Source organism: Methylobacterium oryzihabitans (assembly GCF_004004555.2).
Taxonomy (GTDB): domain Bacteria; phylum Pseudomonadota; class Alphaproteobacteria; order Rhizobiales; family Beijerinckiaceae; genus Methylobacterium; species Methylobacterium oryzihabitans.
On sequence record NZ_SACP01000020.1, the window covers coordinates 1 to 56,851 of the forward strand.

A 56,851-nucleotide genomic window follows, 5' to 3' on the forward strand; every position below is an offset into this window, starting at 1 on the left:
CGGCCGGCGCCCGCCCGGCTTCCGCCGTCGGCGCCCGTCCGGCCGGTGCCGGCGCGGTCCGCCCGGCGCCCGCCGAGCCGCGCCGCGTGCTGACCGCCGACGCGCGCAAGCCCCGCGACCTCAACTTCATGGCCCGTCCGGCCCCGAAGCCGGAGCCCAAGCCCGAGCCGAAGCCCGCCACCCCGGCGGCCCAGGCCGGGGCCGCCAAGCCCGCCACCACCGCGCGCCCGGCCGGCGGCCGTCCCGCCGCGGCCGAGGAGGAGAGCGAGGCCAAGCGGGTGATCCGGCGTCCCGGGATGCCGCTGAAGGTCATCACCCCGCCCAAGACCCCGAAGTCGCCGGGCGGCGACCGCAACCGCGGCCGCCTCACCATCGCGACCGCGACCTCGGGCGAGGACGAGCGGACCCGTTCGCTCGCCTCGTTCCGCCGCCGCAACCAGCGCCTCACCGGCCACCGTCAGGTGGAGCAGAAGGAGAAGCTGGCGCGCGAGGTGGTCATCCCCGAGACGATCACGATCCAGGAACTCGCCAACCGCATGAGCGAGCGGGCGGTCGACGTCATCCGCATGCTCATGAAGCAGGGCCAGATCCACAAGATCACCGACGTGATCGACTCGGACTCGGCCCAGCTCATCGCCGAGGAACTCGGCCACACCGTGCGCCGCGTCGCGGAGTCGGACGTCGAGGAGGGCCTGTTCGACGAGCCCGATACCGACGAGGACACCCAGCCGCGTCCGCCGGTCGTGACCATCATGGGTCACGTCGACCACGGCAAGACCTCGCTGCTCGACGCGATCCGCAACGCCAACGTCGTCTCCGGCGAGGCGGGCGGCATCACGCAGCACATCGGCGCCTACCAGGTGACCTCGCCGTCCGGCGGCGCGATCACCTTCATCGACACCCCCGGCCACGCGGCGTTCACCTCGATGCGCGCCCGCGGCGCCCGGGTGACCGACATCGTGGTGCTGGTGGTGGCGGCCGACGACGGCGTCATGCCCCAGACGATCGAGGCGATCTCCCACGCCAAGGCGGCCGGCGTGCCGCTGATCGTGGCGATCAACAAGATCGACAAGCCCGACGCGAACCCGCAGCGGGTCCGCACCGAGCTGCTCCAGCACGACATCCAGGTCGAGTCGATGGGCGGCGAGACCCTCGAGTTCGAGGTCTCCGCCAAGACCCGCGACGGCCTCGACGACCTGCTGGAGGGTCTCGCCCTCCAGGCCGAGATCCTCAACCTCGGCGCCAACCCCGACCGGTCGGCGGAAGGCACCGTGATCGAGGCCAAGCTCGACCGCGGCCGCGGCCCGGTGGCGACGGTCCTCGTCGAGCGCGGCACCCTGCACACCGGCGACATCGTCGTGGCGGGCGCCGAGTGGGGCCGCGTGCGCGCCCTCATCGACGATACCGGCCGCACCGTGAAGGAGGCGGCGCCCTCGGTCCCGGTCGAGGTGCTCGGCTTCAACGGCACGCCGGAGGCGGGCGACCGCGTCGCGGTGGTCGAGAACGAGGCCCGGGCCCGCGAGGTCACGGAGTACCGCGCCCGCGTCAAGCGCGACCGCGCCGCGGCGACCGGCTCGGGGGCCGGCCGTTCGCTGATGGACATGATGCGCGACCTCAAGGAGGGCGCCGGCCGCAAGGAGTTCCCGCTCGTCATCAAGGGCGACGTGCAGGGCTCGGTCGAGGCGATCTCCGGCGCGCTCGACAAGCTCGGCAACGACGAGGTCGCGGCTCGCATCCTGCACACGGGTGTCGGCGGCATCACCGAGTCGGACATCACCCTGGCCCAGGCCTCGGGGGCGGTGGTCGTCGGCTTCAACGTCCGCGCCCACAAGGAGGCCCGCGAGGCCGCCGAGCGGGCGGGCGTCGAGATCCGCTACTACAACATCATCTACGACCTCGTGGATGACGTGAAGGCGGCGATGTCGGGCCTGCTCCCGCCGACCCTGCGCGAGGAGCGCCTCGGCGAGGCGCGGATCCTCGAGATCTTCAACGTCTCGAAGGTCGGCAAGATCGCCGGCTGCCGGGTCGAGGACGGCCGGGTCGAGCGCGGCGCCCATGTCCGGCTCATCCGCGACAACGTCGTGGTCCACGAGGGCAAGCTCTCGCAGCTCAAGCGCTTCAAGGACGACGCCAAGGAAGTCACCGCCGGCCAGGAATGCGGCATGGCGTTCGAGAACTACCAGGACATGCGCGCCCGGGACGTGATCGAGTGCTACCTCGTCCACGAGGAGCGGCGGACCCTCTGATCCGTCGTCACCCGCTGCCGTCTTCTCGCGAGGGCGGCGGCCCTCGTTCCCCCGAGCCCGAGGCGCCACCCGCCTCGGGCTCGTCGGTTCAGGGCCCTCGGCACAACCTGTCCGAGTGGTCCGGTCCGGAGACAAGACGTGCGTAAACCATCCGACCAAGCCGGCCCGTCGCAGCGCCAGCAGCGCGTGGCCGAACTCGTGCGCCACGCCCTCGCCGAGGTGCTGAGCCGCGGCGACATCCAGGATCCCGAGCTGAGCCGGTACGTCGTGACCGTGCCGGAGGTGCGGATGTCGCCCGACCTCAAGCTCGCCACCGCCTACGTCATGCCGCTCGGCGGCGAGGACGAGTCGCCGGTGATCGCGGCGCTGGAGCGCAACAAGAAGGTCCTGCGCCAGGAGGTCGCCCGCCGGGTGAACCTCAAATACGCGCCCGACCTGCGCTTCCGCCGCGACGAGACCTTCGACGAGGCGGCGCGCATCGACGCGCTCCTGCGCAGCGACAAGGTCCAGCGCGACCTCGCGCCGGAGGCGGAGGAATCCGAGGACGGGGCGGCGCCGGAGCGCTGATTTCGTTGTCGCGAATCGTGGACCCGTCCGCCGGGCGGGCCGTTTGTTTCCATTGAGATCCGCGTTGCGTGGGGCCGGCGCCGGCAAGGGAGCGCCCGTGTGCCGCCGCGGCGTCGTTGTGTGTGCGAGGAACGAGATGCACGAGGAACAGCCTGCACCGCTGCGCGAGGGCGCGCGCGACGGGGCCCGCGACGGAGCGGTGCGGGAAGGCCGCCCGCCGCGCCGCGGCCGGCCGCAGGGCGACCGGCCCAAGCGCCGCGAGATCAGCGGCTGGGTCATCCTCGACAAGGGGGTCGGCATGACCTCGACCCACGCCGTCGCGGCGGTGAAGCGGGCGCTCAACGCCAAGAAGGCGGGCCATGCCGGCACCCTCGACCCGCTCGCCTCCGGCATCCTGCCGATCGCGCTGGGCGAGGCGACGAAGACCGTCCCGTTCGTGATGGACGGCCGCAAGGCCTACGTCTTCACCGTGACCTGGGGCACCGAGACCGACACCGACGACGCGGAAGGCCGCCCGGTCGGCACCACCGACAGGCGTCCGACCCGCGAGGAGGTCGAGGCCGCCCTGCCCCGCTTCGTCGGCGCCATCGAGCAGGTCCCGCCGCGCTATTCCGCGATCAAGATCCAGGGCGAGCGCGCCTACGACCTCGCCCGCGACGGCGAGGTGGTGGAGCTGGCGCCGCGCTCGGTGCAGATCGACCACCTCGCGGTGCTGCACCATTCCGACGAGCGCACGGTGATCGAGGCCGAGTGCGGCAAGGGCACCTATGTCCGGGCCATCGCCCGCGACCTCGGCCGGACGCTCGGCTGTCTCGGCCACGTCTCGGCCCTGCGCCGGACCCGGGTCGGGCCGTTCGTCGAGGACCAGTCCTGCACCATCGGCGCCCTGGAGGGGGCCGAGAGCGAGGCCAACGCCGCGGTGCTGCGCCCGGTCGAGACCGCCCTCGACGCGGTGCCGTGCGTGCCGGTCTCGCGCGACATGGCGATGCGGCTGATGCGCGGCCAGCCGGTGATCCTGCGCGGGCGCGACGCGCCGACCGAGGGCAAGGCCTACGCGACCTGCGGCGGCATCCTGGTGGCGGTCGGCGACGTCGAGCGCGGCGAACTGGTGCCGCACCGGGTGTTCCATCTCGGCGGCACGGCGCAGCGGCAGGGGTGAGCCAGGAATGAGCGGGACGATGAGCGAGCCGCACGCCCCCGACGGCGACGCGCGGATGCTGTGGACCGACGACGTCCTGCGCTACCGCGACACCGACGCCAACGGCCACGTCAACAACGCGGTCTTCGCGGCGTTCTGCGAGAGCGGGCGGGTGCAGTTCTTCCGCACCCAGTTCGGCGGCGGCGTCCAGCCGCCGGGCACGTTCTTCGTCGTCGCCCGCTTCGCGATCGATTACCGGGCCGAGCTGCACTATCCGGGCCGCGTCCGCACCGCGACCTGGATCGCCCGCCTCGGCCGCACCTCGATCACCCTGCGCAACCGCATCCTGTTCGAGGACCGGATCGCCGGGGAGGCCGAGGCCGTCTGCGTGCTGCTCGCCCAGGACACCCGCCGCCCGGTCGATCTCGGCGCGGCGGCCCGCGAGGCGGCGGGGCGGTTCCTGATCGAGACGCCCTGATACGATTTTCGGACGATTCGTTCCGGAAATCGTATCGAAGCCCGCGCGGCGCTTGAGCGAAGCCGATTTTTGCATCGCGAAGCGATCCATCGAAAATCGTATGACGCTCCGTCACGGCCACACCTTGATCGCCACCGGGCGCCGCACGAGGTCGCGCTCGGAGGTGACCTCGCAGCCCTTCACCTTCATGGTCACGTAGTACAGGTCGGCGCCGTCGCCGACCGTGTCGAAGTTGCGGCCCGGCGCCGTGGCGTCGATGAGGGAGGGGTAGCTCACCACCTCGCCGCCGCTGGTGCAGGGGTCGTCGTAGAGGCTCGGCGCGGCGACGAGCAGGCGCGGCTCGTCCCAGGCGAGCTTGTCGCGCGAGGTCGTCCAGTAGATGCCGGGCCTGGCGAAGGCGCCGCCGGCCCCGGCCAGGAACACCGCGATCCAGGCGCCGGTGCCGCGGTGGCGCGACACCGAGCCGACCGGCGCCGGGAACGGCCCGACCGGGCGGCAGGTCCCGCCGGGGCGGAAGCCGGCCCGGTACGGGTCGGGGAAGCGGGCGCCGAAGCCCTGGCCGTCCCAGGCCCGCCAGCGGCCGGGGTCGCGCAGGTCGTCGGAGCGAAACAGGCAGATGCCGAAGGGCTGCCCGTCCCAGCCGGTGTTCGAGGCCCAGAAGTACCAGTGCGCGCCGTCGCGCACGGTGTTGGTCGGGTTGAAGAAGCCGCGGTGGCGGCCTTGGCCGACCTCCTGCCGGAACGGCGCCGCGGCGACGACCTGCGGCGGGCTCGTGCGCAGGAAGCTGCGCCCGCCGTCGTCGGAGCGCGCGGCCAGGATGGTGTTGTACCAGCACGCCATCATCGTCGTGGCGGTGCAGCGGCCCGGATGCTCGTTGGCGTGGTACTCGTGGTGCAGCAGCGCCTCGATCCGCCTGCCGTCCTCGGTCCAGGTCGCGGTGATCCAGGTGTGGTCGTCGTAGGCGGCCGGATCGGCCTTGAGGCCGGAATCGAGCACGATCCGGCAGTCGAGTGTCAGGCGGTCGAAGTCGGGGCCGCGCAGCACCCGGTTGCGGTCGTGCATGCCGAACAGCGCGACGGCGCCGTCCGCCTCACGGATCGCCCGCGCCGGCGCGTCCGGCACGTCGTGGCCGTCGCAGGCGTCGCGCCCGGCCTTGAAGATCGTCCGGGCCGGACCGACCACGGTGAGAGCCGAGAGCGGGATCGCCGGCTCGGCGAGCGCGGCGCCGCCGGCCACCAGGGCGACGAGGAGGGCGAGCAGGCGGCGCATGGCGGGGGACCCTGGACAGCACCGGGAGCCTGCCCGAGGATGCTTGCCGCCGGCTTAGCCTTGCCGGGCCATCCCCCGGAATCACCGCACCATGACGCTCCTTCTCGCCGGCCTCGTGCTGTTCCTCGGCAGCCATGCCTTCACGATGGCGCGCGGGCCGCGCGCCCGGCTGATCGCCCGGGTCGGGGAAGCCCCCTACAAGCTCGGCTACACCGCGGTCGCGGCGCTCGGTCTGGTGCTGATCGGGGTCGGCTACGGGCATTACCGGGCCGACGGCTATATCCCGGTCTGGTCGCCGCCGGTCTGGACCCGCCATCTCGCCCTGCTGCTGATGCTGCCCGCCTTCGTCTGCCTCGCGGCGGCCTACCTGCCGGGGCGGATCAAGGCGCGGCTCAAGCACCCGATGCTGCTCGGCGTGAAGATCTGGGCCACCGCCCACCTTCTCGCCAACGGCGACCTCGGCTCGATCGTGCTGTTCGGCGCCGTGCTGGCCTGGGCGGTGGCGGCCCGGATCAGCGCCAAGCGCCGGGACGAGGTGAAGCCCCATGCCGGCCCGGCGACGGCCCCGCGCGGCTGGCGCAACGACGCGCTCGCGGCCGGGATCGGCGTCGCGGCGTGGCTGCTCTTCGCCCGCGTGCTGCATTCCTGGCTGATCGGCGTCGCGGTCTGGCCGGGACAGGCGTGAGGTTGCGGCGTTCGGCAGCAGCGCGGCCGGGGTTCGGCCCTATCTCCGCGGCACCGGCGCGACCGGGCAAGTGGCCGGAGCGGCATGCGGATTCGCCGTCGAGCCGGGGAGATGTCGCAGGCCGAAGGTTTCACATTTGCGAAAAACGTCGAGGAACCGACCAGCGCCCCTCCGGTTGTCAGTCCGTCCAGGCGACGCCAAGTCGCCCGCAATGGAGATCAGGCATGACCGAGAGAAAGCAGCAGTCTCAGGCTCATGAGACCAAGGACGATCACCGCCAGAACGGCAAGAACCCCGACAAGCCGAACCAGGGAACTGTCGAACACTCGGATGACGGTCGCCTGAAGGAGAACCGGGATAAGGGCATCCATCGCGGCGACAAGGAGCCGAAGTAACCGACCCACGCCCGGCACCGCCTCCCGGTGCCGGGCGTCCTGCCGCGTCAGGGCCGCAGCAGCACCTTGCCGACCGCCTCGCGGCGGCTGAGCACGCCGAGCGCCTCCTCGGCCTGCGCCAGCGGGTAGACCCCGTGCACCCGGGCCGAGAGCCGCCCCTCGGCGACCAGCGACAGCAGCCGGGCCTGATTGGCGGCATGGGCCTCGGGCTCGCGCTTGACGAACACGCCCCAGTGGACGCCCTGGACGTCGATGCCCTTCAGGAGCACGAGGTTGAGCGGGATCTTGGGGATCTCGCCGGCCGCGAAGCCGACGACGAGGAAGCGGCCCTTCCAGTTCAGCGAGCGCAGGGCCGGCTCGGCGAAGTCGCCGCCGACCGGGTCGTAGACCACGTCGATGCCGGCTTCGCCGGCAAGGCGGCGCAATCCGTCGCGCAGGGGCTCCCGGCTGTAATCGAGCACGAGGTCGGCGCCGTGGGCGCGGGCCGCCTCCAGCTTCTCGGCCGAGGAGGCGCAGGCGATCACCCGCGCGCCCATGGCGTGGCCGAGTTCCACCGCCGCGAGACCGACGCCGCCCGAGGCGCCGAGCACCACCAGCGTCTCGCCCGGCTTCAGGTCGGCGCGGTCCTGGAGCGCGTGGAGCGAGGTGCCGTAGGTGACGGTGAGGCCCGCCGCCTGCTCGTCGCCGACGCCCTCGGGGATCCGGGTCAGCCCGGCGGCCTCGGCCACCACCCGCTCGCGGCAGGCGCCGTAGCCGAGATGGACGATCACCCGGTCGCCGACCGCCACGCCGGCGGCACCGGGGCCGAGGGCCTCGACCACCCCGGCGGCCTCGGCGCCGGGCGAGAACGGCAATTCGGGCTTCACCTGGTAGCGGCCGGCGATGATGAGCGTGTCGAAGAAGTTCAGCGCCGCGACCGTGACGCGGACCAGGGCCTGACCGGGACCCGGCACAGGATCCGGCATCTCCTCGATCACGAGGTCCTGCGGTCCGCCGAGCGCCTTGCACAGGAGCGCCTTCATGGTGGTTCCTCCCCCGCCGCGTCCCGCGCGGCACTCCAGGAGGAGCCCCCGACCGGCGCCGCGATCAAGCGGATTCTGCGGCGGGCGGGGCCTCGGGTCGAAACTCACGTGAGAAGGGCCGCTGAGGGTGGGGAGCGGACTTCCCGGCCGTGACCTGAAGCGGGCATTCAGACCGGCGGTCGGTCTGGTTCAGGTGCGCCCTGAACAGACCGCGTTTTCGCCCCCCCGGGGATCGTTTCGGCAACCCCCACGGCGGCCGACCCGATCACGTCCGAGCGTACGCGCCCGACCGGACCGCCTGCAACCCGATCGGGAACTCCGCCGACACCGGCAGGCCGAGTGGCGACATGCGCCCATGCACCAGGCCGAGCATCGCGAGCGGCACGTCGAAGACGACCGGCACCGAGCCGTCGGAAGCGTCCCTGACGAGGCAGAGGTGGTAACGCCGGTCGCTCGGCTCCCCCTGGGGATCGTCGACCGGGCCGGCGGTGGTCGCAACGTCGAGTGCATCCTCGACGACCGCCCAAGAGAAGAGCGGATCGGCCGCAGCGATGGCCGCGGCGTTGAGGCGTGCCAGATCGGAGACGAAGCTGAACACGAGATCCGCGCCCGCGCGGTCGCTCGCAAACCAGCGAGCGCGAGGCGGGTTGACCTCGACATCGCCCAGTACGGGGTCGAAGCGGCGATGCGGGACCCAGCCGGCCAGCCACGCATCGATCCGTCGACCCTCGGCCAGCGCCGCTTCGTCGCCCTTCAGCACGGCTGCCCCGTCGATCCCTTCACGGGCGAGCCGCGACACGAGGATGGCGATCCGGTCGGCGTCACGGGCCAGGAACTGGGCCAGGTTCCCGGCGCGTTGCTCCCGTGTCAGCCACCGGTGATCGCCGCGATGGAGCGGCGTGTCGGGTGGGTAATCGCCGAGCCGAGCGGAGAGAAGGTCATAGGGATCGCCGGCGGCCACAGCGGACCGCTCGGCTACGCCATCGCCATGCTGTCCGGACGACCTTCGGCCGCTGAGCCAGTCGAATATACGAGGCATGGCTCCGACCTAACAGCCGGCGCGCGACGCAGCCACCCTTCAGGACTACCGTCGAGCCGTGTCGAGGACGCCGCGTCCGGCCAAGACGGGCGATGACCGGGCCCCATCACCGGTGCAGTGGAATGCCTCGAAGCAGGCATCTCGGGAGCCAGCTATAGGTCGGAAGCTGACGCGCGCACGGTCAAGCTGATTGGGCTCTGACCGTAAGGCCGGGGCGGCGGGCGCCCCGGCCGTGAGGGCTAGTGGAAGTACTGGCCGCCGTTGATGGTCAGGGTCGAGCCGGTGATGAAGCCCGCCTGCTCGCCGGCCAGGAACTCGACCGCGCGGGCGATCTCCTCCGCCTCGCCGAGGCGGCCGACCGGGATGTGCGGCAGGATCTTGCTCTTGAGCACCTCCTCGGGCACCGCCTTGACCATCTCGGTGGCGATGTAGCCCGGCGCGATGACGTTGACGGTGACGCCCTTGTTGGCGTTCTCCTGCGCCAGCGCCTTGGCGAAGCCGACCACGCCGGCCTTGGCGGCCGAGTAGTTGGTCTGGCCCATCTGGCCCTTCTGGCCGTTGATCGACGAGATCAGGATGATGCGGCCGAAGCCGCGGGCCCGCATGCCGTCGATCACCGGCTTGGTGCAGGTGAACATCGAGTCGAGGTTGGTGCGGATCACCGCCTGCCACTGCTCGAAGGTCATCTTGTGGAACATGCCGTCGCGGGTGATGCCGGCATTGTTGACCAGGACGTCGATCGGGCCGAGTTCGGCCTCGGCGGCGCGGATGCCCTGCTCGCAGGCGGCGGCGTCGCCGACGTCGAACTTGAACACCGGGATGCCGGTCTCGGCCTTGAAGGCCTGGGCGGCCTCGTCGTTGCCGCCGTAATTGGCCGCGACCTTGTACCCGGCCTCCTTGAGGCCCTTCGAGATCGCAGCGCCGATGCCGCGCGTGCCGCCGGTGACCAGTGCGACGCGTTCTGCCATGTCCCTCTCCTCAGAGCGTTGGAACCGTTTCATCCCTCGACGGCCCCGATGCGCGATCGGGGGACCGTCGTGTCACCCGGTTGGTCGGGCCCGCAAGCACCGCCCCGGTTCTCCTTATGACAGACCCGGTCGCCCGGGCCAGATCTTCCCTAGGGGTCGCGCCGGATCCAGCCGCGATTTTCCTCGTCCGCAGGGTCCGGCGGACCGGTTCCGGGGGGCTTGCCGGAACGAAACCGCCGAAGCCCCGGAACGTTGCACGAGGCTTCCCGCGGGGTGCGGGCCCGCCCCCGGGGGACGGGCCCGCGTCCGGGTTCAGCGCTCCAGGCACATGGCGACGCCCATGCCGCCGCCGATGCACAGGGTGGCGAGGCCCTTCTTGGCGTCGCGGCGCTGCATCTCGTGCAGCAGGGTCACGAGGACCCGGGCGCCCGACGCGCCGATCGGGTGGCCGATGGCGATGGCGCCGCCGTTGACGTTGACCTTGTCGTCCTCGAAGCCGAGTTCCTTGTTCACCGCCATGGCCTGGGCGGCGAAGGCCTCGTTGGCCTCGATGAGGTCGAGGTCGGACGGCTTCCAGCCGGCCTTCTCCAGCGCCTTGCGCGAGGCCGGGATCGGGCCGGTGCCCATGATCTTCGGGTCGACGCCGGCGGTGGCCCAGGAGGCGATGCGGGCCAGCGGCTTGAGGCCGCGGCGCTCGGCCTCGGCGGCGGTCATCAGCACCACCGCGGCGGCGCCGTCGTTGATGCCCGACGCGTTGCCGGCGGTCACGGTGCCCTCCTTGGAGAAGGCCGGGCGCAGCTTGGCCATCGCCTCGACGGTGGCACCCTCGCGGATGTACTCGTCCTCGGCAACGACGACATCGCCCTTGCGCGACGGCACCGTGACCGGGGCGATCTCGTCCTTGAACCGGCCTTCCTTCTTGGCGGCCTCGGCCTTGTTCTGCGAGCGGGTCGCGAAGGCGTCCTGCTGCTCGCGGGTGAGCTGCCACTTCTGGGCGACGTTCTCGGCGGTGGTGCCCATGTGGTAGCCGTTGAAGGCGTCCATCAGGCCGTCGGTGATCATCGTGTCGACGAGCTTGAGGTCGCCCATCTTCTGGCCGCCGCGCAGGTACTGGGCGTGGGGGGCCATCGACATCGATTCCTGGCCGCCGGCCACGATGATGCTGGCATCGCCGTTGGCGATCTGCTGCAGGCCGACCGCGACGGTGCGCAGCCCCGAGCCGCAGAGCTGGTTGAGGCCCCAGGCGGTCTTCTCCTGCGGGATCCCGGCGGCCATGGCGGCCTGGCGGGCGGGGTTCTGGCCCTCGCCGGCGGCCAGCACCTGGCCGAAGATCACCTCGTCGACCTCCTCGGGCGACACCTTGGCCCGCTCCAGCGCCGCCTTGATGGCGACCGCGCCGAGCTTGTGCGCCGGGACGTTGGCGAAGGCGCCGTTGAACGATCCGACCGGCGTCCGGGCGGCTCCCACGATGACGATGTCCGTATCCTGTGCCATGCGCATCTCCTCGAGGCCCGCGTTCGGCTGGCGGATGTGCGTTCCGGCGAAACCGGGCACTCCGCGCCTCTCTCGCTCCCGGTCTCGATGAAAGCCCTGACCTTCGGGAAGTCAAGCCGCCGTTCGGCCGGATGGAGATCGGCGACCGCCTCCGGCCGGCGACCGGTTTGGGTGGATCATTCGCAGATTGCTGTTTTCGCCAGCGCACGAAGGCCTTAAGGTCGGTTCCAGAACGAGACGAGATCCCGGCCCGGCCCCGCCGCCCCGGGATCGCCACAGGGAGATGCCGTCGAGATGGCGGACAGCGGCAAGTCGGCACCCACCGTCATCAAGAAGTACGCCAACCGGCGGCTCTATCACACCGGCACCTCGACCTACGTCACGCTCGAGGATCTGGCCGCGATGGTGCAGGGCGGCGAGGACTTCGTGGTCTACGACGCCAAGTCGGGCGAGGACATCACCCGCTCGGTGCTGGCCCAGATCATCTTCGAGCAGGAGAACAAGGCCGGCACCGAGAACCTGCTGCCGGTGGCGTTCCTGCGCCAGCTGATCCGCTTCTACGGCGACAGCATGCGGGCGATGGTGCCGAGCTACCTCGAATTCTCGATGGACCACCTCGCCAAGGAGCAGAACGGCCTGCGCGAGAAGATGGCCCAGACCTTCGGGCCGAGCGCGTTCCAGCATGCCATGGAGGAGCAGGTGCGCGCCAACGTCACCCTGTTCAGCGAGGCGATGCGGATGTTCACGCCGTTCACCCCGCCGGGGGCCGACAAGCCCGCCGAGACGCCGCCGGCCGCCGCCCCCTCCCCGGCCCCGCGCGGCGAACTCGACGACCTGAAGCGTCAGATGATCGAGATGCAGAACCGGCTCGAAGCCCTGGCGAAGAAGTAGGCGCCGCGGGAACGCGGCCCGGCCCTTGCGGCGCTACCTCCGTGCGAGCCTTTCGGAGGAGCCTCGATGTCGGATTGCGGAACGGCCGTGCCGGAGCGGGACGGGGAGGACGGCGAAGCCGGGACGACCGGGCGCGCCCTGGTGGCGCTGGCGCCGGACGTCCCGCCGGGGCCGGTGCCGGCCCGGCCGCTCGCGACCTTCCTGGTGCAACTGATCGACGGGCCGACCGGCACCCTGCGGCCGTCGCGCCGGCGGCGCACCCGCGAGGCCGCGGCCCGTTACGCCACCGGCGCCTCCCGCTGAACCCCCGAAACGAGAACGGCGCCCGCGAGGGGCGCCGTCAAGCCGGACCGGGAGGCCGGGGCGGCGGGAACGCCGCCGGGGCGGTCACGCCTCGGCCTTGACCTTCAGGACCTGCCGGCCGCGATACATGCCGGTCTTCAGGTCGATGTGGTGCGGGCGGCGCAGCTCGCCGGAATCCTTGTCCTCGACGTAGGTCGGGGCCTTGAGGGCGTCGGCGGAGCGGCGCATGCCGCGCCGCGACGGGGAGGTCTTTCGCTTCGGAACGGCCATCGAACGTATTCCCGTAACAAACAAACACAGGCGCGGCCGCCCCGGGGAGCGCCGCGCGCGTCGCGATTCTGATCGGAGCGGGGCTTATACAGAGCGGGGCCGGTCGTGGCTAGCCCGCCGGGCCGGTTTTTGGCGCGCGATCCCTTAAGCTCCCGTTCAACCGCGCGGGCGCCCTGTGGCGGTCGCCGGGCCCCGGCCGGGAGCCGCAGCACCGGCGCGCGACCCCGGAGGTCCACCCATGACGCCCACGATCCGCTCCCTCGCCGCCGCGATCCTGCTGGCCGGCCTCGCCGCCCCGGCTCTCGCCCAGGCGCCGGCCGCCATGGCCCCCGCCACGACCCCGGCACCGGCTGGAAAGCCGGCACCGGCTGCGAAGCCGGCACTCGTCGACATCAACAGCGCCAGCCCGGACCAGCTCGACGCCCTGCCGGGCATCGGTGCCGCCCGCGCCGCCGCGATCGTCAAGGGCCGGCCGTATCGCGGCAAGGACGAGCTGCTGTCGAAGAAGATCCTGCCGTCCAACGTCTACGACGGCATCAAGGACAAGGTGATCGCCCACCAGAAGAGCTGACGCCCAGTCGAGGCTCCCGGATCCGCCTTCCGCGACGGCGGCCGCGCTTGACATGCGGCCTGCGGGGGACGACCCATCCGCAACGTCCGCCTCCGGCGCGGGGCGCGGATCCGGGAGAGCACCACCACCATGTCGCTGCGCGTCCTTGCCGCCCTGCTGAGCCTCGCCGTGCTGCCGGCCCAGGCGCTGGCGGCCGATCCGATCTATCCGCCGGGCTCCCGGTTCGGGTTCGAGCCGGCCGGCGAGATGGCGGTCTCGCGCCGCTTCACCGGCTTCGAGCGGCAGGGCGGCGGCGCCACGGTCTCGGTGGTCGAGCTGCCGGCCCAGGCCTTTCGCGATCTCGACCAGAACTTCACCCCCGAGAACCTGAAGAACCAGGGCCTGACGCTGAAGAACCGCGAGACGCTCACGCTCGCCGACGGTCGCGAGGGCGTGCTGTTCAGCGGCGAGCAGCCGATCGAGCAGCCCGGCGCGCCGGTGGTGCACAAGTGGATCCTGCTGGTGTCCGAGCCGACCGTGACCGGCCTCGTCATCGGCCAGTCGCTGCCGGGCTCGCAGAGCGACGAGGCGATGCGGGCGATGCTGACCAGCGTGCGGGTGCGCCCGGCGCTCAGCCTCGACGCCCAGGTCGCGGCCCTGCCGTTCCGGGTCACCGAGACCGCCGGCTTCCGGCCGGTGCGGGTGCTCGCCGGCAACTCGGTGCTCTACACAGACGGGCCGAAGGACCAGATGATGAGCCTGGAGCAGCCGATCCTCGTCCTCGCCGAGGCGGTGCAGCCGGCCCCGGGCGCCGAGCAGCGCGACGCCTTCGCCCGCGCGGCGCTGTACTCGAACCAGACGATGAAGGATTTCGTGGTCGAGCGCTCGCAGAGCTTCCGCCAGAACGGAGCCGACTGGCACGAGATCGTCGCGCGCGCCACCGACGTCCCGTCGGGCCAGCCGGTGGCGGTGTCGCAGACGATCCGCTTCAAGCCCGACGGCTACTTCCGCGCCGTCGGGGTGGTGCGCGCCGCCGACCGCGACGCGGTGCTGCCGCGCTTCCGCAAGGTGGTCGACAGCGTCGGGTTTCCCTGACGCCCGTGCGGGGGGACCCGAGCGGGGGATCAGCCTTCGGCCGGCTTCGCGGCGTCGGGCTTCGGCCCGCCCTTGGCGACGCCGACGAGGGCCGGGCGCAGGACGCGGTCGCCGATGACGTAGCCGGTCTGGACCACCTGCACCACCGTGCCGGTCGCGACCTCGGGGTTGGGGACCTCGAACATCGCCTGGTGCAGGTTGGGGTCGAAGCGCTGGCCCTGCGGCACGACCGGCTTGACGCCGTGGCGCTCCAGGGTCTTGAGCAGGTCGCGCTCGGTCAGCTCGATGCCGTCGACGAGGGCCTTGAGCGGCCCGTCGGCGCCCGCGCGGGCCTCGGCGGGCACGTTCTCGAGGGCGCGCCGGACGTTGTCGGCGGCGTTGAGCATGTCGCGGGCGAAGTTGGTCACCGCGTAGGTGCGGGCATCCGCGACCTCGCGCTCGGTGCGCCGGCGCAGGTTCTCCATGTCGGCGAGCGTGCGCAGCAGCTTGTCCTTGAGGTCGAGCTTCTCGGCTTCGAGCAGGGCGACCCGGTCGGGCTCGGCGCCGAGGTGGTTCGAGTCGATCAGGGAGGCGGCGTCCTGGGCGGGGTCCGCGCTGACCTCCGGCATGGTGCGCGCGGCATGCTCCGTGTCGTTCGGCGTCATCATCGTTCCAGAACAGGGATCGGGGATGGCGCTGATATCAGGCGCCGCCGGGCGGAAATCAAGCTGGGCCGGCGTCAGGCCCCGGCGGCGGCATCGGGGCTCGCGGCGGGGGGCTCCGCGGCCTCTCCCCGGCCCCGGCCGCCCTCGGCGCGGCGGGAGGCGGAGCGGCGCGGCCCAGCCTCGGCCTCGAACACCGCCATCACGGCCCGGCGGATGGTGGCCTGCCGGTCGGGCTGGGTCACCTTCGTGCCGGTGAGGTCGGTGACGTAGAACACGTCGACCGCCTTCTCGCCGAAGGTGGCGACGTGGGCGGACGTGATGTTGAGGTTGAGCCGGCTCAGCGCCGTGGTCAGCTCGTAGAGCAGGCCCGGCCGGTCGAGGCCCGAGATCTCCAGCACCGTCTCGCGGGCGGAGAGCGCGTTGTCGATCGCGAGGTCGGGGGCGACCTGGAAGGTGACCGGCCGGTCCTTGGCCGGGTGGCGGTCGGCGACGAGGTCGGCGATGCGGATCTCGCCCTTCAGCGCCCGCTCGATCGCAGTGGCGATGCGCGAGGCCCGGCGCAGCTCGTCCTCGTCGCGGTCGAAGGCCCGCGACAGCGTGATCGTGTCGAGGACGAAGCCGTCGGCGGTGGTGAAGATCTGGGCGTCGACGATGTTGCCGCCGGCCGCCGCGCAGGCGCCGGTGAGGATGGCGAGCAGCCGCGGGTGGTCGGGGGAGTACACCGTCAGCTCGGTGACGCCCCGGAACGGGTCGGTCTCGCAGGCGGTGGCGACGGTGCGGCCGGCCTCCTCCGCCTCGCGCACGAAGCGGGCGTTCTTGAGCTGGCGGGGCGCGTCGACCTTGAGCCAGTAGGGCGGGTAGTGCCGGGCCGCGTAGGCGTCGAACGCCTCGGCCGACCAGTCGCCGAGCTGCTCGCGCAGGCGCATCTGGATCAGGCGGACCCGGTCGGTGCGGGCGATCTCGGAATGGCCGCCCGACAGCACCACCTCGGTCTCGTAGAACAGCGTGCGCAGCAGCGTCGCCTTCCAGGCGGTCCACACGCCCGGGCCGACCGCCTTGATGTCGGCGATGGTGAGGATCATCAGGAGCTTCAGCCGCTCCAGGCTCTGCACCACCTTGGCGAAGGTCTCGATCGTCTTCGGGTCGGAGAGGTCGCGGCTCTGGGCCGTCATCGACATCAGCAGGTGGTGCTCGACCAGCCACGCGACGGTGTCGGTCTCGGCGGCGTCGAGGCCGAAGCGCGGGCACAGCTTGCGGGCGACCGCGGCGCCGGCCAGCGAGTGGTCGTCCTTGCGGCCCTTGGCGATGTCGTGGAGGAACATCGCGACGTAGAGCGCCCGGCGGTTCCGGATCGTGCCGGCGAGGCGGTGGGCGAGCGGATGCTCGTCCTTGGCCTCGCCGCTGTCGATCTTGGCCAGGACGCCGAGGGAGCGGATGAGGTGCTCGTCCACCGTGAAGTGGTGGTACATGTTGAACTGCATCATCGCGACGATGCGGCCGAAATCCGGCACGAAGCGCCCGAGCACCCCGGTCTCGTTCATGTGCCGGAGCACCGTCTCGGGGGCGTTCTGCGAGGTGAGCAGTTCCAGGAACAGTCGGTTGGCCTCGCGGTCGACCCGCACCATCGGGCCGATCAGGCTCAGCGAGCGGGTGGCGAGGCGGCTGGCGTCGGGGTGGATCGGCAGGTCGTGCTGGTCGGCGAGCCAGAACAGCCGGATCAGGTTGACCGGGTCGCGCTCGAAGGCGTCGTCGCCGCGCACGTTGAGGCGGCCGTTGTCGATGCGGAAGTCGTCGGCCTCGAGGCTGGTGCTGCGGAAGCGCTGCTTGAAGCGGCCGAGCCAGCGGTCGAGCACCGGCGGGCGCTTGGCGTGGCGGGCCTCCATCTCGGCGCAGACGATCGCCGTGAGGTCCCCGACGTCCTTGGCGATGAGGAAATACGACTTCATGAACCGCTCGACGGCGGTGAGGCCGCCGCGGGCGGCGTAGCCGAGCCGCTCGGCGATGCGCGGCTGGAGGCCGAACGACAGCCGCTCCTCGGCGCGGCCGGTGACGAAGTGCATGTGGCACCGCACCCGCCACAGGAACTCGTCGCAGCGCTCGAACAGCCGCAATTCCTCGGTGGTGAACAGGCCGGCCTCGACCAGCTCCTCCTGCTCCCGCACCCGGAAGGTGTACTTGGCGATCCAGAACAGGGTGTGGAGGTCGCGAAGCCCGCCCTTGCCGTCCTTGACGTTCGGCTCGACGAGGTAGCGCGAGGCGCCGCCCTTCGAGACCCGGGTGTCGCGCTCGCGCAGCTTGGCCTCGACGAACTCGGCGGCGGTGCCGTCGACCACCTCGCGGTCGAAGCGGGTGGCGAGCTCGTCGAACAGCGCCCGGTCGCCGAACAGGAACCGCGACTCCAGCAGCGAGGTGCGGATGGTCATGTCGGCCCGGCCCTCGCGCAGGCAGTCGGCGACCGAGCGGGTGGCGTGGCCGACCTTCAGCTTGAGGTCCCACAGCACGTAGAGCATCGCCTCGACGACGCTCTCGCTCCAGGCGGTCTGCTTGTAGGGCAGCAGGAACAGCAGGTCGATGTCGGAGCCCGGCGCCAGGGTGCCGCGCCCGTAGCCGCCGGTGGCGACGACGGCGATCTGCTCGGCGGCGGTCGGGTTGTCGGAGCGGTAGAGCCGCTTGACCACCGCGTCGTAGATCGCCCGGATCACCGCATCCATCTGGCCGCACAGGCGCCGGGCGCAGGCGAGGCCGTCGCGCTCGCGCAGCAGGCGCTGCTCGGCCTCGGCGCGGCCGGCCTCGATGATGCGCCGCAACTCGGGCACCAGCCGCTCGCGCAGGCGGGTCGGGTCGCTGGTGGTCTGGTCGATGCCGGCGAGGAGGCGGGCGAGGTCGGCGGCGCTGTCGTACATGCGGTCCGGTGGGAGTCTGAAGAAGCGGGTCCGGAAGGGCGGGCGCCGGCAGGGATGTTCGCACCCGCGGGCCGGAAAGCAACCCCCGGGGGGGGCGGCGATGATCGCCCGGCGCCCCTTGCCGGACGGTTTCCGCCGGGGCGCCGCCGGAATCCGGTGGCCGGCCGGCTGCCGCGGGGGCGACGCCGGCCTGAGCAGCCTTGCGCTGGCACGCCAACGCTTCGTCCGCTTAGGTCTTTGTTTTGCCGCAGATTTTTGTCGCAAAACTGGCAGCCGCTTTTGCGAAATCTGCTTAGATGTATCGTCGCGCCCGTCGTCCCCGGCCGGGCGCAGCAAGGAGCACCGCCATGGAGATCAGACGCGTCGGCTCGCGGCCGTCGGGCAAGGGCCCGGCGGAGTGGTTCACCGGCACCGTCCGCATCGACCCGCTGTTCGGCGCCGCCGAACCGTCCCGGGCCGGCGGCGCCCTGGTCACCTTCGAGCCGGGGGCCCGCACGGCCTGGCACACCCATCCGCTCGGCCAGACCCTCATCGTCACCGCCGGCTGCGGCCGGGCCCAGCGCGAGGGCGGGCCGGTCGAGGAGATCCGCCCCGGCGACGTGGTGTGGTTCCCGCCCGGCGAGAAGCACTGGCACGGCGCCGGCCCGACCACCGCGATGAGCCACATCGCGGTCCAGGAGACGCTCGACGGCCGGGCGGTCGAGTGGCTGGAACCGGTCGCGGACGAGCAGTACGGCGCATGACCGGTCGGTCCCCGCACCCGCGCGGATCCCCGGCGCCGGCCGCCCGCCGGTACCGGGCGCGCAGCCGGCCGGCACTGCCTGCAGCGGGGCCACCGTCGCTTGTATTTGGTTGTTGTAGGCTATATACAGTTACAAACACACAATAATATTATCGTTCAAGCGTCGATCGCCGATCATCGGCGCCGGGGGATGAAGTTTATGTCAAGTCAGCCTTCTGAATACAAGAATAATGTCTTCACCGCCTTATTCGACAAGTCCTGGTATTCTCAACAGGTCGGCATCCATTTTTCCGAACTCGCGGACGCGGTCGCGCATTTCGACCGGTACGGGAACGCGGCGAACATCTCGCCGACACCGTATCTCGACGCCGGGTTCTACCTTGCGGTGAACACCGACGTGGCCGAAAGCGGGATGTCCGCCTTCGCGCATGTCTGCATCTTCGGCGAGCGGGAGGGGCGCTCCCCGCATCCGCTGATCGATCTGGCCTGGTACCGCCGGCACTACGGCCTCGCGACCGACCATCCGCTGCTGCACTATCTGTCCGAGGGCTGGCGCCAGGGCCTGCAGACCCACCCGGCGTTCTGGGCCCGGTGGTTCGCCGACCGGCACCGGATCGCCTCGGAGCCGCTGCTCGACTACCTCACCCGGCGCGACGGCTTCCGGCGCGATCCGAACCCGGTCTTCGACACGGCGCTCTACCGGAGCGAGGCCGACGTGCCGGACGACGTCAACCCGCTGGTGCACTACCTGCGCGTCGGCAGCGCGCGCGGAGACCGGTTCTGCCACGTCTTCGACGCGGACTACTTCGCCGAGCAGTGCCGGAGGGCCGGGTACCGGCCCGACGCCGCCGACGATCTCACCCGCTTCCTCGTCGCGCCGGTCGAGGTCGACCCGCATCCCCTGTTCGACCGCCGCTTCTACCGCCGGCAGATCGGGGATGGTTTCGCCGGCAACGAACTGGGCCACTTCCTCGACCGCAAAGACCCGGACCTCGATCCGCACTGCCTGTTCTCGACCCGGTTCTACTACGACGCGCGGGGCGACGTGGTGCAGGCCGGCTACAACGCGCTGGTGCATTACCTGCGCTTCGGCTGGAAGGAGGAGGTCGACACCCATCCGCTGTTCAGCGCCCGGGACTACCTGAGCCTCAACGGCGACGTGGCGGAGGCGCAGGCCAACCCGCTGGTCCACTACGTCCTGTACGGCGCCCGGGAAGGCCGCCCGTTCCGGCGCGAGGGCGAGATCCTGCGCTTCGCCAAGCGCGCGCGGCCGGTGGCGATCCGGTCGGTGCCGGTCGCCGGCCCGTCGGCGCCGCGCCGGGCGCTCCGCAAGGGCGTCTTCGTCCACGCCTACTATCCGGACACGTTCGAGGAATTCATCCCGTTCCTCAACCGGATCCCGCAGCCCTGCCACGTCTATATCTCGACCGACACGGCGGCGAAGTTCTACCACATCGACAAGGTCTGCATCGACCGGCTGACCTGCCCCTACAGCATCAGGATCTGCGACAATCGCGGCCGCGACATCGCCCCGATGCTGGTCGGCTACCGCGACGAGCTGGAGCAGGTCGAGCTGGCGCTGCACATCCACACCAAGCGCTCGGTCCACTACACCGGCGGCTTCGACCAGTGGCGCCATTACCTGGTCGGATCGAACCTGCACCCGGAGAAGCTCGACGCCATCCTGGCGCTGTTCGACGATCCCTCGGTCGGGGCGGTGGCGCCCGACGACTTCCCGCCGGTCTCCGCCCTGGTGCAGTGGGGCGGCAACCTGAGCGCGGTCAGGGGCCTCGTGGCGATGATGACCGGCTTCGCCCAGGGCGTGTCGTCCGACACCCTGCTGGAGATGCCGACCGGCTCGATGTTCTGGTTCAGGACCAGGGCGCTCAAGCCGCTGCTCGACCTGCGGCTCGAGACGCTGTGCTTCGACCCGGAGGCCGGGCAGATCGACGGCACGCTCGCCCACGCGATCGAGCGGGCGTTCTTCTACGTGATCGAGGTCAGCGGACACCGGTGGCTGCGGTTCGACACCGAGAGCAGCCCCGGCCAGTTGCGGGTCACCGAGTACCCGCCGCTGCTGCCGGCCGAGAGCCGGACCGACCCGATCAGCCGGGCGATGCCCGAGATGCTGCCGTTCTCGGTCGTCCCGAGCCGCGACCCGCGGCCGCGCCTGAACCTGCTGATCCCGACCGCCGAGCGGATGTTCGGCTATGCCGGCATCTCCGAGGCGCTGCGGATCTTCGCCGGCCTGCGGCGGGTGCTGGGCGAGGGCTTCGACTTCCGGGTCATCGCGACCGACATCGCGTTCTCGGACCAGATGGTACCGGAACCCGGCGGCACGATCGCCGACCTGCACGACGAGAGCCCGGCCGGGCTCGTCTACGCCGACGGCACCAACCGGCGGTTCCAGAACCTCGCCGTCCGGGCCTCGGACGTCTTCGTCGCGACGGCGTGGTGGACCGCGGCCCACGCCCGGGAGCTGCACCGCCGGCAGGCCGCGCTGTTCGACCAGCCGAAGACGCGCTTCGTCTACCTGATCCAGGACTACGAGTGCGGCTTCTACGCGTGGTCGACCCGCTACGCGCTGGCCGAGAGCACCTACCGGGATCCCGACGACTTCATCGCGATCTTCAACACGCCGATCCTGGCCGACTACTTCCGGAATGCCGGCTACGGCATCGCCGGCCTGGTCTACGAGCCGCCGCTGAACGAGGAGATCGCGCGGTTCATCGACCGATCGGCGGCGAAGAAGAAGATCGCGCTGGTCTACATGCGGCCCTCGGCGCAGCGCAACTGCCTCGAATTCGCCCACGCGGTCATCGCGCTGGCGAAGCGGTCGGACCCGGATTTCTGGCGCGACTGGGAGTTCGTCGCCGTCGGCGAGGCGCTCGACAAGGCGGGCGAGATGGCGCTGCACGGCCTCACCAGCCGGGGCCGGCTGACCCTGCCCGAATACGGCGACCTGCTGTCGCGGGCGAGCATCGGCCTGTCGCTGATGGTGTCGCCGCATCCGAGCTACCCGCCGCTCGAGATGGCGGCGGCCGGGATGCTGGTCCTGACCAACGCCTACGCCAACAAGGACCTGTCGGCCCTGCACGGCAACATCCGCAGCTTCGCCAGCTTCGATCCGCGGCAGGTCGCGGACCGGCTCCGCGCCATGGCGGCGGACGCGCTCGCCGACGGCCCGCGCTGGGACGCCAGCCGGATCGGCTGGTTCTTCGACGGCCGCACCAATCTCGACGCGGTCGTCACGCGGGCCGGCGCCGAGATCGCCGCGCAGGTCCCGCGCGCCGGCACCTGATCCCGGGACGGGGAGCCGGCCGCGCCCTACGCGACCGGCTCCGGATCTCACGCGGCCGCGCTGTCGGCCGAGGCGAGGTAGCGGTCGCGGGCGGCGAGCCAGAGGTCGGCGTAGTCGACGTCCTGGCAGTTCGGGAACCACGGACCGCCGTTGGTGTAGTGGATCGCGTAGGGGAGTTCGGCCGGCCGGTCGTACTCGCCCTCGAGGAAGTTCCAGCCGAGCGGCAGGTTGCCGATCGCGTCGTCCTCGGCCCAGGACAGGCGGTGGAGATGGGCCGGGCTCGCGGTGTTGACGACCCGCGGGGTCAGCGCCTTGACCGCCGGATGGGCGCCGTTGAACAGGATGAACGACGACCAGTTCTTGCGCGGATAGGTGGTCTGGACCTGCCCGTCCATCTTCTGGCTGGTGCGCGGCACGTAGTCGTGCTGGACGCAGTACACCGCCTTCGACGGATCGAGGTCGGCGGTCAGGCGCGCGATGTCGGTGGTGAACAGGAAGTCGCAATCGACGAACAGCACCCAGCCGTCGCTGTCGGCGAGGTAGGGCGTCAGGAAGCGGGTCAGCGAGAACTCGGTCGCCGCGCCCTTGTCCATCGGGCGGGTGTAGAGGCCCAGCTCGCGCAGGCTGTCCTGCTTGAGCGGATAGATCTCCGGTGCCTCGGCGGCGTGCTGGAGGATCGAGCTCCGGCACACCTGCCAGGCGATGTCCTCGCGCTTGTCGTACCCGACGTAGATCTTCAGCGTGTCTGCCATGTCGTGAGCCACCTCTCGCTGGCCGTGTCGTCGATGCGTCGTGGAACCCGGGGGAAGGCGCGGCTCACGCCACGCCGGCGCTCAGGAGGTCGTGGATGTGCAGGATGCCGATGGGACGGTCCCCCTCGACCACGAACATCGCGGTGATGCGGCGGCGGTTCATCACCTCCAGCGCCGCGCTCGCGAAGATCGCCGGCTCGACGGTGATCGGCGCGACGGTCATGATCGCGTCCACCGGCCGGTGCAGCAGGTCCTCGCCCATGTGCCGGCGCAGGTCGCCGTTGGTGATGATCCCGGTCAGGCGCCCGTCGGCGTCGACCACGCCGGCGCAGCCGAACCGCTTGCCCATGATCGCCAGCAGCGCCTCGGACATCGGGATCCCGGAGGCGACCAGCGGCATCTCGTCGGCGGTGTGCATGAGCTGCGCGACGGTCTTGAGCCGCGCCGCGAGCTTGCCGCCGGGATGGAAGGTCTTGAAGTCGATCGCCGAGAAGCCGCGCCGCTCCAGCAGCGCGATGGCGAGGGCGTCGCCGAGCGCGAGCTGCATCACGCTCGACGACGTCGGCGCGAGGTTGTGCGGGCAGGCTTCCTTGACGACCGGCAGTTGCAGCAGGATGTCGGCGGCGCGGCCGAGGGTGCTGGTGGCGCTGCAGGTGATGCCGATCAGCGGCACCGCGAAGCGCTTCGAGAAGCTCACGATGTCGCCGAGTTCCTGGGTCTCGCCCGACCACGACAGGGCGATGACCACGTCCTTCGGCGTGATCATGCCGAGATCGCCGTGGCTGGCCTCGGCGGGATGGATGAAGCTCGACGGGGTGCCGGTGGAAGCGAGCGTCGCGGCGATCTTGCGGCCGATATGGCCGCTCTTGCCGATGCCCGAGACGATGACCCGGCCCTGGCTGTCGTGGATCGCCGCCACGGCGGCGGCGAAGCCCGGCTTCATCTCGCCGTCGAGCGACCGCGACAGGCGCACCAGCGCCTCGGCTTCAGTCCGCACGGTCCGGATCGCCGAGAAATGCGCCGCCTCGACGACCGTCCCGCCCGCGTTCAGGTCCGCGATCGCATTGGTCCCGGTCATGAACAGTGCCTCCCGAAAGGTATCGATATCGAAGCGGCGAGGTGATCGCGCGGCCTGGAAACCAGATTTACGACCGTTCGGGGCAGGTTTGCGGCCGGTTCCGTCCGAAAGGCGGGATTTTTCGGATTGCTGCAAATCTGCGACACCCGGCGCTCAGACCGCCGGCGTGCCCTTCGGGTCGCGCACCCAGGCGACGAGGCGGCCGGGGCCGTCGGTCAGGCCGGTGCGAGGGATTTTCGAGGCTCTGGCCGGGCCCGTAGACGTTCTGGAAGCGCGGGACGACCGGCTCGGCGTCGGTGCCGAGCAGGGCCTGGGTCGGGACGTATTCCTGCCTCAGCTTCGTCGAGGCGTAGATCGAGGCCGTCGCCGGGGTCTCGGGGGTCGGCACCGCCTGCAGCGCCGCATCCAACCACCTCAAGGTACACCAGTGAGCGAAGCCGATTTTCGCATCGCGAAGCGATCAATCGAAAATCGTATGATACGGATTTCGGACGATTCGTTCAGCTTAGCCGTTGGTGACCACCGCGATGGGCAACTGCCACACTGAACGGTTCATCGGGATTTCGCATCAGCCATCGGTGCGCTCCGGTTCTGGCAGGCTCACGCGGGAGGCCCCATCGCGACGTCGTAGAGGTCCCGGTACAGGGCCGGGATGTCGGCGGGAATGCCTAGGCCGGCGACGTAGCGCCGCTGGGCGTCGAGGAACGGGGCGGGGTCACGCGTCGCCGCCTCGGCGAAGCGCACCCAGTCGTCCACGTCCGACACCACGGTCAGCCCCTCGTAGATGCCGATGTCGAGCGCGCCGTCCGTCCACACCGCAGTCGGGATGCCCGCCCACACCATGTCGAGCAGGACGCTGGAGGGCGCCGAGATCCCGAAGCCGAACTTGTCGAGCGACTGCCGGTAGAGCGGGGCCCGGTTGAGGCTGACGTTGGGGGGAAGCTCGATCCGGTTCTTCTCGGCGTAGCGCCCGCCCGGGTGGGCGCGCAGTTCCGCGCTGCCGTCGCGCAAGGCCAGCGCCGCCGCGAACTCGGTCAGGGCGTCGATGAACTCGACCCTGGCGCTCTGGCCGAACCGCACCGAGTGCAGGTTCTCGCAGACCAGCCCGTGCATCGGGTCCGCCCCGTTCCGCCAGCGCCACGGCCGCCCGAAGACCGGGGGGTGGGAGAGGCCGAAGGGCGGGCCAACCATCATCACCTTGTCGCGCTGGTCGGAACGGACCGAGTGCAGGCGCCCGAGCGGGAACCAGCTCGCGGCGATGTCGCAGGCCATGCCGACGCGCATCCCGAAGGCGCGGTCATGGGCCTCGTTGTGGTTGAAGCCGAGGCATTCGAGCCCGTGCTGGAGCGTGATCCGGGTGAAGCCCGCCGGCGCCGCCAGGAAGACCTTGTGGTTGAACCCGTGCGCGTCGAGGTCGGTCTCGCTGGCCGAGACCAGCGCCCCCGACCGGCCGGCGAGCGCCCGGACGACGTCGAGGACGGTGTCGACCTCGACCAGGGCCGCCCCGAGCTGCGCGGCGAGGTCCCGGGTCTCGGCGAACCACAGCCCGGTGGCGTCGCGCTTGCGGAAGCGCGAGGTGACGAGGAAGATCGTCTCGTCCGCGCCGAGGTCGCGAAAGCAGGTCGCGACCGGCCGGCAGGCGGCGACGTCCTGGTTGAGCTCGATGAGGAAGGCGGCGGTGCTCATCGCTCAGTACGCTCCGTCCCGGGCGGGCGCGGCGCCCTGGTAGGCCGACAGGCCGGCGACCCGGACGCCGAGCGACGGGAAGGCGCGCCGGAAGGCCCCCGCCAGATCGGCCAGGGCGGTGCGGTAGGCGGCGGTCTCGTAGACGACGTCGCGGGTCTCCGACGGCGGCACGGCGAGGGGCCGGTCGAGCCGCAACTCGGCGGCGCCTTCGAGCCTGACCATGCGGATCTTGCCGACCGGCTGCGAGGCCGACAGCCGCGCCCGCAGCGGCTCGGCAAGGTAGCGGACCATCTCGGGCCTGAGCCAGAGGTCGAGCTGGCGCTCGTCGCGCAGGTCGAGGCGGACGTCGTAGACGCGTTCGATCCGGGCATAGGGCGTCTTGACCGAGACGACGTCGGCCGCCGGGAGTGCGTGGGTCGTGTGCCGCTCCGGGTCGATGCCGTACAGGAGCGCGCCGGTGGCGGCGGTCCCGGCCGGCGCGGCCACGCGCGGGCGGGCGCGGGATTGCCGAGTCAGGAACAGAAACAGCTCGGCCAGGATGTCGTCGAGATCCGACACGCTCGCCACCACCCGCTGGATCTCGCCGATCCGGCCCGGACTCACCCGGCACTCGCCCTGCTCGATATCGGCGAGGAGGTCGGCCGCGCGGGCGTAGATCAGGGCGTCGAGATCGCCGTAGAGCGGATAGCCGGGCGAGAGCACCTGCGCGCCGGCCGCGATCGCCGTGAGGGCGCGGTTGGGCGACTTGGCCCGGCTGAACGACTGTCCGTTGACCGGGATGAACGCGACCAACGCCTCCTCCAGGGCCTGCTGCTCGCGCTCGACGGTCCAGGTCTCAGTCACGAAGGGCACCGGCAGGCTCTTCAGGCGCACGAGGTTGCCCGGATTCTGGGACGCGTCGTCGGTCAGGACCCGGAGCGCGACCCGGTAGCGGCCGGCGGCGAGCTCGGACAGCGACCAGGCATGGGCTACGAGGTCCTGCAGCCCGACCGGGAAGAACGGGTTCGCGCCGATCCCGAACCACAGCACGTCGAGGGTGCCGGTCTTCCGGGCCCGCTCCAGGGAGCGCCGGACCGACCGCGTCACCGTCGCGGGGTCGATCTCCGGACAGGGATCCGGCACGATGTGGACCGGCAGGTCGGGGGCGAGATGGCCGATCACCCGGCGCATCGTCGGCGTCGAGCACAGCCCGAACTGGAACACCGGCGCGAACCGCCGCAGCCACGACCGGAACGGCGTCAGGCGCGGGTCGTCCTCCTGGCTGAAGTAGTCGTCGAACAGGTCGATCCCGACCACGACGCCGCGCGCGCGCAGCGCCTCGGCCACCGCGACCGCGCCGACCGAGTAGGTCTTCGAGAACACGCAGACGTCGCACGCCGCCAGATCCTCGCGCGACACCTCGTCCAGCGACTGCACCGCGACGTCGAAATACTCCGACTTGGCGCGGATGCGGTCGTAGCGGATGCGGCTGCCGGCGGTGGACTTGTGCTGCGTCGTCGGGACCAGGAACAGGATGCGCATGGGGCGAGGGGGCTCTGTCCGTGAGAGCGTCGGGGGGCGGCGCCGAGGCCGGGCCGCTCAGAACGACCGCAGCAGCGTGCTGGCCCGGATCGCCGGCAGCATCCGCCACGGGCCGACCTGGGTCGCGGTATAGACGTCGGGGGCCCGGGCGGGACCGACCTGCCCGGCATGGACCGACAGCCGGGTCGTGCACAGGCTGGTGCGCCCGGCCTCCGCCAGCCGGACGGCGAGGTCCGCCGCGGCGTGGGCGCGAGACCAGCAGCGCGAACTCATGCCGCCGGCCTCGCGCCAGACCGCGGCCGCGACCGCGAGACAGTGCGGGCTGTTGGCGGCCACCGGGTAGACCGCGCCGGGCAGGATCGTGTCGCAGGCCGGTTCCGAGAGGGCGAGCGACGGCGTCGCCGCGGCGTCGAAACGCCCCGGGAACAGCCCCGCCGGCCCGGCGACCAGCGCCTTGTCGCCGGGCTTGCGCGGCCGCACCTGCAGGCAGCCGACGGTGCCGGCGCCCTCGGCGAGCGCCAGCCGGGCCAGGGTGTCGAGCGTGCGGTGGTCGTGCGGGATCACGCCCGGGTCGAGGACGACGAGGACCTCGCCGGTGGCCCGCGCGGCGGCGCGGTTGAGCGCCTCGCCGGCGTTGAGGCCGTTCAGGTCGGCGACGAGTTGCGAGCGGTCCGGGCACAGCTCGGCGAGCAGGTTGCGGGTGGCGATGGCGTGCCATTCGGGTACCGCGACGCCGACGATCACCTCGGGCGGGCGGGCGGTCGCCTGCCCGGCGATCGCCGTGAGGAGGCTCCTCAGGTCCGGCTCGCCGGCCTCGACCATCACGATGACCGACACGTCGGGGCCCGCCGTGCCGGCGGGATTGGGAAGGATGTCGGCGCGGTCGGCCGGGACCGGGAAGGTGAGCGCGGCATCGCCCTGCGGCGCCAGGTCGCGGAACAGGATGGCGAGCGGCAGCAGGCGGCCGTCGGGGGCGGCGCCCTCCCCGGTCCCGGTCACGACGGGAAACCCGTCGCGGGCGAGGGCGGACAGGGCGGGGTCGCGGGCGAGCGGCGCGCAATCCGGAATCGAGACGAACCAGCGCCGCGACGGGCCGGCCGGATCGACCACGATGTGGGGCGCGATCGAGGGGCCGGCGGGGAACGCGGCGCGGCGGGCGACGAGGGCGGCGATGGTCGGGACCGCGGCGTTCGGCAGCGACAGGCGCGCCTCGGCCTCACGGGCGAAGGGCGGGCGGGCCTCCGTCAGGCGAGCCACGGCGTGGTCGGCGAAGCCCCGGTCGCCGAGGTCGCGGGCGATGCGCTCCTCGGCCCGGATCGGGACGACCGGCACGCCCGGCACCGCGGCGAGCCAGTCGCGCACCGTGGGATCGAACAGCGGCTCGGTCCCGGTCGCCGTGGCGAGGTCGACCTCGACCGCCGCCAGGGCGAAGGGCGGCGGCTGGTCCCCGGCCCCGATCAGCTCGGCGAGGTAGGCGTCGCTGAGGCGGCGCAGGTCGTCGAGGCCGCTGCCGGCCTCGCCGAGCGCCGCGGCCTCGGCCTCGTGCAGGCCGCCGCGCAGCAGCGAGGGGAACGGCACGAGGTCGGCGAAGGCGATCTCGCCGTCCTCACCGTATCCGACGAGGAGGAGCGGCATGGCGGGCGAACGCACGCCGACCGAGAGGATTCCCGCCTTGGCCGACAGGGCGGTCTCCTCGACCTGGGTCAGGACCATCTCGCCGGCGCGGTTGCGCAGCGGCTGATAGACGCGCAGGAGCACCGGCCGCGGGGCTGGCGGATCCTCCGGCGCGTTCAGCGTACGGATCTTGAGCAGCCGGCCGCCTGCCCACCACAGGTCGGCGACGTGCAGGCCGCGCACGCCGTCGGCCGCGCGCAGGGTCCGGAACGCCGACAGGGTGTTCAGGGTCGGGCCGTAATCGTGCAGCGAGTACTCCTCGCCGGCGAACCTCAGGCGTGGATGCAGGCCGGCGGGCCGGTGCATGAACCGGAACAGCACGCTGAGGCAGCCCACCGGCATCATGAAGCCCTTGGCCCGGCCCCAATGCCCGACATGGTCGTCGACGTCGGGCCGCGCCACCCGGCGCTCGCACCAGCCGAGGCGCAGGTCGCCGCAGCGGATCTCGAGCGGCGCCGCGCCGCCGGAGCGCGCCTCCGATTCCCATGCCCAGCCCTTCACGTCCGGACCCATGACCTCCTCGAGGTTGATCCGGACCGGCGGCGCTTCGCGCTCCTTCGCCACGCTCTGCGCCTTCAGCGCGTGGGCCCGCGCAAATATCATTTCGGTCTGTCGGAGCAGTTGCTGCGGCGAGTAGTCCCGCCGCAGTCTGTCCTGGGCCCGCTCGACCTGGGTGCGGTGCGCGGCCCTGTCGTCGAGCAGCGTCTCGAAGGCCCGCAGCCACTCGTCCTCGCCGTCCACGAGCAGGCCGCATCCGTCGGCGCAGCAATGGTCGTAGACGGTGCCGCGCGAGGCGATCACAGCAAAGCCGCAGGCCGTGTACTCGACCCACTTCGTATCGGTCTTCATCGCGTTGAAGGGCGCGGACACCAGCGGGCAGATACCGATGGTCCAGGACAGGCCCGCCAGCGTGTCCATGAACTTCGCGTAATTGGCCACCTGCGGAACGTGGCGGATCCGGTCGCCGAAGCGGACGAGCGCATCCGGCGTCGCGAGGGCGCCGAAGATCTCGAACGAGACGTCCGGCCTCGCATCGAGCAGACGCTCGATCGCAGGGACCGCCAGGGGGAGATCGTTGGCATGGGTGCGCGTGCCCATGTATCCGATCACCGGGGCATCCTCGCTTCTGGGAGCCGCCAGAACCGGATGCGCACAAAATATCCGCCCCGCGAGGGCGCGTTCGGGTGGCTGCTCCCCGAAAAATCGCGTCAGCAACGCTGATGTCGAGCACCACACGAGCGTCGTATTATCGAGCAGATACCGGATAGTTTTTAGCTTCGCGGGATCATTGTGGAGTGAATAGGTCGCGGCTCCTGTCGATGCCGGCACGTTGAGAAGGTCGTCATCAATGTGGAAGATCGTCGGGACTTTGTTCTCGTTCGCCCACTGCACCATCGCCCGCGCATGTGGCTCGCTGTAGCGGCTGAACACGATGGTGTCGGGACGAAAATCATCCAATCGCCGCAGCAAAGCCCCCTCGCTGCGTTCATCGGGTGACTTGCGGGCGATCTCCGTCCAGAGGATATAGTCTGTCGTGATCCTCCCGGCCTCGACGTCGGATCGCAACGGTTCGATTAGGCTCAACTGAAGGCTGGCCACGGGCGCGTTCGCGACGAACAAGATGCGCTTGCCCACGAGCGTATAGCCCCCTGCAAACCCTTGGTCTTCAACGGTCTTTTGGTGAGGCAACACGGTCTCGCTCTGTTTGGCCTGCATTGTCGATCGCCAGTCCCACGACACGATGACGGGGAATTTGCCTCGTCAGAACTGCTGACTGTTGAACGCCGCCGCTTTCCCCTGTCCAGCCCCGATTCACGGGCTGTCCCGGTTTTGACGTCGGCGTGTCGCCGCGATCACGGCCCATCGAGCCGGGGGAGCGCCGAGAACGCGGAGAACGCGGACCCGCGGCCGTCGTCGCAGGGTCAGGAGGCACAGACCTCCTGCGTCCCGAGCGGATCTCCCCGGCGGTCCGCCACCGCGAACGCCGCCGGCGGCAGGCCGGCGCGGCGGCGCTCGTGCATGTGCCGGTAGGCGGCTTCGAGGTTGCGGGCGTAGCGGGCGGCGTCGAACAGCGGCGAGGCGTCGCGGTTCTCCGCGAGGCGGGCCCGCAGGGCGGCGAGGCGGGGGCGGTCCCGCGCCAGGGCGAGCGCCAGGGCCTCGTAGTCGGCGGCCGAGTGCGTCACCAGTTCGGGCAGGCCGATGGCGTGCAGCAGGCTGCCGGCGACCCGGCCGACGAGGGTGTCGCCGGCCTGGGTCAGCACCGGCAGCCCGGCCCAGAGGGCGTCGCTCGCGGTGGTGTGGGCGTTGACCGGCAGGGTGTCGAGGAAGAGGTCGGCGAGGCGCAGGCGGGCGAGGTGCTCGGGCGAATCGAGCTTGGGCGCGAAGACCAGCCGGGCCGGGTCGATGCCGGCGGCGCCGGCCTCGTACTGGAGGTTGTCCTGGGCCGAGGCATTGGCCTCGAACAGCCACAGCACCGCATCCGGCACCGCGGCGAGCAGGCGCATCCAGACCGCGAACACCGACGGGGTGATCTTGTAGGTGTTGTTGAAGCAGCAGAACACGAAGCCGTCCGGCGGCAGGCCGAACGCCTCGCGCCCCGGCGTGCCCTCGGCGATGCGGCGGTGGCGGTCGTTGGGCTGGTAGCAGCCCGGCAGGTGGACGATCCGCTCGTCGAACTGGTCCGCGGCCGAGAACGGCGCGATGAAGGCGTCGGCGACGATGTAGTCGACGAAGTCCGCCCCCATCGTCCCCGGATAGCCGAGATAGTTCACCTGCACCGGGGCCGGGCGCAGGGCGGTGATCTCGGTGCGCGCCCGCAGGGTGTAGCCCTTGAGGTCGACCAGGATGTCGATCCCGTCGGCGCGGATGCGCCGGGCCGCCTCCTCGCTCGACAGGTGGCCGACCTCGACGAAGTGGTCGAAGGCGGCGACGAGGCGACGGCGCATCGGGGTGCCGTCGTCGGGCCCGTAGGAATAGGCGAACACCTCGAACCGCTCGCGGTCGTGATGCTCGAACAGCGCGACCGCGAGCAGCGCGGTGGCGTGGTAGAAGAAGTCGTAGGACAGGTAGCCGAGGCGGATCCTGCGGCCCGGCGGCGGCACCGGCAGCGGCTCCAGCGCGACGCCCTCCGGCACCCGCAGCCCGGCGGCCCAGACCCGGCCGGTGCGCCGCAGGTCCCCCGGCGGGGCGCTGGCGGCAAGCCGCACGAACGGCGCGACCCGGGCCCCGGTCTCCTCGAGCAGGCGCGTCACCGCGCGGTCCTCCTCCTCGATCCCGCGCCAGTCGCAGGCGTGGCGGCGCTGGTCGAGCAGGCCGTGGCGGGCCTCGATCGAGTCGGGCTTCAGCGCGAGGGCGCGCCGGAAGAACTGCATCGCCTCGTTGATTCGCTGCGCCTCGCCGTAGAGGGAGCCGAGATTGACGAAGGGCGCGTGGAAGCCCGGATCGAGGTGCGTCGCCCGGGTGAAGGCGGCGAGCGCCTCGTGGATCCGCTTGGTCTCCAGGAGGCAGAAGCCGTGGACCGTGAGCAGGCGGGCATCGTCCGGGGCGAGTTCGGCGGCGAGCGCCACGGCGGCGGCGCCCTCGCGCTCGCGACCGGCCTGGAACAGGCCGATCCCGTACTCGCACAACCGGCCGGGGTCGAGCACCCCGGCCCGCACGGCGTCGCGGTGGACGGCCGTCCCGGCCTCGGTCTCGCCGAGGACGTGGAGGAGACGGCCGAGTTCGAGATGCGCCTCGGGGGCGCCCGGCTGGGCCGCGATCAGCCGGCGCAGGGCCGCGGCCGCCTGCGCCGGCGGATCGACGGCCGCGAGGCCGAGCGTCGCCCGGGCGGCGGCGGGATGGGTGGGGTCGAGCTTCGCGACGCGCCGGAACGCGGCGGCGGCCTCGTCGCGGCGGCCCGCCGCGAGCAGGGCGTCGCCGAGATCGGCCCGCATCCCGGGGTCGCGCGGGCGCAGGGCGACGGCGCGGGCGAGCGCCTCGGCGGCCTCGACGGACCGCCCGGCCGCGTGGAGGCCGCGGCCGACGAGGTGGTGGGCGAAGGCGTTCTGCGGGTCGCGGGCGGCGGCGCGGCGGTAGAGCGCCTCGGCCCCGGCCCGGTCGCCGGCCGCCTCCAGCCGCAGGCCGAGGGCGACGCCGTCGAGGGATTCCTGCCGCGCTCCCGCCGTCGCGGATGCCGCCCCGCCCGTCTGCCGCCCCATGCCGTCCGTCTCCCCGCCGGTGCCTCGTCGCGGGCATCCTGGCGGCGCGGACTTGCGCGGGGCTGGCGCGGCGGTTGGCGCCGGAGAGCCGCTACTGCGGCAGGCCGAGGCGGGCGTGGGACAGGGCGGCCTCGAAGCGGCCGAGGTCGAGGTCGGGCTGGTCGCCGGCGAGGATGTCCTGGATCGCGACGCCGACGTAGTAGCCGTCGAGGACGAGCTTGAAGAACACCGTCACCGCCTCGGTGACGAACTCCATGTCGAGCATCACGGTAACCGACTGGCCCCAGTCGAGGCGCACGTCGGCGCCGTCGGCGTAGGACAGGGTCGATTCCTTGAAGAACGGCTCGGCCGAGGAGGCGACGAGGTCGGCGATGTTGCCGTGGAAGCCGCTGCGGACCCAGCCGATCAGCACCGAGCCGTCGAGCAGGCAGAACTCGGCGATGAAGTCGCGGATCGCCGTGGCGAAGACGCGTTCGGCGCCGGCGAGCGCCGCGTCGGACACCGCCGCCGCGCCGTAGGCCGGATGAGTGGGCATCGCCGTCATCGGGACCTCGCGAACAGGAAGAACAGGATCTGGGCCACCGCGCGGTAGAACTCCGCAGGAATCATCTTGTCGACCTCGGCACTGTCGTGGAGCGACCTTGCCAGAGGCTTGTCCTCGATCACCGGGATGCCGTGCTGCTCGGCGATCTCGCGGATGCGGAGCGCGATCAGGTCCTTGCCCTTGGCCAGCACCATCGGCGCGGGGTTCTCGTCGCGCTCGTAGCGCAGCGCGATCGCGTAGTGGGTCGGGTTGGCGATGACGACCGTGGCGCGCGGCACCGCCGCGAACATGCGCTGGCGGCCGCGATCGAGGATCATCGACTTGATGCGCGACTTGACGGTCGGATCGCCCTCGGTCTGCTTGTGCTCGTCCTTGACCTCCTGGCGGGTCATGCGCAGCGAGCGCTGCCAGCGCAGCCGCGCCCAGATCAGGTCGCCGGCCACCAGCACGATGGTCGCGACGCTGACCGCCGAGACGAGGCGGATCGCCATGCTCAGGATCAGCTCCGGCAGCTGGCTCGGATCGACGTACATGGCGTTCACGACTTTGTGCTGCTCGGAGCGCAGCAGCATCAGGGACACGACAGTGATCGTGGAGAACTTAAAGAGCGATTTCAGGAACTCGACCGCCCCCGAGAGTCCGAACAGCCGTCCCCAGCCGGTCGCCGGCGAGATCCGCGACCATTGCGGCCGGATCCGCTCGGACGAGACGGTCGGCAGGTTCTGGAGCAGCGTCGAGGCGAGGCCGAAGGCGCACAGCACCACGAGCACCGGCAGCAGGAAGCGGGCGCAGATCGCCGCCACCGCCAGCATCAGGGTCATGGCGTCGTGGCCGTCCGCGAGGGTGAAGCCGCGGGGATGGTCGAACAGGGGCGCGAGGTCGCGCGCCAGCGTCGCCCCGTGCTCGCGCACGAAGTAGCTCAGCACCACGAGCAGCGCGAGGAACGAGGCGAAGACCGGCGCCTCGCGGGAGAACGGGATGTTGCCCTTGTCGATCGCCTCGCTGATGCGCCGGCCGGTCGGCTCCTCGGTCTTGCTCTCCTGGTCGGTGTCCTCAGCCATGCCGCCGGCCCGCGCTCAGCCGGGAGGCGGGACGATCCGGGAGCCTGCCGTGGAGACGGTCCGGTTCAGCGCACAAGGGCTTCCTCCTCGCCGCTGGCGTTGATCTCGATCTCGCCGCGCCCGGCCATCTCGAGGGCGAGGTCGGTAATGCCGCGCCGGGCCTCCATGACGTCGCGCTGGGCCGCCGGCTCGCCGCCGTTGAGCTCGTGCTCGACCATGCGGCGCACCCGGGCCGACAGCGCCCCGAGGATGAGGTTGCGGAACTCCGCGTCGGTGCCCTTGAGGGCGAGCACGAGGCGGTCGTTGGGCACCGCGTCGAACAGGGCGGTGCGGGCGCGGGGCGCCAGCTTCACGATGTCGTCGAAGGTGAACAGCAGGTCCTTGAGGATCTCGGCCGATTTCGGCCGCGATTCGGCGAGGCTGGTGAGCACCTCGTCGATCTGCTCGCGCTCCATCTTGTTGATGATGTCGGCCATCTTGGCGTGGGTGTCGGCGCCGGAATTGCGCGAGAAGTTGGCCATGAAGTCCTCGTGCAGGGTCTTCTCGATGGCGCGCAGGGTCTCCTCGACGATCGGCTTGAAGGTCAGCATCCGGCGCATCAGGCTGTTGCGCAGGGCCTGGGGCAGGTGGCCCATCACCTTGGCGGCGGCGGCGGGCTTGATCCGCGACAGGATCAGGGCGGCGGTCTGGGGATGCTCCTTGACGAGGTAGCTCGCCAGCACGCTCTCCGACACGCTCGACATCCGCTCCCAGACCGAACGGTTGGCGTTGCCGCGCACCTCGGCCAGGATGTCGGCGACCTGGTCGGCGGGCAGCAGGCCGGTGAGGAGCTTCTCGACCTCCTGCACCGTGCCGACGAGGGTCGCCCCGCTCGAGAACTCGGTGACGAACGAATCGACGACGGTCTCGACCGTGCCCGGGCTGACCGGGCCGAGCGCCACCGCCGCGCGGGTGATGCGCTTGATCTCGTCCTCGTCGAAGTACTTCAGCAGCCGGCCGGCCGCCGGCTTGCCCATGGCAAGCAGCAGCGTGGCGACCTCGTCGACCGCCCCGAGGCGCTTGCGCCCGCCGTGAACCGTCGGCGCCGGGATCGGGGCCGTCATCCGCCTGACCTCGCTCAGCCTCGGGATTCAGGGCCCTGGGGGCCGACGATCTCGGTGAGCGAGACGCCGAAGCGGGTGTTGTCCTCCTCCACCACCACGACCTCGCCGCGGGCGATCACCCGGCCGTTGACCATCACGTCGACGGGCTCGCCGACCCGGTGGTCGAGGGGCACCACGGCGCCGCGCCCGAGCTTCATCAGGTTGGCGACCGGCATCGTGGCCGAGCCGAGCACGACCTGGATCTGGACCGGGATGCGCAGCACCGCGTCGAGGTTGCGGCCCGCGCCGAGGGTCTCCTCGCCGGAGGCGGGGGCGGCGGCCGAGACCCCGGCGAACAGGGCGTCCGTGTGGCCGGAGGAGGGGGCGTCGAAGGGGCTGCGGCTCATCGGCCTGAACCTCGGGGGGATGCGGAATGCTTAATGCGAGAACGTTAACGACAGTGAGGCACGCCGGCCCGCGGGACAAGGATCCCGCGGACACGATTCACCGTCCTCGCACCGGTTCGGCCGCCCGCCGGCCGGCCTCCAGCTCGGCGAGGGTCGCCCGCGCCTCGTCGATCTTGGCCGAGAGGGCGTCGAGGACCTCGCGTCCCTCGCCGGTGAAGCCGCGCACCGCCTCGCCGGCCTGGGCCAGCGCCCGGCTGGTCTCCGCGAAGGCGCGGCCGTACTCGGCCTGGACCCGGTCGAGGCGCTTGAGCTTGAGATACATCGGCAGCACGCAGGCGCAGGTCAGCAGCAGGGCCGCGAACAGGACGGCGTCAACGACCGAGGACGTCATCCATGAACTCCTTCTCCTGGGCGATCGGCTCGTCGATCCGCAGCACGTAGGAGCCCTGCGCCTGGCCGACATGGCACCAGAACAGGGCCTGATCGTTGCCCTCGAGCTTCACCAGCGTCTGGGGCGTCGCGTCGAGGGCGAGGATCTGCCCGACCCGCAGGTCGGCGATCTCGCCCAGGGTCAGGGTGCGCTCCTCCAGCACGGCGCGCAGCCGCACCTCGGTCCGCTGCACCTTGGCGGCGATCTGCTCGGCCCAGCGCGGGTCGCGGGCGGAGGATTCGCCGGTGAGCACCTTGGCGAGGTTCTGGCGCATCGGCGCCAGGACCGATTGCGGGATGATGAGGAACATCTCGCCGCCGCGGTTGAGCCCCTGGAGCAGGAACTTCGCCCCGAGCGCCTTGTTGCTGCGCCGGCCGATCACCGCGAAGTCGAGCCGGGTCTCGGTCCGTTCGAGCACGAACGGGGTCTTGGAGACGAGGGAGAAGGCCGATTCGAGCGCCTTGCCGACCTGCTCGAAGGTCATCTGGGCGATGCGCAGCTCGATGCCCGAGAAGTTGCGCTCGTCGTCGAGAGGCGGCTCGGAGCCGTCGGCGCCGAGCAGCACCTCGACCATCGTGAAGATGAAGTCGCGGTCGAGCCCGACCAGGATGTGGCCGTCCCAGTTCTCGGCGTGGAAGATGCCGACCACCGCATTGGCGTCGTAGGGGTCGAGCAGGTCGCCGAAGCGCCCGCTCTCGATGCCGTTGAGCGAGTAGTAGATCGGCGAGGCGACGAGGTGCTTCATCGTGTCGACGCAGCCGGTCGCCAACCGGTCGAAGATCACGTGCAGCATCGGCAGCCGGTCGAGGGCGAGCCCGGCGGCGTTGAGCAGGCGGTCGCGGACGTCGGGCCGCTCCGCGGCCGGCTCCGCCTGCGGCGGGACCTCCGGTCCGGCGGCCGGCGACGCGGCGTCGGGCCCCGCGACCTCGTCGGGATCCGCCATCAGGCCGCTTCCCGCTGCGCGCCGCCGCCGACGGTCGCGGTCTCGACCTCGTCGATGGTCGGGCGGTCGGAGGCGGCGATGCCCTTGCGGCCGTGCTCGACGGCGATCTGCGGCAGCGCGCCGTTCATGTAGGCGATGAGGCTCTGCTTCACGATGACGTAGACCGACCCCTGCTTCTCGCGCACGCCCTTCACCTTGACGGCCAGCGGCGCCAGCACGCCGTAGGAGGCGAACACCCCGATGAAGGTGCCCACGAGCGCCGCGCCGATCAAGCCGCCGAGGATCTGCGGCGACTGGTCGAGGGCGCCCATCGCCTTCACGATGCCGAGCACCGCCGCGACGATGCCGAGCGCCGGCAGCGCCTCCGCCACGGTGTTGATCGCCGCGTAGGGCTTGAGCGCGTATTTGCGGAAGCTGCCGATCTCCTCCTCCATCAGCGCCTCGATCTCGTGCGAGCGGGCGTTGCCGATGAGGATCAGGCGGGCGTAGTCGCAGATGAACATCACGAGGTCGGGATTCTTGGTGACGTCCGGATAGGCCTTGAAGATCTCGGAATTGGCCGGGTCGTCGAGGTGAGGCTCGACCTCGTTGCGCGGCTTGGTCTTCAGCTCGCGCATCAGGGCGTGGAGCAGGCCGAGCAGCGCGAGGTAGTCCTGGCGCTTGGGCACCTTGTCGAGGATCGCCTGGACCGACGCCTTGCCGGCATCGACCACCGTCTTCATCGGGTTGGCGATCACGAAGGTGCCGGCCGCCATGCCGCCGATGATGACGAACTCCCAGGGCTGCCAGATGACGATGAGGTGGCCGCCCATGGCGACGAAGCCGCCGAGCATGGAGCCGATCGCGATGACCAAGCCGATGACGAAGCCCAAGGCGCCAGCCTCCCCGAATCGCGGCCCGCGCCACGATGGGCGCCGGGATAGCCGGGGAGGCTTGCGCGGGGCTTGATCCCGGTCCCGTCCTCAGCCGCGGGTCACCGCGACGTCGAGGACCGGGCGGTGGTTGAGGGTCTGGAACACGACGCAGTAGCGCTCGGTGAGCTTGAGGAGCTGGTCGATCTTCTCCTGCGGCGCGTCGGTGTCGACGGCAAAGCCGAGGCGGATCGCCCGGAAGCCGACCGGGGCCTCCTTGTCGACCCCGAGGGTGCCGCGGAAGTCGAGGTCGCCCTCGGCCGTCACCGTGCCCTTGCGCAGGTCGATCGCGAGGGCGGTCGCCACCGCCTTGAGGGTGACGCCGGCGCAGGCGACCAGGGCCTCGAGCAGCATGTCGCCGGAGCACAATTCGGCCCCCGAGCCGCCGGAGGCCGGGTGCAGGCCGGCCACAGCCAGCGCCCGGCCGGTCTCGACCTTGCAGGCGATGGCGGTGTCGTCGAGGGTGCCCTGCGCCCGCAGGGTGACCACCGCCGCGTCCGGCTCGGCGCGGTAGCGGTCCTTGATCGGCGCCTGCAGCGCGCGCAGTTCGGTGGCGTCCATGCAATCCTCCGCGGATCGGCGGCCTGCCGCCGCCGTTGGAGCGCCGGCTTAGCCGATCGCGTCCAGGTTGTCCCTGCGCGTCATCGGCCGCCGCGGCACTCCGCCGGCGTGGCGATCAGCGCAGCAGGTCGCGCGCGACCCGGGCGACGTGCGGACCGCACAGCCCCAGCGCCTCGCGCAGCTCCGGGGTCGGACCGGTCGGCGGATATCGGTCCTCGATCCCGATGCGGACCACCGGAAAGGCGTGGCCGCGCTCCAGCACCTCCAGCACCGCCGAGCCCAGGCCGCCGATGACGCTGTGCTCCTCGACCACCACCATCGCCCGCACGTGCCCTGCCGCCGTCAGGATCGCGTCGCGGTCGATCGGCTTGACCGTGTGCAGGTTCAGCACCTCGGCCGCGATCCCCTCGGCCCGCAGCAGGTCGGCGGCGAGCAGCGCCTCCATCACCATGGCGCCGTGGGCGACGAGGCAGACGTCGCGCCCCTCGGCGAGCCGGATCGCCCGGCCGATCTCGAACGGCGCCCCGGGCGGGGTGACGACGTGCTCGGGGCCGCGGCCGAGCCGCAGGTAGACCGGCGCCGCACCGGGGAGGTCGGCGGCGGCGTCGAGGGCGTGGCCGAGCTCCACCGGGTCGGCGGGCGCCACCACGACCATGTTCGGGATCGCCCGCATGATCGCGACGTCCTCGTAGGTCTGGTGGGTGGGGCCGCCGACGCCGTAGGTGAGGCCGGAGCCGAGGCCCGCGAGGATCACCTTCAGGTCGTTGTAGGCGCAGTCGACCTTGGCCTGCTCGACCGCCCGCAGGGTGGTGAAGGCGGCGTAGCCGCACACGACCGGCAGCCGGCCGCAGGCGGCGAGCCCGGCCGCGACCCCGGTCATGTTCTGCTCGGCGATGCCGACATTGATCAGCCGGTCGGCAAAGCGGGGCAGCAGCCGGGCGAGGCCGGTGGCGTGCATCAGGTCGGCGGTGACCGCCACGGCGTCGGGCCGGCGCTCCAGCAGCGCCATCACGCTCGCGCCGAACCGCGCCCGCACGTCCTCGCGGGGCCGGGCGGCCCGGAACGCCGCGACGTGCTCCCGCAGCCGGTCGGGATGATCGAGCAGGCTCACCGCAACACCTCCCGCAACTCGCGCCGCAACGCCGCGTACTGGGCCGGTGCGATCGCGTCGGCGTGCCAGCCGCGGACGTCCTCCATGAACGAGACGCCGCGGCCCTTGACCGTCCGGGCGATCACCACCCGCGGCCGGCCCGAGCCGCCGAAGCGCGGCACGTCGAGGAGGGGCAGCAGCGCCGCGAGGTCGTGCCCGTCGGCCTCGACCACGTCCCAGCCGAAGGCCGCCCAGCGGTCGGCGAGCGGTTCGAGCGGCAGCACCTCGTCGGCGCGCCCGTCGACGCACAGGCCGTTGCGGTCGACGACCGCCACGAGGTTGTCGAGGCGGTGCTTGGGCGCGAAGGCGGCGGCCTCCCAGACCGAGCCCTCGTGCAGCTCGCCGTCGCCGAGCACCGCGAACACCCGGTAGTCGCGCCCGTCGAGGCGGCCGGCCAGCGCCATGCCGCAGGCGTTCGACAGGCCGTGGCCGAGCGCCCCTTGCGAGGAATCGACGCCGGGCTGGGAGCGGCGCGACGGATGGGTCGCCAGCCGGGCCCCGACCCGGGTCTCGAATTCGTGGATCCACCCCTCGGGGAAGAAGCCGCGCCGGATCAGCGCCGAGTACAGGGTCGGGGCGGCGTGGCCCTTGGCGAGGACGAAGCGGTCGCGGTCGGGCCAGTCCGGCCGGGCCGCGTCGACCCGCATCACCGCGAAGTACAGGGCGGTGACGATCTCGGTGCAGGAGTAGCAACTGCCGAAATGGCCGTTGCCCGCGGCCATGAACATCGCCGCGACGTCGAGGCGGTTGACCCGGGCCATCTCGCGCAGGCCGTCGAGGTCGAGGGGCGCGAACCCGTTGTCCGGGGGCGTGTCCGGGGGCGGCGTCATGGTGGTCCTCCCGTGGGCCGGGGCCCCTCGCGGAGGCCGTGCGGCGTGGCGTGCCGGCGGTCGCCGCAGGCGGCTTTTCGTGGCTGCGCGGGTCCCCTCCCGGCTGCCCGGGGACGAGACGTAGCGCTTCTCCCCTCTCCCGAGTGGGAGAGGGGCCGGGGGATCGAAGATCCCGCGTGAGGGTGGCTCGGCTACAGAATTGAACTCTCAGTGTTGAGCTGCGCAGCTCAACTGTTGTTGCTTAATCCTGGCGCCGCGCCACCCTCACCCCTACCCCTCTCCCACTCGGGAGAGGGGATCCCGCGCTTGATTCTAAAAGGAATTGTCCCCGAACAGTCGTGCCGCAAGCGGGGCGAGGAGAAGCCGCACGACCCGCTGCGCCAGTACAGGAGCCCATCTGGGACAGCGGATCCCGCGCCCGGAAACCGACCGTCGGCTCACCCTCCCGCCAGTTCCTCCACCCGCCGCATCCCGGCGGCGATGTCCGCGGCCGTGACCGGGAGCGGCAGGTTGGGGATGTGGGGGGCGGTCATCGTCAGGGCGGCGACGGCGTCGATCTCCTCGTCCGTCGCCCCGGCCATGCCGAGCTCCGCCAGCCGGACCGGCAGGCCGACCTCGCGCAGGAAGCCCATCAGGTCGCGGATCTCGGCCTCCGGCCGGCGCTCGACGGCGAGCTGCACCACCACCGCGTAGGCGACCTGCTCGCCGTGCGGCGCATCCCGGGCGCCGCGCGCCTTGACGAGGCCGCGCGTCATCGCGTGGGCGAGCGACAGGCCGCCATTCTCGAAGCCGAGCCCGCTCATCAGGATGCACGCCTCGACGGTGGCCTCCAGGTCCGGCGTGACCTCGCCGCGCTCCACCGCCGCGAGGGCGGAGGCCGCATGGGCCCGCAGGGTGCGGTAGCCGGCCTCCGCGATCGCGGCGCCGATCAGCAGCGGCCGGGTGCCGAACGGGGTGAGGCCGGTGCCGGCCCGGCACCCTTGCGCCTCGAACGCCTTGGTGACGGCGTCGCCGATGCCGGCGCGCAGGAACCGCGCCGGCGCCCGGGCGATCAGCGCCGTGTCGACCACCACCGCGTCGGGGTTGCGCGCCATGCGCTCGACCGCGACCATGACGTGGGCGTCGTCGTAGACCGCGTAGGTGGCGCTGGTCGGCGCGTCGTTCGACGCGATGGTCGGCACCGTGACCACCGGAACCCCGAGCCGCTCCGCCACCCCCTTGCCGACGTCGAGGGTCTTGCCGCCGCCCGCCGCGACGACGAGGCCCGGCCGGTCGCCGCGGACCTGCTCCGCTAGGGCCTCGATCGCCGCGTGGGTGATCTCGCCGGAAAAGGACGTGACGCGCGCCGTCACACCCGCCTCGCGCAGGCTCGCCGCGACCGGCTCGGCGAGCAGCGCGTGGACGCCGGCATCGATCACGACGCAGGCGGACCCGGCGAGCCCCCTGGCGATCCGGCCGAGGTCGCGGACGGCACCGGGCCCCTGGTGGTAGCGCGGCGGCGCCCCGAAGATCCTCACGCTCATGCGGTTCTCCTCACGCAGCGGTGCGGGGGTCGAGGTCGTCGAGGGCGAAGGCGTCGCTCGGCGCCCCGAAGGCGCAGTAGCCGCCGTCGACCGGCAGGGTGATCCCGGTGACGAAGCGCGCCCGGTCGGAGGCGAGGAAGACCATCGCCTCGGCGATGTCCTCGGGGGCGCCGAGCAGCCCCATCGGCGTGCGGCGGCGGATGCGGGCCGGGTCGATGCGCCCGGCGGCGATCAGCCCCTCGGTGAGCGGGGTCAGGATGTAGCCCGGCGCCACGGCGTTGACCCGGATGTTGTGCGGCCCCCATTCGCAGCCGAGCACCCGGGTCAGCATGCCGATGCCGGCCTTGGCGGCGCTGTAGGCGGTGCGGACCGGCAGGCCGAGGACGCCGGCGATCGAGTTGAGGTTCAGGATCGCGCCGCCGCCCTGGCGCATCATGTGCGGGGCGACGGTCTTCGACACGAGGTAGGTGCCGGTGAGGTGGACGTCGATGAGCCGCTGCCAGTGGTCGAGCGGCTGCTCGACCGTCGGCACGAAGCTGTCGGCGATGCCGGCATTGTTGACCAGCACGTCGATCCGGCCGAAGCGGGCGAGCGTCGCCTCGACCATCGCGGCGACGTCGGCCTCCTTCGACACGTCGCCGCCGGCGGCGGCGTGGCCCTCGCCCAGGGTCCGGGCCGCCTCCTGCGCCGCCGCGAGGTGCAGGTCGTTGACCATCACCCGCGCGCCCTCCCGGGCGAAGGCCGTCGCGGTGGCGAGCCCCAGCCCGCTGCCCGCGCCGGTGATGAGCGCGACCTTGTCCTTCAACTGCATCGCTGAGTTCCTTGCTGCGGCCCGTCGCCGGGCGGGGGCGTCACAGCCCGAGATACGTCGCCCTCAGGTGCTCGTTCTCGATCAGGTCGCGGCCGGTGCCAGAGAGCGTGACCCGGCCGTTCTCCAGGACGTAGCCCCGGTCGGCCATGCTCAGGACCTGGAAGACGTTCTGCTCGATCACGAGGATCGGGATGTCGAGCTTGCGCACCGCGCGGATCGCCTCGAACAGGCGGTCGACCATGATCGGCGCCAGCCCCAGCGACGGCTCGTCGAGGGCGAGCACCCGCGGCCGGGCCATCAGCGCCCGGCCCACCGCCAGCATCTGCTGCTGCCCGCCCGAGAGGGTCGAGGCGGCCTTGTCGCGCCGCTCGGCGAGGATCGGAAACAGGCCGTAGACCTCCTCGATCGTCGTGCGCCGACGGGCGTAGGCGCGCCGGTTATGGGCGCCGACCAGCAGGTTCTCCTGGATCGACATGCCGAGGAAGAGCTGCTTGCCCTCGGGCGACTGCACGAAGCCGGCCTCGGCGACGCGGTGGGGCGCCAGCCCGTCGATCCGCGTCCCGTAGAGCGAGACCGCGCCGCCGCGCGCCCGCACGAGGCCCGAGATCGTGCGCAGCAGCGTGGTCTTGCCGGCGCCGTTGGCGCCGATCAGCGCGACGATCTCGCCCGGGTCGAGCCGCAGGGACACGCCGTCGAGGACGCGGACGTCGCCGTAGCCCGCCCGCAGGTCGGTGGCCTCAAGCGCGGGCTGCGGCATACTGCTCCCCGAAATAGGCTTTGAGCACCTCGGGCCGGCTCACCACGTCCTTGGGGGCGCCGTCGGCGATCAGCCGGCCGGATTCCATCACGATCACCCGCTCGCTCAGCGCCATGACCACCTTCATGACGTGCTCGACGATCAGGATGGTGATGCCGCGGTCGCGGATGCGGCGCACCAGCGCCACCATCTCCTGGCCCTCGGCCGGGGTCGCGCCGGCCACGACCTCGTCCATCAGCAGCAGGACCGGCCGGGTCGACAGCGCCCGGCCGAGCTCGAGCTTGCGCCGGTCGAAGGCGGTGAGGTGCTGGACCTCGGTGTCGGCCTGCCGGCCCATGCCGAGGAAGTCGGCGATCTCCTCGGCCCGCTCGCGGATCGCCGCCGTGTCGGAGGAGCGCGCGAAGCCGCCGACCATCAGGTTCTCGACCACCGTGAGGTCGGCGAAGGGCTTCGAGAGCTGGAAGGTGCGGGCGATGCCGGCCTTGCAGATGTCCCAGGGGCGCAGCCGGGCGATGTCGCGGCCCCGGAACAGGATCTCGCCGCCGTCGGGGCGGAAGAACCCGGCGATCATGTTGAAGGCGGTGGTCTTGCCGGCGCCGTTGGGGCCGAGCAGGGCCAGGATCTCGCCCTGCTCCAGGCGGAACGACAGGTCGCGCACCGCGTGGACGCCGCCGAAGCGCTTGCCGATGCCGCGCACGTCGAGGAGGGGAGCGTTCACCGGGCGCCTCCGCGGCGGGCGAGGCGGGCCAGTACGGCGCGCAAGGGGGCGATCAGCCCCTTGGGCAGGTAGAGGACCGCGAGCATGAGGATGATGCCGTAGACGACGAGGTGCAGGCCGAGGAACGAGCCGCCGAGGGTGCCGCGGGTGATCTCGGCCAGCGGCGCGAGCAGCACCGCGCCGAGGAGCGGCCCGAACACCGTGCCTTGGCCACCGATGATGCTCATCAAGGCCATGTCGATCGACAGGTCGACGCCGATCAGCCGCTCGGCGTTCACGTAGCGGAAGAACTGGGCGTAGAAGCCGCCGCCGATCCCGGTCATGAAGGCGCTGATCGCCAGCGCGACGAGCTGGTAGCGGGCCGGGCTGATGCCGAGGGATTCGGCGGCGTCGCGGTCGCCCCGGATCGCCTTGAGGTAGAAGCCGAGCTTCGAGCGTTCGAGCGCCCAGGTCGCCGCGAGCGCCCCGGCGAGCAGCGCGACGATGAGGTAGTAGTACGGCGCCTTGCCGTTGAACTGCAGCGCCGCGAGGCTCTCGCCGGCCAGCGGCACCGTCAGCCCGGCCGCGCCGTTGACCGGGATGCCGAGGACGCTCTCGGTGTTCTCGACCCAGATCCGGATCATCTCCGCGAAGGCGATCGTGGTCAGGGCGAAGTACGGCCCGCGCAGGCGGAAGGTCGGGTAGCCGACCACGACCGAGAGCGCCGCGGCGAGCAGGCCGCCGACCGGCAGGCCGAGCCACGGCGACAGGCCGAGGCCGGTGAACAGAAGCACCGTGGCGTAGCCGCCGACGCCCGCGAACATCGCGTGTCCGATCGAGAGCTGGCCGACATAGCCGCAGACGAAGTTCCAGGCGGTCGCCATGTAGGCGAAGAACAGCACGACGATGCAGGAATGCAGCAGGTAGGAATCCGCGACGAGCGGCAGCGCCAGCGCCGCGAGGCCGATCAGCGCCAGGGCGAGGAGACCCGCCGGGGAGACGCCGCCGGCGGCGGCGCGGCGCGGCCGGCCGGCGGGCAGGCGGGCGGCGCTCTCGTGGAGCCGGTTCGGGTGGGCGGTCATCAGGCGCGTCCCATCAGGCCGCTCGGCCGCACGAGGAGGATCAGGACGAACAGGCCGAGGGACAGGATCGCCGCCGAGGTCGCCGGCACGAACTGCGAGGCCAGCGCCTCGAACACCCCGATGACGAGGCCGCCGACGATCGAGCCCGGGATGCTGCCGATGCCGCCGAGCACCACGACGATGAACGAGCGGATGCCGAAGCTGAGGCCGACCTGCGGGGTGATCGGGATGAAGGTCGCGAGCAGCGAGCCGAACAGGCCGAGCAGGGCCGCGCCGATGCCGAAGGTCACCGCGTAGACCAGCGGCACGTCGATCCCCGACAGGGCGGCGGCGTCGCGGTTCTGGGCGGTGGCGCGGATCGCCCGGCCCATCCGGGTGCTGCGCAGCCACAGCGACAGCGACACCGCGGCGAGGATCGCCGCCAGGAAGGCGATGAGGCGCTGCATGTTGACGGGGATCGGCCCGAGCATCAGCGGCGCCAGCGCGAGGCCCGACGAGGCCGAGCGCACGTCGGGGCCGAAGGCCATCAGCGCGAGGTTGTCGATGACGAGGTAGACGCCCGCGGTGAGCAGCAGCGCGCTCAGCGGCTCGACCACCAGCGCGCTCTCGCGCCGGATCAGCGGCGCGATGACGACGCTCTGGATCAGGAAGCCGACCGCGAACAGCAGCGGCACCGTGACGACGACGCTGGCATAGGGGTCGATGCCGGCGAGCGCCTGGAGCCAGAACGCCGCGTAGAGCGCCAGCATCAGCAGCGAGCCGTGCGCGAAGTTGACGACGCGCATCACGCCGAAGATGAGGCTCAGCCCGAGCGCGACGCCGCCGTAGACGCCGCCGATCAGGAGTCCGTTCACGAGCGCGAAGGAGAGGATCAGGGGGTCCATGGGGCCCATGCGTGTCGGGCCGGCGGCCCGCCGCCCCCGTTCGCGCGTCAGGAGCGGGCGCCGAAGGCCGGCACCGGCCAGGCCGGCTTGGTGTCGGGGGCGCGGCTCGCCGCCGGCCACACCGTGCGGCGCTGGCCGTTCAGGTTCTGCGAGATCGCACCATGCGCGAAGGTGTTCTGGCCCTGCTCGTCGAACTTGATGCGCTGGTAGCCGACATACATCGCCGGGCCGGACGTGAGGTCGGTCGCCGCGATGGCGTCGCGCAGGGCCTGCCGGTCGGCGCTGCGGGCCCGCTCCAGGGCGTCGCGGATGACGTACATCACCGAGAAGCCCTGCGCCCCGTAGGCGCTCATGCCGTAGCCGAGCGTGTCGCGGAACCGCTTCTCGACGTCGACGAACTCGGGCAGCGGCTCGCCCTGGAGGGCGTCGACCTGCCGGTCCTCCTGCACGAAGTAGTAGGCGACGGCCTTGGGCGAGACCGCCTTGTAGAACGACGGGTCCTCGGTGCCGCCACCGACCGAGTGCAGGCCGAAGGGCAGGTTGAGCTGCTGCTCGAAGAGCTGGCGCGACAGCAGCAGATGGTCGGGGGTGTAGAAGGCGGCGATCAGCGCGTCGGGCCTGGCGGCGCGGATCTTGAGGAGCTGGGCCGAGAAGTCGACCTGGTTGGGCGGCGCGGCCTCGTCGAGGACGAGGGTGTAGCCGCGCTCCTTGGCGAGCTTGCGCACGTTGGCGGCGTGCGAGCGGCCCCAGTCCGAGCCCTCGTAGAAGATCGCCAGGGTCTTGGGGCCCTGCCCCGTCTCCGTCTTGAGCATGTCGATGGCGTCGAGCTGCTCGCGGGCGTCGTAGGTCGCCTTGTTGTTGATGCGGAAGACGTACTTGAAGTTCCGCTCGGTGATCTCGTCCTTCACCGCCCCCATCACGATCCAGGGCGTCTTGTAGCGCTCGGCCAGTTCGGTGGCCGGGAAGGTGACGGCGCTGTTGAAGGCGCCGCCGATCACCGCGACGTTCTCGCGCTGGATCAGCCGCTCGGTCTCCGACGAGCCGATGTCGGGCTTCGACTGCGAATCGGCGAAGACGAGCTTGAGCTTGGCGCCGCCCATCGCCTTGATCCCGCCGGCGGCGTTGATCTGGTCGACGGCGATCTGCACGCCGGTGCGGGCCTGCTGGCCGATGGCGGCCGAGCCGCCGCTGAGCGGCAGCACCCAGCCGACCGGGATCTCGGCCTGGGCCAGGGCTCCGGTGGCGAAGCCTCCGGTGGCGAAGGCCGTGGCGGAGAGCGCGAGGGCGCCGCGCACCAGGACCGCGCGTCGCGACAACGTGGTCGTCATCGGGCTTTTCCTCCTGATTGTCCTTGGCGGGCCGCTCGGGCGGCCTCTTGACGGTCAGCTTCGAAGACGCGCCGGACCTCCGCAAGGCGGGTCCTGGGCTGGTGGAAAGACCACTGTCACGCGGCCGGCTCCTCGGCGAAGCGCGCCCGCAGCGCGGTCTTCAGCACCTTGCCCATCGGGTTCTTCGGCAATTCGTCGAGGACGAGCCAGCGGCGCGGGCGGGCGTAGTCGGCCAGCCGCTCGGCGCAGAAGGCGGCGAGCGCCGCGGTGTCGAGGCGGCCGGGCTCGCGCGGCACCACGCAGGCGGCGACGTCCTCGCCGAGGCCCGGATGCGGGACCGCGATCACCGCCGCCTCGCGCACGTCCGGATGCCGGTAGAGCACCTCCTCGACCGCCACCGAGGCGACCTTCAGGCCGCCGCGGTTGATGACGTCCTTGCGCCGGTCGGTGAAGTACAGGAAGCCGTCGGCGTCGAGATGGCCGACGTCGCCGGTGCGGATGCCGCCCTGCACGAAGGCCTCGGCGGTGGCGGCGGGGTTGCGGAAGTAGCCCCTGGCGACACCCGGGCCGCGAAGCAGGATCTCGCCGGTCTCGCCGGGTCCCAGCGGCGCGCCCGCCTCGTCGACGATCGTCACCGCGCAATGGGGCATCGCGCTGCCGATCGAGCCGAGCTTGTCCTCCATCAGCGCCGGTTCGAGCCGCGTGCCGCTCGGGCCGCTCTCGGTCATGCCGTAGATCTGCACCTGCTCGACATGGGGCCAGTGCGCGGCGAGCCGGCGGATCACGTCCGGCGGCATCGCCGAGCCGCCGTAGCCGATCCGGCGCAGGCTCGACACGTCGGTGGGGCGCACGGCGAACTCCTCCATCAGGAAATGCACCACGGACGGGACCCCGTGGTAGAAGGTCGTGCGCTCGGAGGCGATCAGGCGCAGGCGGCCGCGGTTGTCGAGCGGCTCCTCCAGCACGAGGCCGGCGCCGGCGATCCAGCACGACATCGCCCCGAGGTTGAGCGGCGAACTGGTGAAGAACGGCCAGCCGCCCTGGTAGAGGTCTTCGGCCCGCAGGCCCAGCGCCTCGCCGCAGGCGAGCCCGGCGCCGAGCATCGTGGCGTGGCTGTGCATCACCGCCTTGGAGCGCGCGGTGGTGCCCGAGGTGAACAGCAGGCAGCCGAGGCGGTCGGGGTCCGGATCCTCCGCGGGCGCGGCGCCGAACTCCCCGGCCAGGGGCTCGGGCCACAGCTCGGCGCCCGCCGGCGCCCCCTCCCCGGCCGCGGGCGGCCCGACCACGAGGGGGCGGACGGCCGGGGCGAGCCGGGCGAGCCGGGCCGCCCCGGCGGCCGTGCAGGCGATCGCCGCCGGCTCGGCGAGGGCGAGGGCGTGCCCGAGCTCCTCGTCGGCGGCGCGGGTGTTGAACGGCACCACGGCGGCGCCGATCCGCAGGGCGCCGAGGGCGGTGAGCAGGCATTCCCGCCCGGCCTCGTTGCCGAGGAGCACGCCGATCCGGTCGCCCGTCCGCAGGCCGAGGGCGTGGAAGCCCGCCGCCACCGCGTCCATCCGCTGCACGAGCTGGCCGTAGGTGAGCCGGTCGCGCCAGCCGCCCGCCGCGTGGGCCGAGAGCGCGAGGCCGGTGCCGCCCTCCCGCGCTCGCCGGCGAAGGAGCTGCGGCACGGTCAGGGACAGGAGGGAGGACGGATCGGTCATCGGGCGGGCGCTCCGCGTCTCAGCAGATTTCGCGAACGTGGCTGCCGGTTCTGCGACACAACAGGAATCCAGCCGGGCGCCATCTCGCCCGCCGCGGGCGCGTCCCGTCAAAGCCCGGTTTGGTCTCGTCGCCGGACCATTGAGCCGATTGCCGGGCGCCGCCCCGGGCCGCCATGGAGGGGCGGACGACCCGGGAGGCAGGACGTGCGCGCCATCGAGATGCGGATCGACGCCCATGGCGGCCCCGAGCGGCTCGCCCCCGTCGCGGTCGCGCTGCCGCCGCCGGGCGAGGGGCAGGTCCTGCTGCGCCAGACCGCGGTCGGGGTGAACTTCATCGACACCTATCACCGCCGCGGCGTGTTCCCGATCCCGGCGCTCCCCGGCGCCATTGGCGTCGAGGCGGCCGGGATCGTCGAGGCGGCCGGCCCGGGGGTGGCGCTGCGGCCCGGCGACCGGGTCGCCTATGCCGGCCCGCCGGTCGGCAGCTACGCCAGCGCCCGGGTGATCGACGCCGCCCGCCTCGTGCGGATCCCGGACGGGATCCGGGACGAGGCCGCCGCCCTGATGCTCAAGGGCATGACCGCCCACATGCTGTTCACCCGCGTGCGCCCCCTGCGCCCCGGCGACGCGGTGCTGGTCCACGCGGCGGCGGGCGGACTCGGCGTGCTGCTGGCGCAATGGGCGCGGGCCGCGGGCGCCCGGGTCATCGGCACGGTCGGCTCGCCGGCCAAGGCCGAGGTCGCCCGGGCAGCCGGGTGCGAGGCGGTGATCCTCCACCGCGAGCGGGACTTCGTCGCCGAGACGCTGCGGCTGACCGACGGCGCGGGCGTCGACGTCGTCTGCGAGGGCATCGGCGGGGACGTGCTCGCCCGCTCCCTCGACTGCCTGAGGCCGTTCGGCACCGCGATCAACCTCGGGCAGGCGGGCGAGGCGCTGGCGTCGGTCGATCTCGCGCGGCTCGGGCCGCAGCGGTCGCTGTCGGTGAGCGTGCCCGGCGTGTTCGCGCACCTGCGCACCCTGCCCGACCTCCAGGCGGGGGCCGACGCGATGTTCGCGATGGTGGAGCGGGGCGACCTGCGCCCGGCGATCGGCCTGCTCGCGCCGCTCGCCGATGCCGGCGCGGTCCACCGCCGGCTCGAGGCCGGCGACACGACCGGCGCCACCGTGCTGCTGCCGTGACCGGCGATTGGTCTTGAAGCAGGGCCAGCCCCGGCCTTGTCGCGCCGGGGCCCGGCGGCGAACCTCGGGACACCGAGCACGGAGTGAACGGACGCGTGGACGCCTTCCTCACCGACGACGAGCGGGCCTTCCGGGCCGAGATCCGGGCGGCGATCCGCGCGATGCTGCCGCCGGACCTCGCCCGCCGGACCCGCGAGGGCATCCACCTGTCGCGCGAGGACATGGCGCGCTGGAACCGGATCCTCGATGCCCGCGGCTGGGCCGCCCACCACTGGCCCGCCTCCGCCGGCGGGCCGGGCTGGACGCCGATCCAGCGCTTCCTGTTCGAGGCCGAATGCGCGGCGGCCGACGCGCCGCCGCTCAGCGTGTTCGGGATCTACCTCGTCGGGCCGACGCTCGTCGCGTTCGGCTCGCAGGCCCAGCAGGACCGCTACCTGCCGGCGATCCGCTCGGGCGCCGAGTTCTGGTGCCAGGGCTACTCGGAGCCCGAGGCCGGCTCCGACCTCGCCTCGCTGCGCACCACCGCCCGCCGGGTCGAGGGCGGCTGGGTCGTCACCGGGCAGAAGGCGTGGACGACGGAAGGGCACTTCGCCGACCTGATGATCTGCCTCGCCCGCACCAACCGGGAGGCCAAGCCCCAGGCCGGGCTGTCGCTGTTCGTCGTCGACATGCGGGCGCCGGGCGTCACCATCGCCCCGGTGGTGACGATCGACGGCGGCCACAGCGTCAACTCGGTGTTCCTCGACGAGGTCCGGGTGCCCGACGACGCGCTGATCGGCGAGGTCGACCGCGGCTGGGGCTACGCCAAGTTCCTGCTCGCCCACGAGCGCACCAACAACGCCCAGGTCCACCGCTCGCGCCGCGAGTTCGAGCGGCTGAAGGCGCTGGCGGCCGCCCGCCCCGGGCCGGACGGGGCGGTCCTCGACGACCCGGCCGTCCGGCGCCGCTTCGCGGTGGTCGAGGCGCACCTCGCCGGCCTCGAGGCGACGGTGCTGCGCGTCCTCGTCGACCAGACCGAGGGCCGCGAGCCCGGGCCGGAGGCGTCGATCGTCAAGGTGATCGGCTCGCGGCTCCAGCAGGCGATCAGCGAGCTGGCGATGGACGTGATCGGCGAGGACGCCCTGACGATGCCCGACGCCGCCGGCGGCGAGGTCGCGGGCTGGACCGAGCGGCACCTCTTCCGGCGGGTGGTCACCATCTACGCCGGCTCGAACGAGATCCAGAAGACCATCATCGCCCGCGCCACGCTGGGCCTGCGCTGATGCGGGCTTCGGACGAGTCGTTCCGAAATCCGCATCGGCCGCCCGCGCGACACTCGAGCGGAGCCGATTTTCGCATCGCGACAGCGACTGCAACGGAGTCGCCGAGCGATCAATCGACAATCGTATGAGTGCTGACATGCGGCGATCACCGGACCAACGCGACGACGACCTGATGCTGCGCGAGGGCGCCCGCCGCTTCCTGGAGGAGCGCTGCCCGTGGACGCCCACCCTGCCCTCCCCGGGCGAGGAGGACGCGGTCCGGCGCGAGATGGCCGGGCTCGGCTGGTTCGCCATGGGGCTGCCGGAGGAGTTCGGCGGCGGCGGCGCGGACGCGCTCCAGGCCCTCGCCCTCGTCGAGGAGGCGGGCCGGGTGCTGCTGCGGCGCTCGCTCGCCGCCGACGTGCTGGTGGTGCCGCGGCTGATGCGCCGCGGCTTCGCGGGCCTGACCGCCCTCGCCCCCGGCCTCGCCGCCGGCGCGGTGCGCTTCGCCCTCGTCTCCGGCGATCCCGCGGCCGGGGGCCTGAGCGTCGCGCCCGGTCGCGAGGGGGTGCGGCTGCGCGGCGGCGGCGGCCTCGCGCTCGATGCCGGCGCCGCGACCCACTGGCTCGTCGCCGCGGGCGAGGGCTCGCCGAACGGCGCGGCGCTGCTGTGCGTGGAAGCGCGCCCGGTTCCCGAGCGGCGCCTGATCGACGGGCGCCGCGGCGCCGTCCCGCCCCTCGACGGGCTCGACCTGCCCGCCGGCGCGGTGCTCGCCACCGGGCACGACGCGCTGGCGGCGATCGACGAGATCCGCGACTGCGCCGCCGCGGCCCTGGTGGCCGACGCCTACGGGGCCCTCGCCGCCGGCCTCGACCTCACGGTCGGCTACCTCAACCAGCGCCGGCAGTTCGGCCAGACGCTCGGGTCGTTCCAGGCGGTCCAGCACCTCATGGCCGAGGCGTTCTGCGACCTCGAGACCCTGCGCTCGCTGATGCTGTGGAGCGCGGCGTCCCTCGACGGCGCGCCGGCGGAGCGGCGGCGGGCGGCGGCCTCGGCCCGGGTGGTGCTCGGCCGCGAGGGCCTGGCCGCGGCCTCGCGCCTGATCCAGGCGAGCGGCGGCATCGCCATGACCGAGGAGTACCGGGTCGGCCACGTCTACAAGCGCCTCCAGGTCGCCGCCGGGATCGACGGCGGCACCGAGGCCCGGATCAGGCAGCTCGCGACAGACACCCTGTCGCCGAAGGGGAGACCGGACGATGAGGCAAGTGCCGCTTGAGGAGCGCTACGAGACCCTGACGATCACGCGGGAGGGGCGGCTCCTCACCATCACGATGAACCGCCCGGACAGCCTCAACGCCGCCGACGCGCTGCTGCACGAGGAACTGGCCCACGTCTTCTACGACGTCGCGGTCGACCCCGGCAGCGACGTGATCGTGCTGACCGGCGCCGGGCGGGCGTTCTCGGCCGGCGGCGACATCCCGTGGATGCAGACCGCGATCGACCGGCCCGAGTCGTTCGAGCAGACGGCGCGCGAGGCCAAGCGCATCGTGTTCTCGATGCTCGACCTCGAGAAGCCGCTGATCGCCCGGGTCAACGGCCACGCCACCGGCCTCGGCGCGACGCTGGCGCTGTTCTGCGACGTGATCTTCGCCGCCGACACCGCCAGGATCGGCGATCCCCACGTCTCGATCGGCTTCGTCGCCGGCGACGGCGGCCCGGCGATCTGGCCGCAGCTCATCGGCTACGCCCGCGCCAAGGAATACCTGATGACCGGCGACCTGCTGCCCGCCCGCAAGGCGGCGGAGATCGGCCTCATCAACCACGCCGTCCCGCCCGAGGAACTCGACGCGGCGGTGGCGGCCTTCACGGCCAGGCTGCTCGCCGGCGCCACCAAGGCGATCCGCTGGAGCAAGACCGTGACCAACATCGAGCTGAAGCGGATCGTCCACGGCGTCATGGACGCGAGCGTCGCCTACGAGGCGCTGTCGAACCGCACCGAGGACCACCAGGAGGCGGTCAACGCCTTCCGGGCCCGGCGCAAGCCGGCCTTCACCGGCCGCTGAGGGCCGGGGCCCGTCCGCGGGAATGCGGGCGGGCCCTCCGGATCAGTCCCGCGCCGCGAGGTCGGCCGCCAGGCCGCAGGGCAGCATCTCCCGGTCGGCGTCCAGCATCGCGTAGCGGTCGCTGAAGGCGCCGCAATGCTCCGCCATCGCCCGGCCGGCCGCCAGCGTGTCGCGGGCCAGGATCGCGGTCACGATCTGGGTATGGTGGCGCAGCAGCATCGCGTCGCGGCCGCCCCCGATCGCGGGCGTCGTCAGCGAGTAGTCGAAATAGGCGGTCATCAGGTCGCGCAGCACCTCGGTGATGTAGAGGTGGACGGCGCTGCCCGCCGCCCGCGCGATGGTGAGGTGGAGGCGCAGGTCGAGGTCGATCCGGCGCCGGGCGCTGAGGTGCGAGCGGCCCATCTCGGCCAGGATGCGGCGCAGGTCGGCGAAGTCGCGGTCGCTGCCGCGCTCGGCGGCGCGGCTCGCGGCCCACACTTCGAGGTAGCCGCGCAGCCGCGACATCGTCTGGAGGTGGTCGAGATCGGCCGCGGCGAGCGAGGTCAGCGCGTCGACCGCGCGGGTGCCGCAGCGCTCGTCGGCCACCACGATCCCCTCGGCCTTGAGCGCCGCGAGGGCCTCGCGCACCGAGGCGCGGCTCACGCCGAACAGCGCCGCGAGCCGCCGCTCGCTCAGAAGGCGGGCGCCGTCGCGGGCGTGCCCGGTCGCGATCATGCCGGCGATCTCGCGGGTCAGCCGGTCCTTGAGCTGCTCGGGGCTCGCCACCGCGAGGTCGCGCAGGATCGCCTCCTCGCGCGGCGCCCCGGCGCCCGCCGCCGGCGGGGTCGAGGCGAGGCCGCGCAGGATCGCGGCCCGGCTCGCCAGCGCCGCCTGCGCGGCCGCCGCGTCCCGCCGCGCGAGGGCCGCCGCGAGGGCGAGGCGCTCGCCGTCGAGCCGGCCGAGCCCGGCCTCGCCCGCGGCCCGCAGGCGGCTGCCGAACAAGCTGCGGATGCCGCGGGCGAGCTGACCGGTGATCATGGCGTAGATCGGGCTGCCCGACGCCTCGGCGAGGACGAGGCGCAGCCGCAACTCGTCCTCGGCCGGGGCCCGTGTGCCCGGCCCGGCACACGGTCCCGCGACGGCGTCGGCCGCGCGCGCCAGCGCCGCGTCGGGCGCCCGGCGCAGGAGATGGTCGAGGACGCAGCGGTCGAGGAACGCGACGAAGTCCTGCAGATCCTCCAGATTCTCCTGGTTCGCCCGGATGAGCGGGATCAGTCGCTCGCTCCGTTCGAGGGAGACGACGCGGGTCCCCGAACCCTGGACGGCCTCGATGTAGCCGTCGAGCTTGAGGCGGTCGAGCGCGCTGCGCACGCAGACCCGGCTCGCCGAGGCGGCCTCGGCGATCCGCCGCTCCGGCGGCAGGCGGGCCCCCGGAGGCAGCCGTCCCGACGCGATCATCTCCAGCATCGCGACGGCGAGCCGGTCGGAGCGCGCCGACTTGGTCTGGGTGCGCAGATCGATGGCCGCGAGTCGGCCGAAATCGGCGAGGTCCATCGGACAGGCAGATTCCCCGCGAAGAAGCGAGAGTTTGAGCTCCAGCGCCGTGCCCAGCATCCATCGTCCTCCCGACGTCGGTATTTTCTCGTTGTTGTACGGCCTGTGGCTCTTCGGAATTTTGTATCAGGCCGGTCTTGCGGACTCAACGCCGGCCGGGCCCGGCACCAGCCCGCGCGGTGGCGGGCTCGCGAGGCGGGATCCGGCACCCGGCACCGCGGTCAGCGGTAGAAGAACACCGTCCGGTAGCCTCGCACCGTCACCACCTCGACGTCGATCCCGTAGACCTCGCGCAGCACCGCCGGGGTGACGATCTCGTCGGGCGGCCCGACCGCCACGACCTTGCCGTCGCGCATCGCCACGATCAGGTCCGAGTAGCAGGACGCGAAGTTGACGTCGTGCAGCACGGCGACGATCGTGCGGCCGCGCTCGTCCACCGCCCGGCGCAGCAGCGCCATCATCGCGGCGGCGTGGCGCATGTCGAGGTTGTTCAGCGGCTCGTCGAGCAGGATGCAGTCGGTGTCCTGGGCCAGCACCATCGCGATGAAGGCGCGCTGGCGCTGGCCGCCCGACACCTCGTCGAGGAAGCGGTCGGCCAGCGGCTCGAGGTCGAGGAAGCGCAGGGCGTCGGCGATGGCGGCGTGGTCGGCGGGCCCGAGCCGGCCGCGGGAATGCGGGTAGCGCCCGAACGCCACGAGGTCGCGGATCGTCACCCGGGCGGCGACGCCGTTGTCCTGGCGCAGGATGCCGAGCCGCCGCGCCAGCACGTCGCCCGGGGTCGCGGCCACGTCGAGGCCGGCGACGAGGGCCCGGCCGGCGCTCGCCGGCAGCAGGCGGGCGACCATCGACAGCAGGCTCGACTTGCCGGCGCCGTTCGCCCCGATCACCGAGACGAAGGCGCGCTCCGGCAGGCGCAGGCTGACGCCGTCGACGACGGCGGTGTCGCCGTAGCGGCGCACGAGGTCCTGCACCTCGATCATCGGGCGGGTCATGCGCGGGCGCGCCTCGCGAGGAGGACCAGGAGGGTGAGGCCGCCGAGGAACTCGACCACGATCGACAGGGCGGCGTTGAGCGCGAAGACCCGCTCCAGCACGAGCTGGCCGCCGACCAGGGTCACGGCAGTGACGAGCGCGGCGGCGGGCAGCACGAAGGCGTGGCGGTAGGTCGGCATGACCCGGTAGGCGAGGTTGGCGACGAGGAGGCCGAGGAAGGTCACCGGCCCGACGA

51 protein-coding genes (1 of these 51 cut by a window edge) are annotated in these 56,851 nt (G+C 72.1%); 16 read left to right on the forward strand and 35 right to left on the reverse strand.

Going from position 1 to position 56,851, the window contains the following annotated elements:
- The 4 genes from infB to EOE48_RS18875 all read left to right on the forward strand — a co-directional run.
- The coding region (gene infB / locus EOE48_RS18860; RefSeq protein WP_127731994.1) for a translation initiation factor IF-2 at positions 1-2,246 on the forward strand (2,246 nt) is incomplete at its 5' end.
- 138 nt (positions 2,247-2,384) lie between these two features.
- Entirely contained in the window at positions 2,385-2,813 is a 429-nt protein-coding gene (rbfA, locus tag EOE48_RS18865; RefSeq protein WP_127731996.1) for a 30S ribosome-binding factor RbfA, read from the forward strand.
- Positions 2,814-2,949: 136 nt separating this feature from the next.
- Positions 2,950-3,972: a tRNA pseudouridine(55) synthase TruB gene (truB, locus tag EOE48_RS18870; RefSeq protein ID WP_127731998.1), complete on the forward strand. Its 1,023-nt coding sequence runs from the start codon at positions 2,950-2,952 to the stop codon at positions 3,970-3,972.
- Between the two features lie 19 nt (positions 3,973-3,991).
- The gene (locus tag EOE48_RS18875) at positions 3,992-4,429 is read left to right on the forward strand and encodes an acyl-CoA thioesterase (protein ID WP_127732000.1); all 438 of its coding nucleotides are present in this window, start codon (positions 3,992-3,994) and stop codon (positions 4,427-4,429) included.
- 111 nt (positions 4,430-4,540) lie between these two features.
- Here the strand turns inward: EOE48_RS18875 and EOE48_RS18880 are convergent, their stop codons facing one another.
- On the reverse strand, positions 4,541-5,698 hold the full coding sequence (locus EOE48_RS18880; protein WP_127732002.1) for a glycoside hydrolase family 183 protein: 1,158 nt from the start codon (positions 5,696-5,698) through the stop codon (positions 4,541-4,543).
- A gap of 91 nt (positions 5,699-5,789) precedes the next feature.
- Between EOE48_RS18880 and EOE48_RS18885 the strand changes: the two genes are divergently transcribed.
- Positions 5,790-6,383, forward strand: coding sequence for an NnrU family protein (locus EOE48_RS18885; protein WP_127732004.1), 594 nt, complete (start codon positions 5,790-5,792; stop codon positions 6,381-6,383).
- Between the two features lie 224 nt (positions 6,384-6,607).
- Complete coding sequence (locus tag EOE48_RS29270; RefSeq protein WP_187371473.1) at positions 6,608-6,778, forward strand: hypothetical protein; 171 nt, start codon at positions 6,608-6,610, stop codon at positions 6,776-6,778.
- Between the two features lie 47 nt (positions 6,779-6,825).
- Here the strand turns inward: EOE48_RS29270 and EOE48_RS18890 are convergent, their stop codons facing one another.
- The 4 genes from EOE48_RS18890 to EOE48_RS18905 form a co-directional block, all read right to left on the reverse strand.
- Complete coding sequence (locus EOE48_RS18890; protein ID WP_127732006.1) at positions 6,826-7,800, reverse strand: NADPH:quinone oxidoreductase family protein; 975 nt, start codon at positions 7,798-7,800, stop codon at positions 6,826-6,828.
- A gap of 265 nt (positions 7,801-8,065) precedes the next feature.
- A complete protein-coding gene (locus EOE48_RS18895) occupies positions 8,066-8,761 on the reverse strand; it encodes a hypothetical protein (protein ID WP_127732008.1) in 696 nt (231 codons plus the stop codon).
- A gap of 317 nt (positions 8,762-9,078) precedes the next feature.
- Positions 9,079-9,807 carry an acetoacetyl-CoA reductase gene (gene phbB / locus EOE48_RS18900; protein WP_127732010.1) on the reverse strand — a complete coding sequence of 243 codons (729 nt, stop codon included), beginning with the start codon at positions 9,805-9,807 and terminating at the stop codon, positions 9,079-9,081.
- Between the two features lie 312 nt (positions 9,808-10,119).
- On the reverse strand, positions 10,120-11,301 hold the full coding sequence (locus EOE48_RS18905; protein ID WP_127732012.1) for an acetyl-CoA C-acetyltransferase: 1,182 nt from the start codon (positions 11,299-11,301) through the stop codon (positions 10,120-10,122).
- 294 nt (positions 11,302-11,595) lie between these two features.
- Here EOE48_RS18905 and phaR point away from each other — a divergent pair, with 294 nt between their 5' ends.
- Positions 11,596-12,192, forward strand: coding sequence for a polyhydroxyalkanoate synthesis repressor PhaR (gene phaR, locus EOE48_RS18910; RefSeq protein WP_127732014.1), 597 nt, complete (start codon positions 11,596-11,598; stop codon positions 12,190-12,192).
- A 66-nt stretch (positions 12,193-12,258) separates the two neighbouring features.
- The gene (locus tag EOE48_RS18915) at positions 12,259-12,495 is read left to right on the forward strand and encodes a hypothetical protein (protein WP_127732016.1); all 237 of its coding nucleotides are present in this window, start codon (positions 12,259-12,261) and stop codon (positions 12,493-12,495) included.
- Positions 12,496-12,579: 84 nt separating this feature from the next.
- Here EOE48_RS18915 and rpmF read toward each other — a convergent pair whose 3' ends face one another.
- Entirely contained in the window at positions 12,580-12,765 is a 186-nt protein-coding gene (rpmF, locus tag EOE48_RS18920) for a 50S ribosomal protein L32 (RefSeq protein WP_127732018.1), read from the reverse strand.
- Positions 12,766-13,003: 238 nt separating this feature from the next.
- Between rpmF and EOE48_RS18925 the strand changes: the two genes are divergently transcribed.
- Both EOE48_RS18925 and EOE48_RS18930 read left to right on the forward strand, forming a co-directional pair.
- On the forward strand, positions 13,004-13,336 hold the full coding sequence (locus EOE48_RS18925; protein WP_127732020.1) for a ComEA family DNA-binding protein: 333 nt from the start codon (positions 13,004-13,006) through the stop codon (positions 13,334-13,336).
- 129 nt (positions 13,337-13,465) lie between these two features.
- Positions 13,466-14,410, forward strand: a complete 945-nt coding sequence (locus tag EOE48_RS18930; protein ID WP_127732022.1) for a hypothetical protein — start codon at positions 13,466-13,468, stop codon at positions 14,408-14,410.
- A 29-nt stretch (positions 14,411-14,439) separates the two neighbouring features.
- Here the strand turns inward: EOE48_RS18930 and grpE are convergent, their stop codons facing one another.
- Together grpE and EOE48_RS18940 are read right to left on the reverse strand one after the other, a co-directional pair.
- Positions 14,440-15,054 carry a nucleotide exchange factor GrpE gene (grpE, locus tag EOE48_RS18935; protein ID WP_127732024.1) on the reverse strand — a complete coding sequence of 205 codons (615 nt, stop codon included), beginning with the start codon at positions 15,052-15,054 and terminating at the stop codon, positions 14,440-14,442.
- Between the two features lie 74 nt (positions 15,055-15,128).
- Entirely contained in the window at positions 15,129-17,957 is a 2,829-nt protein-coding gene (locus tag EOE48_RS18940) for a [protein-PII] uridylyltransferase (protein ID WP_127732026.1), read from the reverse strand.
- 347 nt (positions 17,958-18,304) lie between these two features.
- On the opposite strand from EOE48_RS18940, the gene EOE48_RS18945 reads away from it, so the two are divergent.
- Complete coding sequence (locus EOE48_RS18945) at positions 18,305-18,700, forward strand: (R)-mandelonitrile lyase (RefSeq protein WP_127732028.1); 396 nt, start codon at positions 18,305-18,307, stop codon at positions 18,698-18,700.
- 411 nt (positions 18,701-19,111) lie between these two features.
- Positions 19,112-22,000, forward strand: coding sequence for a rhamnosyltransferase WsaF family glycosyltransferase (locus EOE48_RS18950; protein WP_127732030.1), 2,889 nt, complete (start codon positions 19,112-19,114; stop codon positions 21,998-22,000).
- Between the two features lie 47 nt (positions 22,001-22,047).
- On the opposite strand, the gene EOE48_RS18955 is transcribed toward EOE48_RS18950, so the two are convergent.
- From EOE48_RS18955 to EOE48_RS19070, 24 genes are all read right to left on the reverse strand, one after another.
- Entirely contained in the window at positions 22,048-22,752 is a 705-nt protein-coding gene (locus EOE48_RS18955; protein ID WP_127732032.1) for a glycosyltransferase, read from the reverse strand.
- 64 nt (positions 22,753-22,816) lie between these two features.
- Positions 22,817-23,830 carry a KpsF/GutQ family sugar-phosphate isomerase gene (locus EOE48_RS18960; protein ID WP_127732034.1) on the reverse strand — a complete coding sequence of 338 codons (1,014 nt, stop codon included), beginning with the start codon at positions 23,828-23,830 and terminating at the stop codon, positions 22,817-22,819.
- Between the two features lie 600 nt (positions 23,831-24,430).
- Positions 24,431-25,516 carry a hypothetical protein gene (locus EOE48_RS18965; RefSeq protein WP_127732036.1) on the reverse strand — a complete coding sequence of 362 codons (1,086 nt, stop codon included), beginning with the start codon at positions 25,514-25,516 and terminating at the stop codon, positions 24,431-24,433.
- Between the two features lie 3 nt (positions 25,517-25,519).
- On the reverse strand, positions 25,520-27,037 hold the full coding sequence (locus EOE48_RS18970; protein ID WP_127732038.1) for a hypothetical protein: 1,518 nt from the start codon (positions 27,035-27,037) through the stop codon (positions 25,520-25,522).
- Between the two features lie 57 nt (positions 27,038-27,094).
- Positions 27,095-29,821 carry a glycosyltransferase family protein gene (locus EOE48_RS18975; RefSeq protein ID WP_187371474.1) on the reverse strand — a complete coding sequence of 909 codons (2,727 nt, stop codon included), beginning with the start codon at positions 29,819-29,821 and terminating at the stop codon, positions 27,095-27,097.
- Positions 29,822-30,633: 812 nt separating this feature from the next.
- Positions 30,634-32,907, reverse strand: a complete 2,274-nt coding sequence (locus EOE48_RS18980; RefSeq protein WP_127732042.1) for an O-linked N-acetylglucosamine transferase, SPINDLY family protein — start codon at positions 32,905-32,907, stop codon at positions 30,634-30,636.
- 91 nt (positions 32,908-32,998) lie between these two features.
- On the reverse strand, positions 32,999-33,451 hold the full coding sequence (locus EOE48_RS18985; RefSeq protein WP_246154605.1) for a hypothetical protein: 453 nt from the start codon (positions 33,449-33,451) through the stop codon (positions 32,999-33,001).
- A complete protein-coding gene (flhB, locus tag EOE48_RS18990) occupies positions 33,448-34,512 on the reverse strand; it encodes a flagellar biosynthesis protein FlhB (protein ID WP_127732044.1) in 1,065 nt (354 codons plus the stop codon). The genes EOE48_RS18985 and flhB overlap by 4 nt, the downstream gene beginning before the upstream one ends.
- A gap of 65 nt (positions 34,513-34,577) precedes the next feature.
- Positions 34,578-35,615, reverse strand: coding sequence for a flagellar motor switch protein FliG (locus EOE48_RS18995; protein WP_127732046.1), 1,038 nt, complete (start codon positions 35,613-35,615; stop codon positions 34,578-34,580).
- Between the two features lie 14 nt (positions 35,616-35,629).
- Positions 35,630-36,001, reverse strand: a complete 372-nt coding sequence (gene fliN, locus EOE48_RS19000; protein ID WP_127732048.1) for a flagellar motor switch protein FliN — start codon at positions 35,999-36,001, stop codon at positions 35,630-35,632.
- Between the two features lie 97 nt (positions 36,002-36,098).
- On the reverse strand, positions 36,099-36,392 hold the full coding sequence (locus tag EOE48_RS19005) for a hypothetical protein (protein WP_127732050.1): 294 nt from the start codon (positions 36,390-36,392) through the stop codon (positions 36,099-36,101).
- Positions 36,373-37,374, reverse strand: coding sequence for a flagellar motor switch protein FliM (locus EOE48_RS19010; protein ID WP_127732052.1), 1,002 nt, complete (start codon positions 37,372-37,374; stop codon positions 36,373-36,375). Before EOE48_RS19010 ends, EOE48_RS19005 begins: the two co-directional genes overlap by 20 nt.
- Positions 37,374-38,246 carry a flagellar motor stator protein MotA gene (motA, locus tag EOE48_RS19015; protein ID WP_127732054.1) on the reverse strand — a complete coding sequence of 291 codons (873 nt, stop codon included), beginning with the start codon at positions 38,244-38,246 and terminating at the stop codon, positions 37,374-37,376. Before motA ends, EOE48_RS19010 begins: the two co-directional genes overlap by 1 nt.
- Positions 38,247-38,336: 90 nt before the next feature.
- The gene (locus EOE48_RS19020) at positions 38,337-38,846 is read right to left on the reverse strand and encodes an OsmC family protein (protein ID WP_127732056.1); all 510 of its coding nucleotides are present in this window, start codon (positions 38,844-38,846) and stop codon (positions 38,337-38,339) included.
- Between the two features lie 115 nt (positions 38,847-38,961).
- Positions 38,962-39,957, reverse strand: coding sequence for a transketolase family protein (locus EOE48_RS19025; protein ID WP_127732058.1), 996 nt, complete (start codon positions 39,955-39,957; stop codon positions 38,962-38,964).
- Positions 39,954-40,826: a transketolase gene (locus tag EOE48_RS19030; RefSeq protein ID WP_127732060.1), complete on the reverse strand. Its 873-nt coding sequence runs from the start codon at positions 40,824-40,826 to the stop codon at positions 39,954-39,956. Before EOE48_RS19030 ends, EOE48_RS19025 begins: the two co-directional genes overlap by 4 nt.
- Before the next feature lie 437 nt (positions 40,827-41,263).
- Positions 41,264-42,349 carry a glycerol dehydrogenase gene (locus EOE48_RS19035; RefSeq protein WP_127732062.1) on the reverse strand — a complete coding sequence of 362 codons (1,086 nt, stop codon included), beginning with the start codon at positions 42,347-42,349 and terminating at the stop codon, positions 41,264-41,266.
- Between the two features lie 10 nt (positions 42,350-42,359).
- Positions 42,360-43,160 (reverse strand): SDR family NAD(P)-dependent oxidoreductase, encoded by an 801-nt coding sequence (locus EOE48_RS19040; RefSeq protein ID WP_127732064.1) that lies wholly within the window; start codon positions 43,158-43,160, stop codon positions 42,360-42,362.
- A 40-nt stretch (positions 43,161-43,200) separates the two neighbouring features.
- On the reverse strand, positions 43,201-43,917 hold the full coding sequence (locus tag EOE48_RS19045; protein WP_127732066.1) for an ABC transporter ATP-binding protein: 717 nt from the start codon (positions 43,915-43,917) through the stop codon (positions 43,201-43,203).
- On the reverse strand, positions 43,898-44,635 hold the full coding sequence (locus EOE48_RS19050; protein ID WP_127732068.1) for an ABC transporter ATP-binding protein: 738 nt from the start codon (positions 44,633-44,635) through the stop codon (positions 43,898-43,900). Before EOE48_RS19050 ends, EOE48_RS19045 begins: the two co-directional genes overlap by 20 nt.
- Positions 44,632-45,696: a branched-chain amino acid ABC transporter permease gene (locus tag EOE48_RS19055; protein WP_127732070.1), complete on the reverse strand. Its 1,065-nt coding sequence runs from the start codon at positions 45,694-45,696 to the stop codon at positions 44,632-44,634. The genes EOE48_RS19050 and EOE48_RS19055 overlap by 4 nt, the downstream gene beginning before the upstream one ends.
- The gene (locus EOE48_RS19060; RefSeq protein ID WP_127732073.1) at positions 45,696-46,580 is read right to left on the reverse strand and encodes a branched-chain amino acid ABC transporter permease; all 885 of its coding nucleotides are present in this window, start codon (positions 46,578-46,580) and stop codon (positions 45,696-45,698) included. Before EOE48_RS19060 ends, EOE48_RS19055 begins: the two co-directional genes overlap by 1 nt.
- 47 nt (positions 46,581-46,627) lie before the next feature.
- Complete coding sequence (locus EOE48_RS19065) at positions 46,628-47,908, reverse strand: ABC transporter substrate-binding protein (protein WP_127732075.1); 1,281 nt, start codon at positions 47,906-47,908, stop codon at positions 46,628-46,630.
- A 116-nt stretch (positions 47,909-48,024) separates the two neighbouring features.
- Positions 48,025-49,608, reverse strand: a complete 1,584-nt coding sequence (locus EOE48_RS19070) for a class I adenylate-forming enzyme family protein (protein WP_187371475.1) — start codon at positions 49,606-49,608, stop codon at positions 48,025-48,027.
- Between the two features lie 204 nt (positions 49,609-49,812).
- On the opposite strand from EOE48_RS19070, the gene EOE48_RS19075 reads away from it, so the two are divergent.
- From EOE48_RS19075 to EOE48_RS19090, 4 genes are all read left to right on the forward strand, one after another.
- Complete coding sequence (locus EOE48_RS19075; RefSeq protein ID WP_246154606.1) at positions 49,813-50,787, forward strand: quinone oxidoreductase family protein; 975 nt, start codon at positions 49,813-49,815, stop codon at positions 50,785-50,787.
- A gap of 83 nt (positions 50,788-50,870) precedes the next feature.
- Complete coding sequence (locus EOE48_RS19080) at positions 50,871-52,049, forward strand: acyl-CoA dehydrogenase family protein (protein WP_127732079.1); 1,179 nt, start codon at positions 50,871-50,873, stop codon at positions 52,047-52,049.
- 136 nt (positions 52,050-52,185) lie between these two features.
- Positions 52,186-53,304: an acyl-CoA dehydrogenase family protein gene (locus tag EOE48_RS19085; protein WP_187371476.1), complete on the forward strand. Its 1,119-nt coding sequence runs from the start codon at positions 52,186-52,188 to the stop codon at positions 53,302-53,304.
- Positions 53,285-54,091: an enoyl-CoA hydratase/isomerase family protein gene (locus EOE48_RS19090; RefSeq protein ID WP_187371477.1), complete on the forward strand. Its 807-nt coding sequence runs from the start codon at positions 53,285-53,287 to the stop codon at positions 54,089-54,091. Before EOE48_RS19085 ends, EOE48_RS19090 begins: the two co-directional genes overlap by 20 nt.
- Before the next feature lie 42 nt (positions 54,092-54,133).
- Here EOE48_RS19090 and EOE48_RS19095 read toward each other — a convergent pair whose 3' ends face one another.
- The 3 genes from EOE48_RS19095 to EOE48_RS19105 form a co-directional block, all read right to left on the reverse strand.
- A complete protein-coding gene (locus EOE48_RS19095) occupies positions 54,134-55,624 on the reverse strand; it encodes a GntR family transcriptional regulator (RefSeq protein WP_187371478.1) in 1,491 nt (496 codons plus the stop codon).
- Between the two features lie 221 nt (positions 55,625-55,845).
- The gene (locus EOE48_RS19100) at positions 55,846-56,604 is read right to left on the reverse strand and encodes an iron ABC transporter ATP-binding protein (RefSeq protein ID WP_127732173.1); all 759 of its coding nucleotides are present in this window, start codon (positions 56,602-56,604) and stop codon (positions 55,846-55,848) included.
- 8 nt (positions 56,605-56,612) lie between these two features.
- Positions 56,613-56,851, reverse strand: the 3' portion of a protein-coding gene (locus EOE48_RS19105) for an iron chelate uptake ABC transporter family permease subunit (RefSeq protein ID WP_484213851.1). Its footprint extends 724 nt past the window's final position; 239 of the gene's 963 nt are visible here — the last part of the coding sequence; the start codon falls outside the window, past its right edge — the gene reads right to left on this strand; its stop codon occupies positions 56,613-56,615.

Coding starts and splice junctions, on each gene's coding strand:
- truB (WP_127731998.1), top strand. CDS start 2,950: ATGCACGAGGAACAGCCTGCACCGCTGCGCGAGGGCGCGCGCGACGGG.
- EOE48_RS18875 (WP_127732000.1), top strand. CDS start 3,992: ATGAGCGAGCCGCACGCCCCCGACGGCGACGCGCGGATGCTGTGGACC.
- EOE48_RS18880 (WP_127732002.1), bottom strand. CDS start 5,698: ATGCGCCGCCTGCTCGCCCTCCTCGTCGCCCTGGTGGCCGGCGGCGCC.
- EOE48_RS18885 (WP_127732004.1), top strand. CDS start 5,790: ATGACGCTCCTTCTCGCCGGCCTCGTGCTGTTCCTCGGCAGCCATGCC.
- EOE48_RS29270 (WP_187371473.1), top strand. CDS start 6,608: ATGACCGAGAGAAAGCAGCAGTCTCAGGCTCATGAGACCAAGGACGAT.
- EOE48_RS18890 (WP_127732006.1), bottom strand. CDS start 7,800: ATGAAGGCGCTCCTGTGCAAGGCGCTCGGCGGACCGCAGGACCTCGTG.
- phbB (WP_127732010.1), bottom strand. CDS start 9,807: ATGGCAGAACGCGTCGCACTGGTCACCGGCGGCACGCGCGGCATCGGC.
- EOE48_RS18905 (WP_127732012.1), bottom strand. CDS start 11,301: ATGGCACAGGATACGGACATCGTCATCGTGGGAGCCGCCCGGACGCCG.
- phaR (WP_127732014.1), top strand. CDS start 11,596: ATGGCGGACAGCGGCAAGTCGGCACCCACCGTCATCAAGAAGTACGCC.
- EOE48_RS18915 (WP_127732016.1), top strand. CDS start 12,259: ATGTCGGATTGCGGAACGGCCGTGCCGGAGCGGGACGGGGAGGACGGC.
- rpmF (WP_127732018.1), bottom strand. CDS start 12,765: ATGGCCGTTCCGAAGCGAAAGACCTCCCCGTCGCGGCGCGGCATGCGC.
- EOE48_RS18925 (WP_127732020.1), top strand. CDS start 13,004: ATGACGCCCACGATCCGCTCCCTCGCCGCCGCGATCCTGCTGGCCGGC.
- EOE48_RS18930 (WP_127732022.1), top strand. CDS start 13,466: ATGTCGCTGCGCGTCCTTGCCGCCCTGCTGAGCCTCGCCGTGCTGCCG.
- grpE (WP_127732024.1), bottom strand. CDS start 15,054: ATGACGCCGAACGACACGGAGCATGCCGCGCGCACCATGCCGGAGGTC.
- EOE48_RS18940 (WP_127732026.1), bottom strand. CDS start 17,957: ATGTACGACAGCGCCGCCGACCTCGCCCGCCTCCTCGCCGGCATCGAC.
- EOE48_RS18945 (WP_127732028.1), top strand. CDS start 18,305: ATGGAGATCAGACGCGTCGGCTCGCGGCCGTCGGGCAAGGGCCCGGCG.
- EOE48_RS18950 (WP_127732030.1), top strand. CDS start 19,112: ATGTCCGCCTTCGCGCATGTCTGCATCTTCGGCGAGCGGGAGGGGCGC.
- EOE48_RS18955 (WP_127732032.1), bottom strand. CDS start 22,752: ATGGCAGACACGCTGAAGATCTACGTCGGGTACGACAAGCGCGAGGAC.
- EOE48_RS18960 (WP_127732034.1), bottom strand. CDS start 23,830: ATGACCGGGACCAATGCGATCGCGGACCTGAACGCGGGCGGGACGGTC.
- EOE48_RS18965 (WP_127732036.1), bottom strand. CDS start 25,516: ATGAGCACCGCCGCCTTCCTCATCGAGCTCAACCAGGACGTCGCCGCC.
- EOE48_RS18970 (WP_127732038.1), bottom strand. CDS start 27,037: ATGCGCATCCTGTTCCTGGTCCCGACGACGCAGCACAAGTCCACCGCC.
- EOE48_RS18980 (WP_127732042.1), bottom strand. CDS start 32,907: ATGGGGCGGCAGACGGGCGGGGCGGCATCCGCGACGGCGGGAGCGCGG.
- EOE48_RS18985 (WP_246154605.1), bottom strand. CDS start 33,451: ATGACGGCGATGCCCACTCATCCGGCCTACGGCGCGGCGGCGGTGTCC.
- flhB (WP_127732044.1), bottom strand. CDS start 34,512: ATGGCTGAGGACACCGACCAGGAGAGCAAGACCGAGGAGCCGACCGGC.
- EOE48_RS18995 (WP_127732046.1), bottom strand. CDS start 35,615: ATGACGGCCCCGATCCCGGCGCCGACGGTTCACGGCGGGCGCAAGCGC.
- fliN (WP_127732048.1), bottom strand. CDS start 36,001: ATGAGCCGCAGCCCCTTCGACGCCCCCTCCTCCGGCCACACGGACGCC.
- EOE48_RS19005 (WP_127732050.1), bottom strand. CDS start 36,392: ATGACGTCCTCGGTCGTTGACGCCGTCCTGTTCGCGGCCCTGCTGCTG.
- EOE48_RS19010 (WP_127732052.1), bottom strand. CDS start 37,374: ATGGCGGATCCCGACGAGGTCGCGGGGCCCGACGCCGCGTCGCCGGCC.
- EOE48_RS19020 (WP_127732056.1), bottom strand. CDS start 38,846: ATGGACGCCACCGAACTGCGCGCGCTGCAGGCGCCGATCAAGGACCGC.
- EOE48_RS19030 (WP_127732060.1), bottom strand. CDS start 40,826: ATGACGCCGCCCCCGGACACGCCCCCGGACAACGGGTTCGCGCCCCTC.
- EOE48_RS19035 (WP_127732062.1), bottom strand. CDS start 42,349: ATGAGCGTGAGGATCTTCGGGGCGCCGCCGCGCTACCACCAGGGGCCC.
- EOE48_RS19040 (WP_127732064.1), bottom strand. CDS start 43,160: ATGCAGTTGAAGGACAAGGTCGCGCTCATCACCGGCGCGGGCAGCGGG.
- EOE48_RS19045 (WP_127732066.1), bottom strand. CDS start 43,917: ATGCCGCAGCCCGCGCTTGAGGCCACCGACCTGCGGGCGGGCTACGGC.
- EOE48_RS19055 (WP_127732070.1), bottom strand. CDS start 45,696: ATGACCGCCCACCCGAACCGGCTCCACGAGAGCGCCGCCCGCCTGCCC.
- EOE48_RS19060 (WP_127732073.1), bottom strand. CDS start 46,580: ATGGACCCCCTGATCCTCTCCTTCGCGCTCGTGAACGGACTCCTGATC.
- EOE48_RS19065 (WP_127732075.1), bottom strand. CDS start 47,908: ATGACGACCACGTTGTCGCGACGCGCGGTCCTGGTGCGCGGCGCCCTC.
- EOE48_RS19070 (WP_187371475.1), bottom strand. CDS start 49,608: ATGACCGATCCGTCCTCCCTCCTGTCCCTGACCGTGCCGCAGCTCCTT.
- EOE48_RS19085 (WP_187371476.1), top strand. CDS start 52,186: ATGCGGCGATCACCGGACCAACGCGACGACGACCTGATGCTGCGCGAG.
- EOE48_RS19090 (WP_187371477.1), top strand. CDS start 53,285: ATGAGGCAAGTGCCGCTTGAGGAGCGCTACGAGACCCTGACGATCACG.
- EOE48_RS19095 (WP_187371478.1), bottom strand. CDS start 55,624: ATGGACCTCGCCGATTTCGGCCGACTCGCGGCCATCGATCTGCGCACC.
- EOE48_RS19100 (WP_127732173.1), bottom strand. CDS start 56,604: ATGATCGAGGTGCAGGACCTCGTGCGCCGCTACGGCGACACCGCCGTC.